Source organism: Streptomyces sp. R818 (assembly GCF_056172735.1).
Genome location: NZ_JAOCNE010000005.1, coordinates 1 through 44,578 on the forward strand (window position 1 = coordinate 1; position 44,578 = coordinate 44,578).

The 44,578-nt window shown below is 70.9% G+C and carries 50 protein-coding genes and 1 pseudogene; 21 read left to right on the forward strand and 30 right to left on the reverse strand.

All coding sequences use genetic code 11. From position 1 onward, the window contains the following. A partial coding sequence (locus N5I75_RS15495) for an ATP-binding protein (protein ID WP_476677930.1) occupies window positions 1-307 on the reverse strand: 307 nt, incomplete at its 3' end. Between the two features lie 152 nt (window positions 308-459). After that, window positions 460-681 (reverse strand): hypothetical protein, encoded by a 222-nt coding sequence (locus tag N5I75_RS15500; RefSeq protein ID WP_476677931.1) that lies wholly within the window; start codon window positions 679-681, stop codon window positions 460-462. Between the two features lie 480 nt (window positions 682-1,161). Here N5I75_RS15500 and N5I75_RS15505 point away from each other — a divergent pair, with 480 nt between their 5' ends. Next, the gene (locus tag N5I75_RS15505; RefSeq protein ID WP_476677932.1) at window positions 1,162-1,431 is read left to right on the forward strand and encodes a VOC family protein; all 270 of its coding nucleotides are present in this window, start codon (window positions 1,162-1,164) and stop codon (window positions 1,429-1,431) included. A gap of 708 nt (window positions 1,432-2,139) precedes the next feature. On the opposite strand, the pseudogene N5I75_RS15510 reads toward N5I75_RS15505, so the two are convergent. Further along, window positions 2,140-2,576, reverse strand: a pseudogene (locus tag N5I75_RS15510) (cupin domain-containing protein). Between the two features lie 260 nt (window positions 2,577-2,836). Between N5I75_RS15510 and N5I75_RS15515 the strand changes: the two are divergent. Further along, window positions 2,837-4,051 (forward strand): MFS transporter, encoded by a 1,215-nt coding sequence (locus N5I75_RS15515; RefSeq protein ID WP_476677934.1) that lies wholly within the window; start codon window positions 2,837-2,839, stop codon window positions 4,049-4,051. Window positions 4,052-4,276: 225 nt separating this feature from the next. Here the strand turns inward: N5I75_RS15515 and N5I75_RS15520 are convergent, their stop codons facing one another. Beyond that, window positions 4,277-4,456 carry a hypothetical protein gene (locus N5I75_RS15520; protein WP_476677936.1) on the reverse strand — a complete coding sequence of 60 codons (180 nt, stop codon included), beginning with the start codon at window positions 4,454-4,456 and terminating at the stop codon, window positions 4,277-4,279. Between N5I75_RS15520 and N5I75_RS15525 the strand changes: the two genes are divergently transcribed. Together N5I75_RS15525 and N5I75_RS15530 are read left to right on the forward strand one after the other, a co-directional pair. After that, entirely contained in the window at window positions 4,455-4,679 is a 225-nt protein-coding gene (locus tag N5I75_RS15525) for a universal stress protein (protein ID WP_476677937.1), read from the forward strand. The genes N5I75_RS15520 and N5I75_RS15525 overlap by 2 nt on opposite strands. A 188-nt stretch (window positions 4,680-4,867) precedes the next feature. Beyond that, window positions 4,868-6,028: an IS4 family transposase gene (locus N5I75_RS15530; protein WP_476677332.1), complete on the forward strand. Its 1,161-nt coding sequence runs from the start codon at window positions 4,868-4,870 to the stop codon at window positions 6,026-6,028. A gap of 317 nt (window positions 6,029-6,345) precedes the next feature. Here N5I75_RS15530 and N5I75_RS15535 read toward each other — a convergent pair whose 3' ends face one another. The 5 genes from N5I75_RS15535 to N5I75_RS15555 form a co-directional block, all read right to left on the reverse strand. Then, window positions 6,346-7,005, reverse strand: coding sequence for a histidine phosphatase family protein (locus N5I75_RS15535; protein WP_476677939.1), 660 nt, complete (start codon window positions 7,003-7,005; stop codon window positions 6,346-6,348). A gap of 148 nt (window positions 7,006-7,153) precedes the next feature. Continuing rightward, window positions 7,154-7,342, reverse strand: coding sequence for a hypothetical protein (locus N5I75_RS15540; protein WP_476677940.1), 189 nt, complete (start codon window positions 7,340-7,342; stop codon window positions 7,154-7,156). A gap of 165 nt (window positions 7,343-7,507) precedes the next feature. After that, window positions 7,508-8,590 (reverse strand): tyrosine-protein phosphatase, encoded by a 1,083-nt coding sequence (locus N5I75_RS15545; RefSeq protein ID WP_476677942.1) that lies wholly within the window; start codon window positions 8,588-8,590, stop codon window positions 7,508-7,510. Window positions 8,591-8,731: 141 nt separating this feature from the next. Then, entirely contained in the window at window positions 8,732-9,244 is a 513-nt protein-coding gene (locus N5I75_RS15550; RefSeq protein ID WP_476677943.1) for a hypothetical protein, read from the reverse strand. Between the two features lie 200 nt (window positions 9,245-9,444). Continuing rightward, a complete protein-coding gene (locus N5I75_RS15555; RefSeq protein ID WP_476677945.1) occupies window positions 9,445-9,978 on the reverse strand; it encodes a GNAT family N-acetyltransferase in 534 nt (177 codons plus the stop codon). Between the two features lie 366 nt (window positions 9,979-10,344). On the opposite strand from N5I75_RS15555, the gene N5I75_RS15560 reads away from it, so the two are divergent. From N5I75_RS15560 to N5I75_RS15580, 5 genes are all read left to right on the forward strand, one after another. Further along, window positions 10,345-10,755, forward strand: coding sequence for an STAS domain-containing protein (locus N5I75_RS15560; RefSeq protein ID WP_476677946.1), 411 nt, complete (start codon window positions 10,345-10,347; stop codon window positions 10,753-10,755). Further along, window positions 10,752-12,995, forward strand: a complete 2,244-nt coding sequence (locus tag N5I75_RS15565) for a SpoIIE family protein phosphatase (protein ID WP_476677948.1) — start codon at window positions 10,752-10,754, stop codon at window positions 12,993-12,995. The genes N5I75_RS15560 and N5I75_RS15565 overlap by 4 nt, the downstream gene beginning before the upstream one ends. A 124-nt stretch (window positions 12,996-13,119) precedes the next feature. Then, complete coding sequence (locus tag N5I75_RS15570; RefSeq protein WP_476677950.1) at window positions 13,120-13,938, forward strand: MEDS domain-containing protein; 819 nt, start codon at window positions 13,120-13,122, stop codon at window positions 13,936-13,938. Window positions 13,939-14,019: 81 nt separating this feature from the next. Further along, window positions 14,020-14,931, forward strand: coding sequence for an anti-sigma factor RsbA family regulatory protein (locus N5I75_RS15575; RefSeq protein WP_476677952.1), 912 nt, complete (start codon window positions 14,020-14,022; stop codon window positions 14,929-14,931). Window positions 14,932-14,991: 60 nt separating this feature from the next. Next, window positions 14,992-15,450 (forward strand): hypothetical protein, encoded by a 459-nt coding sequence (locus tag N5I75_RS15580; RefSeq protein WP_476677953.1) that lies wholly within the window; start codon window positions 14,992-14,994, stop codon window positions 15,448-15,450. An 84-nt stretch (window positions 15,451-15,534) separates the two neighbouring features. On the opposite strand, the gene N5I75_RS15585 is transcribed toward N5I75_RS15580, so the two are convergent. The 4 genes from N5I75_RS15585 to N5I75_RS15600 form a co-directional block, all read right to left on the reverse strand. Next, entirely contained in the window at window positions 15,535-16,083 is a 549-nt protein-coding gene (locus N5I75_RS15585; RefSeq protein WP_476677955.1) for a hypothetical protein, read from the reverse strand. Window positions 16,084-16,182: 99 nt separating this feature from the next. Continuing rightward, on the reverse strand, window positions 16,183-16,464 hold the full coding sequence (locus N5I75_RS15590; protein WP_476677957.1) for an N-acetyltransferase family protein: 282 nt from the start codon (window positions 16,462-16,464) through the stop codon (window positions 16,183-16,185). Between the two features lie 173 nt (window positions 16,465-16,637). Next, on the reverse strand, window positions 16,638-17,159 hold the full coding sequence (locus N5I75_RS15595; protein ID WP_476677959.1) for a hypothetical protein: 522 nt from the start codon (window positions 17,157-17,159) through the stop codon (window positions 16,638-16,640). 153 nt (window positions 17,160-17,312) lie between these two features. Further along, window positions 17,313-17,738 carry a pyridoxamine 5'-phosphate oxidase family protein gene (locus N5I75_RS15600; protein WP_476677961.1) on the reverse strand — a complete coding sequence of 142 codons (426 nt, stop codon included), beginning with the start codon at window positions 17,736-17,738 and terminating at the stop codon, window positions 17,313-17,315. 328 nt (window positions 17,739-18,066) lie between these two features. On the opposite strand from N5I75_RS15600, the gene N5I75_RS15605 reads away from it, so the two are divergent. Further along, window positions 18,067-18,567, forward strand: a complete 501-nt coding sequence (locus tag N5I75_RS15605; RefSeq protein WP_476677962.1) for a MaoC family dehydratase — start codon at window positions 18,067-18,069, stop codon at window positions 18,565-18,567. Between the two features lie 30 nt (window positions 18,568-18,597). Here the strand turns inward: N5I75_RS15605 and N5I75_RS15610 are convergent, their stop codons facing one another. From N5I75_RS15610 to N5I75_RS15625, 4 genes are all read right to left on the reverse strand, one after another. Next, window positions 18,598-19,809 (reverse strand): PP2C family protein-serine/threonine phosphatase, encoded by a 1,212-nt coding sequence (locus N5I75_RS15610; protein WP_476677964.1) that lies wholly within the window; start codon window positions 19,807-19,809, stop codon window positions 18,598-18,600. Window positions 19,810-20,071: 262 nt separating this feature from the next. Further along, window positions 20,072-20,230, reverse strand: a complete 159-nt coding sequence (locus N5I75_RS15615; protein ID WP_476677966.1) for a hypothetical protein — start codon at window positions 20,228-20,230, stop codon at window positions 20,072-20,074. Window positions 20,231-20,249: 19 nt separating this feature from the next. Beyond that, window positions 20,250-20,705, reverse strand: a complete 456-nt coding sequence (locus tag N5I75_RS15620; protein ID WP_476677968.1) for a hypothetical protein — start codon at window positions 20,703-20,705, stop codon at window positions 20,250-20,252. A 142-nt stretch (window positions 20,706-20,847) separates the two neighbouring features. After that, window positions 20,848-21,408, reverse strand: coding sequence for a carbon-nitrogen hydrolase family protein (locus tag N5I75_RS15625; RefSeq protein ID WP_476677969.1), 561 nt, complete (start codon window positions 21,406-21,408; stop codon window positions 20,848-20,850). Between the two features lie 330 nt (window positions 21,409-21,738). Between N5I75_RS15625 and N5I75_RS15630 the strand changes: the two genes are divergently transcribed. After that, the gene (locus tag N5I75_RS15630) at window positions 21,739-22,080 is read left to right on the forward strand and encodes a cytoplasmic protein (protein WP_476677971.1); all 342 of its coding nucleotides are present in this window, start codon (window positions 21,739-21,741) and stop codon (window positions 22,078-22,080) included. A gap of 32 nt (window positions 22,081-22,112) precedes the next feature. Here the strand turns inward: N5I75_RS15630 and N5I75_RS15635 are convergent, their stop codons facing one another. The 3 genes from N5I75_RS15635 to mdlC form a co-directional block, all read right to left on the reverse strand. After that, window positions 22,113-23,396 (reverse strand): MFS transporter, encoded by a 1,284-nt coding sequence (locus N5I75_RS15635; RefSeq protein WP_476677972.1) that lies wholly within the window; start codon window positions 23,394-23,396, stop codon window positions 22,113-22,115. 53 nt (window positions 23,397-23,449) lie between these two features. Next, window positions 23,450-24,904, reverse strand: coding sequence for an aldehyde dehydrogenase family protein (locus tag N5I75_RS15640; RefSeq protein WP_476677974.1), 1,455 nt, complete (start codon window positions 24,902-24,904; stop codon window positions 23,450-23,452). Window positions 24,905-25,022: 118 nt separating this feature from the next. Next, on the reverse strand, window positions 25,023-26,603 hold the full coding sequence (gene mdlC, locus N5I75_RS15645; RefSeq protein WP_476677976.1) for a benzoylformate decarboxylase: 1,581 nt from the start codon (window positions 26,601-26,603) through the stop codon (window positions 25,023-25,025). A gap of 93 nt (window positions 26,604-26,696) precedes the next feature. Between mdlC and N5I75_RS15650 the strand changes: the two genes are divergently transcribed. Then, entirely contained in the window at window positions 26,697-27,680 is a 984-nt protein-coding gene (locus N5I75_RS15650; protein ID WP_476677978.1) for a LysR family transcriptional regulator, read from the forward strand. Window positions 27,681-27,842: 162 nt separating this feature from the next. Next, window positions 27,843-28,505 carry a serine hydrolase domain-containing protein gene (locus tag N5I75_RS15655; protein WP_476677979.1) on the forward strand — a complete coding sequence of 221 codons (663 nt, stop codon included), beginning with the start codon at window positions 27,843-27,845 and terminating at the stop codon, window positions 28,503-28,505. A gap of 252 nt (window positions 28,506-28,757) precedes the next feature. Here N5I75_RS15655 and N5I75_RS15660 read toward each other — a convergent pair whose 3' ends face one another. Then, on the reverse strand, window positions 28,758-29,420 hold the full coding sequence (locus tag N5I75_RS15660) for an HAD family hydrolase (protein ID WP_476677981.1): 663 nt from the start codon (window positions 29,418-29,420) through the stop codon (window positions 28,758-28,760). A 95-nt stretch (window positions 29,421-29,515) separates the two neighbouring features. On the opposite strand from N5I75_RS15660, the gene N5I75_RS15665 reads away from it, so the two are divergent. Next, complete coding sequence (locus tag N5I75_RS15665; protein ID WP_476677983.1) at window positions 29,516-30,283, forward strand: hypothetical protein; 768 nt, start codon at window positions 29,516-29,518, stop codon at window positions 30,281-30,283. Between the two features lie 36 nt (window positions 30,284-30,319). On the opposite strand, the gene N5I75_RS15670 is transcribed toward N5I75_RS15665, so the two are convergent. Next, a complete protein-coding gene (locus tag N5I75_RS15670) occupies window positions 30,320-31,234 on the reverse strand; it encodes a LysR family transcriptional regulator (protein ID WP_476677985.1) in 915 nt (304 codons plus the stop codon). A 116-nt stretch (window positions 31,235-31,350) separates the two neighbouring features. Here N5I75_RS15670 and N5I75_RS15675 point away from each other — a divergent pair, with 116 nt between their 5' ends. Further along, window positions 31,351-32,184, forward strand: a complete 834-nt coding sequence (locus N5I75_RS15675) for an oxidoreductase (protein ID WP_476677987.1) — start codon at window positions 31,351-31,353, stop codon at window positions 32,182-32,184. 61 nt (window positions 32,185-32,245) lie between these two features. Here N5I75_RS15675 and N5I75_RS15680 read toward each other — a convergent pair whose 3' ends face one another. Continuing rightward, window positions 32,246-33,124: an ABC transporter permease gene (locus tag N5I75_RS15680; protein ID WP_476677989.1), complete on the reverse strand. Its 879-nt coding sequence runs from the start codon at window positions 33,122-33,124 to the stop codon at window positions 32,246-32,248. Continuing rightward, on the reverse strand, window positions 33,121-34,140 hold the full coding sequence (locus N5I75_RS15685; protein ID WP_476677991.1) for an ATP-binding cassette domain-containing protein: 1,020 nt from the start codon (window positions 34,138-34,140) through the stop codon (window positions 33,121-33,123). The genes N5I75_RS15680 and N5I75_RS15685 overlap by 4 nt, the downstream gene beginning before the upstream one ends. Before the next feature lie 256 nt (window positions 34,141-34,396). Between N5I75_RS15685 and N5I75_RS15690 the strand changes: the two genes are divergently transcribed. From N5I75_RS15690 to N5I75_RS15700, 3 genes are read left to right on the forward strand one after another with little or no spacing between them, the layout of a single operon-like run. Continuing rightward, window positions 34,397-36,157 carry an asparagine synthase-related protein gene (locus N5I75_RS15690; RefSeq protein ID WP_476677992.1) on the forward strand — a complete coding sequence of 587 codons (1,761 nt, stop codon included), beginning with the start codon at window positions 34,397-34,399 and terminating at the stop codon, window positions 36,155-36,157. Window positions 36,158-36,214: 57 nt separating this feature from the next. Then, window positions 36,215-36,502, forward strand: coding sequence for a PqqD family peptide modification chaperone (locus tag N5I75_RS15695; protein WP_476677994.1), 288 nt, complete (start codon window positions 36,215-36,217; stop codon window positions 36,500-36,502). Beyond that, window positions 36,499-37,011 (forward strand): lasso peptide biosynthesis protein, encoded by a 513-nt coding sequence (locus N5I75_RS15700; protein ID WP_476677995.1) that lies wholly within the window; start codon window positions 36,499-36,501, stop codon window positions 37,009-37,011. Before N5I75_RS15695 ends, N5I75_RS15700 begins: the two co-directional genes overlap by 4 nt. A gap of 30 nt (window positions 37,012-37,041) precedes the next feature. Here the strand turns inward: N5I75_RS15700 and N5I75_RS15705 are convergent, their stop codons facing one another. Beyond that, on the reverse strand, window positions 37,042-37,305 hold the full coding sequence (locus tag N5I75_RS15705) for a hypothetical protein (RefSeq protein ID WP_476677997.1): 264 nt from the start codon (window positions 37,303-37,305) through the stop codon (window positions 37,042-37,044). 263 nt (window positions 37,306-37,568) lie between these two features. Between N5I75_RS15705 and N5I75_RS15710 the strand changes: the two genes are divergently transcribed. Next, window positions 37,569-39,776, forward strand: coding sequence for a hypothetical protein (locus tag N5I75_RS15710; protein WP_476677999.1), 2,208 nt, complete (start codon window positions 37,569-37,571; stop codon window positions 39,774-39,776). A gap of 35 nt (window positions 39,777-39,811) precedes the next feature. Beyond that, on the forward strand, window positions 39,812-40,282 hold the full coding sequence (locus N5I75_RS15715; RefSeq protein ID WP_476678000.1) for a hypothetical protein: 471 nt from the start codon (window positions 39,812-39,814) through the stop codon (window positions 40,280-40,282). A gap of 31 nt (window positions 40,283-40,313) precedes the next feature. Here N5I75_RS15715 and N5I75_RS15720 read toward each other — a convergent pair whose 3' ends face one another. The 3 genes from N5I75_RS15720 to N5I75_RS15730 form a co-directional block, all read right to left on the reverse strand. Beyond that, the gene (locus tag N5I75_RS15720) at window positions 40,314-41,171 is read right to left on the reverse strand and encodes an aldo/keto reductase (RefSeq protein ID WP_476678002.1); all 858 of its coding nucleotides are present in this window, start codon (window positions 41,169-41,171) and stop codon (window positions 40,314-40,316) included. Further along, complete coding sequence (locus N5I75_RS15725; protein WP_476678004.1) at window positions 41,168-41,602, reverse strand: cupin domain-containing protein; 435 nt, start codon at window positions 41,600-41,602, stop codon at window positions 41,168-41,170. The genes N5I75_RS15720 and N5I75_RS15725 overlap by 4 nt, the downstream gene beginning before the upstream one ends. A gap of 541 nt (window positions 41,603-42,143) precedes the next feature. Continuing rightward, window positions 42,144-43,346 (reverse strand): winged helix DNA-binding domain-containing protein, encoded by a 1,203-nt coding sequence (locus N5I75_RS15730; RefSeq protein WP_476678006.1) that lies wholly within the window; start codon window positions 43,344-43,346, stop codon window positions 42,144-42,146. A 72-nt stretch (window positions 43,347-43,418) separates the two neighbouring features. On the opposite strand from N5I75_RS15730, the gene N5I75_RS15735 reads away from it, so the two are divergent. Further along, entirely contained in the window at window positions 43,419-43,775 is a 357-nt protein-coding gene (locus N5I75_RS15735; RefSeq protein ID WP_476678008.1) for a hypothetical protein, read from the forward strand. Between the two features lie 57 nt (window positions 43,776-43,832). Here the strand turns inward: N5I75_RS15735 and mnhG are convergent, their stop codons facing one another. After that, on the reverse strand, window positions 43,833-44,198 hold the full coding sequence (gene mnhG / locus N5I75_RS15740; RefSeq protein WP_476678010.1) for a monovalent cation/H(+) antiporter subunit G: 366 nt from the start codon (window positions 44,196-44,198) through the stop codon (window positions 43,833-43,835). Next, window positions 44,195-44,521, reverse strand: a complete 327-nt coding sequence (locus N5I75_RS15745) for an MrpF/PhaF family protein (RefSeq protein ID WP_476678174.1) — start codon at window positions 44,519-44,521, stop codon at window positions 44,195-44,197. Before N5I75_RS15745 ends, mnhG begins: the two co-directional genes overlap by 4 nt. Window positions 44,522-44,578 lie beyond the last annotated feature (57 nt).

Sequence of the window (44,578 nt, forward strand, 5' to 3'; positions counted from 1 at the left end):
TGCGCAGGACTCTGACGCCCTTGGCCGAAGCATGAGAACCGAACGTGCGCAGTAGAGAGGACTTGCCGACACCGGCGTCTCCGCGGACGAGTAGCGCGCCTCCGTTGCCTGCCACCGTGCTCGAAAGCAGGCCGTGCAGAACCTCCCGTTCCGCGTCCCGCCCGATCATGCGTTGGGCACCGCTGCTCTCAACGTCCGCTGCATACCTCTGACATCGGCCACGCTTCCGGATTTTACCTGTCCCTGACTTCCTCCGTTGAGCGGGTGCGGCTGAGTCATCAGTCGAACGACTACGTGATGACTCCATACCCACGGCCGTCGCGGACCTCGTCCGCCGCCGCGGTCGCCGAACGTGACGAGTCGGCCACACAAAGGTCGGCACGAGAAGGGCGTACCTACGCAGCCGGCCCACCGACTGGGTCGGTGGGCCGGCTGCGAGGACAGGGCGAACCGAAGCGCCTACCGCTTCCAGAGGTTCCAGTAGCCGGCCTCGAGGTCGTTGTCGCAGTAGTAGCTGTTGCTGGGATCGCCGCTCTGGTACACGACCTTCACGGCGAGGCACTGCGCCTGTGTGCTGTAGCTTCCGACCATGGTGTCGGCGTGGGCGACTGCGGCTCCCCCGACGGTGACGCCCGCCGCGCCGAGCGCGACGAGGCTCGCGGAAACGAGCTTCCTCTTCAAGCCCTGCAATATCATCTCGAACCTTTCCCTTCCCTAACAGCGCGGTGCTCGCGCTGCACGGTGACGAGTGAATGTAACGTGTGACACCGTGGCATAGTGATCAACGGACGGCAAGCGTCAGATCCTGCCCCGCTCAGGGCGTCTCTCTGGCCTCCGTGACACCGCCGTCCAGGTGCCTCCGGTGTGTCGTGTGACGTGGCTCCAGGGCCGTATCCTCGGCACATGTGCGCTGGTGGCCGATGCAGACCGCGCACTCCGGGAAGAGCGGGCACAGGCCTGACTCGATGACACCCTTCTACGACGACACGTAAGAGAGTGACGACAGGTGGATTTCAAGCTGGAAGTCGTAGTGCTGCCCGTCGCCGACGTCGACCGGGCGAAGGCCTTCTACGAGGCGGTCGGGTTCCGCCTGGACGCCGACCACGTCACGGACGAAACCTACCGGGTCGTCCACATGACACCCCGGGTTCGCCCTGCTCGGTGCGGCACCGGCGTCACCCTGGCCGCCCCGGGTCGTCCAGGGGCCTCCACCTCATCGTCTCGGACATCTTCGAGGCCCGGGACCAGCTGGTCGGCCGGGGTGTGGAGGTGGGCGAGATCTATCACGACACCAGCGACATCTTCCACCGCTGCACGGGCGAGAAGTGGCGCGGCGGACCCGACCCTCAGCGCCGCAACTATTGTACGTACGCGGACTTTTCCGACCCGGACGGCAATGGCTGGGTCCTTCAGGAGGTGCCCAACCCGTAGGGCCTCGTCGTGTGTCTGGGTAGACGTCGTGCGTGCCGCTCGTCGGCGTGATCGTGAACGTCTGGTCCAGGTACGTGTCCCAGCCGCCCGTGTTCTCCACCCGCCCCGTCCTGCCACGGTGTCGCACCGTACTGGTAGGCGCCGGCACTGGGCTGCGGTTCGGTGTAGCCGTCCGTGGCCGGGGCCGCACCAGGCCGTAGTTGCGTGCCGGTGAGGAGGAGTCGAGGGTGTAGTCGTGGTGCGCGGGGTCCGTGAACTGCGGACCGTCGGCTATGGGCAGGTTGTTGATGGAGGATGCCCCGGCTGTGGTGTCGGCGTCGCCGATGTTGCTGGCCACCTCCCGTGTCCGAGTAGGTGCCCGGGAAGAGGCTGACCAAGCGGAACGGCGGCCAGGCCACTGCCCTGAACCGGCCCCTTCATGGTCATGGGGGCCTCGGCGCGCCGGCAGGCGGCCAGACGCCGCTGCCCTCGTGGAGGGCGAGGGCGGGGCCAGTGTGCCCTCCTGATCGATGATCTCCCAGGGAAGCGTGACGACCGACGGCCGACCTACGGCTGAGACCAGCCGCAGCGCGGACATGGGGCCGCGGAGATGGATCATTCCCCCAGGCCGCCCAGCTCACCCACGACGTGCTGGAGCGCCGGCCTGAAGATCTCACTCCCCGTCATACCTGGCCCCACGCCACCAAGCAACGCTTCCGGGCCGGGCGCCTACTCGTGCAGTTCGCAGCCCGGCGCGGGAGCGTCCTCGGACAGAGGCGCGCCGTGCGGCATTACGTACAGGACGTCCAGACTACGTCGTCCGCACCGCGGTTCTCACCGATGTGCACGTGGTCCGCGCCCGCCGGCTCCTTCAGGAAGCTGCCCTTCTTGTACACGCCGTCCGGGGCGCAGTTGCTGTCGAAGTGGCTGAGCGTGCCCTGCTTGACGTAGGCGAACAGGGTGCCGTCGTGGTAGTGCCATCCCGTCGCCTGACCGGCGGGGATGGTGATCTCACGGAGTACGTAGTCCCGGCCGCCCTCGGTCCACTGCGCCAGGATCGTGCCGCTGACGCCGGGCCCGCCGGGCGTGGCCCGGGCGATGCCAGGGGTCAGCGAGAGTCCGACGAGCGCGGTTCCCACTGCTGCTGCACGTAACGTAGTGCGCATGGTGATTCCCTTCGAACAATGAGTGATTGACCGGCCGCGGGATGCCGACGACCAGTTCACACGACACACTGTATTACTACTGCACCCGCCATTGACAGTGTGATTGCGTCACCGGCTCGCCAGAAACACGTCAGTGGGCGCCCACGCGGCCGGTTAGTGTCATCGCAAATGGAGATATTCGTCGCCCCATGAGCAACATCACACCAAACAGTGTGACCGAAGGGCGTACTCAAACATCCCATCATTCTACGATGCTGGTCATGCGCAGTGAGGAAGAACAAGTGCGCGGTCCAGGCGACCGCGACGGCGTCGACACGTCCACGAACCTCTCCGAGGATCGCGTCACGGGCCGCTCCGGGCGATGGCGAGGCCGTCTGCTCGTCGCCGGACTGGTCCTGACCGCGTGCAACCTGCGGCCCGCTGTCACCAGCCTCGGCCCGCTGCTGGAGGAAGTGCGGCACGGACTCCACATGAGCGCGGCCGTCGCCGGTGTGCTCACTTCCGTCCCCGCCCTGTGCTTCTCCGTGTTCGGTGTCGCCGCTCCGCGGCTTGCCCGGCGCCTTGGCCCCGCGCGCGTGGTGGCCCTGGGCATGGCAGCCGTCGCCCTGGGCCTGCTCGTGCGTCCCTGGGTCGGTTCGGTGCCCGGGTTCCTGACCGCGAGCGCTCTCGCGCTCATGGGCATCGCCCTCAGCAACGTGCTGATGCCGGTCATCGTCAAGCGCTACTTCCCCGACAGGGTCGGCGCCATGACGGGTCTCTACTCGATGGCCCTCTCGCTCGGCACGGCCGTCGCCGCCGGAGTGACCGTTCCGGTGACGAGGGCCCTGGGAGGTGACTGGCGACTCGGCCTCGCGGTCTGGGGCGCTCTCGCGGTGGCGGCCGTCCTGCCCTGGCTACCCTTCGTCCGGAAGGGCGAGCCGGCCACCTCCTCCGGCGCGGACCGGTCGGCCGGGGCGCGGACGGCGGACCACCCGTACCCCGCGTGTCACGGAGCCGCACGGCCTGGGCGCTCGCGGTCTTCATGGGGCTCCAGTCCACCGGTGCCTACATCACCATGGGTTGGCTGCCTCAGATCTACCGCGACGCGGGCCTGCCCGCCGGCACCGCGGGGCTGTTGCTGGCCGTCACCATGGCGGTGGGTGTCCCCCTCGCGTTCACCATTCCACGGATGGCGGCGCGCCGTCCGCACCAGGGCCCGGTCGTCCTGGTCCTGGGTCTGGCGGACTCGTCGGTTACGCCGGGCTGTACTTCGCCCCGGTGGGCGGCGCCTGGGCGTGGGCCCTCATCCTGGGCGTCGCCAACTGCACGTTCCCCTAGCGCTGACGATGGTGAGTCTGCGGGCCAGGACCAGCACGGGCGTGGCCCAACTGTCGGCCTTCGCCAGAGCGTGGGGTACCTGCTGGCGATCCCGGGACCGATCCTCATCGGAACGCTCTACGAACACAGTGGCGGCTGGGGTCTGCCGATCACGGTGATGAGCGCGCTGCTCGTACCGCAGATGGCCGTCGGATACGTGGCGGGCCGCGACCGCGTCGTCGAGGACGAACTCGCCCACCGTTGACGGGGGCGGAAGCGCCGCGAAGGACCAGTGGCACCGCCCGCACGCCCGCGCTCCCGCGGTCGTGCACGAAGAGGAAGAAGATCATGTTCGAACGCATACTCGTTGCTGTCGATTCCAGCTCCACCCGTCTGTCCACCGTTCACTCGGCCGCCGCGATGGCCGGCTGACGGGTGCCAGGGTCCGGGTGCTGCACGTTGCCGCGTCCGCTGCCACGCTTGCCACTGTTGTTCCCCTGGAGGACGACTCGGAAGCGGAGTCCGTGCTCGACGAAGCAGTCGGCGTGCTGCGCCGGAGCGGGGGTCGCGGCCGAAGGAGTCATGGTCCATGCGCTCACCACTCGGATTGCCGGCGTGATCTCCGAGACCGCGGCCGCGTGGAAGGCGGACCTTCTGGTACTGACACCGCACCACCGCGACATGTTCGGCGCGCTGTGGGACCCCCGTGTGAGCGACGCCGTCGTTCACACGGGGCGCACCGCCGTACTCCTGGTGCCGGAGGGCGACGGGAACGATTCGGCCGAACTGCCGGCGACAGACCGGTAGGGCCCGGCCCCAGCCGTCCGGCACCCCGTGCACGCCGACGCGCGACCGAGCAGTACCCGGTCGCGCGTCGGTCGGGGACGAAGACCTCGTAGGGACGGAGCGATGGGCTAGGACCAATGCCGTTGTTTTAACTGTTCGGCGTAGGCTGCTGCGTACTGCTCCCGGGGGTGGTGCCAGTGTCTGTGAGTGTGTCTGATTTATCGGGTCTGGGGCTGTTGACCTGGGTGTATCCGCCGGGTCTGGTGGATCGTGTGGTGGCTGCCTGCGGGCGGGTGGAGCAACGCAGACGGCTGCTGCCGGCCCGGCTGGTGGTGTACTTCGTGCTCGGCCTGGCGCTCTTCTCGCCCGCTCCCTATCTGGAGGTTATGCGGCACCTGGTCGAGGGCCTGCGGGGTCTGGGACTGCTGGGTGACTGGCGCATTCCGGCGAAGTCCTCGCTGTTTCGGGCCCGGCAGCGGCTGGGGAGTGAGCCGCTGCGGGTGCTGTTCACCGCGACGGCGAAACCGCTGGGCACCGAGAGCACGCCGGGGGTGTTCTGGCGGGGCCTGCGGCTGCTGGCGGTGGACGGCACCTGCTGGGACGTCGCCGACACGGTGGCCAATGAGGCCGCCTTCGGCCGCCCGGGCAACGCCCGCGGCCCGGAGAAGAGTTCTTTCCCGCAGGTGCGGATGGCCTGCCTGGTGGAGACTGGCACGCATCTGGTGCTGGACGCGGAGCTGGCCGGCTGCCGCACCGGTGAGGTCACCCTGGTCCGGCGCCTGCCCCGCTCCTGCGGGCCGGGCCAGCTGGTGCTGGCCGACCGCGAGTTCCTCGGCATGTCGTTGTGGCGGGCCTTCACCGACAGCGGCGCCGATCTGTTGTGGCGGGTGCCCGCCAATCGCGTCCTGCCAGTCGAGCGGGTGCTGCGGGACGGCTCCTGGATCTCCCGCATCCACGCCAGCACCGACTCCGCGAAGCGGGATCCGGTCACCGTGAGGGTCCTGGCCTACCGGCTCGACCACGCCGGCCCGGCGGCCGGCGACTACCGGCTGGTGACCAGCCTGCTCGATGCCCGCCGCTTCCCGGCGCGTCAACTGGCCGCGCTCTACCAAGAGCGCTGGGAAGTCGAGTCGGTCCTGGCCGAGCTCAAGACCCGCCAGCGCGGCGCGCACACCGTGCTGAGCAGCAAGACCCCGGACGGGGTGCTGCAGCAGATCTGGGCCCACCTGCTGGTCCACCGGGCCCTGCGTGAGCTGATGTTTCGCACCGCCGCCTCCGGCGGCCTGGATCCGGACCGGATCTCCTTCACCGAGACCCTGCGCTCGGCCCGGCGCAGCGTGACCGTCACGCCGGGCCGTTTTTCCCCCTGACCTCCTGGTCCAGGCGCTGGTCCTGCTCGAGCACGACCTGTTGGAGCGGCTCCTGCCGGTCAGACGCCTGCGCAGCCAGCCCCGTGTAGTCAAACGCAAGATGTCCAACTACAGGCTCAAACGGACCGAACACCGGACCTGCCCCCAGCCCGCCCGCGGCGGTGTCCAGGCCGTCCGCATCCAACGACCCCAACCCGCGAATCCGTAAAGCAACGGCATTGCCTCTAGCCGGTCAGGCCATCAAGCCGCCCTCAGGCCGCGTCGAACCCTCAGGCCGTCAAACCCTCAAGCCGTCAAACCCTCAGGCCGTCAAACTCTCAGGCCGTCACCGGCTCGCCCGTCGGGCCCTCGTCGTCCGGGGTCCCGGAGGACGGGCCGAGGGGCCTGCCCTCCCACAGCACGCAGCGCCAGCCGGCGTCGGGGGAACCGTCGAGGACGACGACGCCGGTGTTGGCCAGCGGGTGGGACGCCGCATGCGCCACGTCGACGTTGACGGCGCGGGCCGCGACCCAGGTACGGATCACGGCGCCGTGGCTGACCATCGCCACCGAGCCCGCGCCGGAACCGGCGGCCTCGGCGACGACGGCGTCGAAGCGGCCCAGCGCCTCCGTGCCGGTCTCCCCGCCGGGCATCCGGCGTTCGACATCCCCGGCCGACCAGGCGAACGCCGTGGTCATGTAGATGCCGGCCGCCTCGTCGTCGCCGCGCATCTCCAGCTCACCGGCGATCAGCTCCCGCAGCCCCTCGCGCACCACCGGCTCAAGACCCCGCGCCGCGGCCAGCGGGGCTGCGGTCAGCTGGGTGCGCAGCAGCGTCGAGACGTACAGCGCGTCGATCTCCTCGCCCGCCAGCGCCTCGGGCAGCGCGGCGGCCTGCTCCTGCCCCAGCGGTGTCAGGCCCGGGCCGGGCACCGTGGTGTCCAGGAGGTGCTTGAGGTTGGACGGGGTCTGGCCGTGGCGGATGAGGATCAGGCGCATGCGGGGCGGGCCTCCTGGTCTTGCGGTCGTGCGGGACGCTTTCAGCGGGACAGTCCCACTGTTTCACCTTCACCCGCCATGCCGAACGGGCCCGCCCGTGGACCCCGTGCACGGGTGTTACATGTCACAACATGTCGCCCTCACGCACCTAGAAGAGAACACCTTGGTCGACGCCGGCGGCCATGTGGTGCTCCTGCACGCGGTGCGAGGGAGTGGGTTCGTCGTCGCCGAACAAGGGCTCCGTGCCGAGTTCGTCAGGAACAGCCGGGATGACGGTCGGACCGGCGTCGGCACCCGGACGCGACTCGGCGTCCTGGTCGAACTCGTCGGGTGTCATGCGCGTCCAATCGCGTCCCTGCCGCACGCTCATGTCGCATCCCCTTCTCGTCGCCGGTCGTGTGTCCAGAACTGTTCCCATGATCTCGGCGCCGACACGGAACGATTGACGAAGCCCCACAGCGACCGAACCAGGTCAGGTCAGAGCAGAGCAGGTCAGAGCGCATCAGGTCAGCAGGGTGCGCTTCAGGCGGGCGAGGTCGCGGCTGTCCAGGCCGAGCGCCTGCCGCTCGTAGGCCCCGAAGGAGCCGTACGCGTCCTTCACCTCGTCGAACCCCGAGTTCAGGTACTCCGCCCGCACATCGAGCATCGGCTTGTACACCTTCGCCTGCTCGGGCGGCATCGCCGCCAGCGCCGCCGCGTTGGCCGCCACGCGGTAGTCGTTGGAGGCCAGGTAATCGGCGAGCACGGTCTCGCGCGGCACGCCGAGGGCCGTGAGCAGCGCCGCGTTCGCCCAGCCCGTACGGTCCTTGCCCGCGGTGCAGTGGAACAGGTCGCCGCCGCCGTCCACGATGCCCGCCATGAGCGTGCTGTAGGCCGTCCTGGCGGTGGGCGAGCTGACCATTGCCTTCTCGCCCTGGACCATCATGTCCACGGCCCCGGCCTCCGAGGTGGGCAGCTGGAAGACCGGGCTGTCGTCGCCGATGACATTCGCCACGACGTACGCCGTTCCTGCCGGGACCTTGTCGGGTGCGGCACCGCGCTCACTGGTGGTGCGCAGGTCGTAGTCCGTGCCGATGCCCAGGCGCTTCAGCTTCGCCAGGTCGGCAGGTGTCAGCTTGTCCAGGGCGTCCGAACGGTAGACCTCGCCCATCTTCACCCAGTGACCGTCGGCGGTGCGATACCCGCCCGCGTCACGGAAGTTGACCGTTCCTTCCAGCTTGATCAGGCGATCCGCCAGGTGCAGGCCGCGGCCGTGCTCGGGTATCAGGTCGAACCACTGGCGGTCGACGCTCGCAGGCAGTCCCTTGACCGTGACCTCACCGCTCGCTCCGCCGCGCGCCACCGTACGGCCACCGGCCGCCTTCACCGTGACGCGCCGCACGCCCGGCGCCTTCCAGGCGATCGTGTACGTGCCTGCGGTCGCCGTCGCCTCGACGGTGGCCTGCGTGAACGGGATGCGGGTGGCGGGCGTGGTGTGCGTTCCCGTGTCACCGGAGTGGGCCGAGGCCACGGGGGTCGCCAGAGCGAGGAGGGGCAGGGCGCAGAGTGCGGGTGCGGTGGCCCTGACACGCGTCATGTGCTTCATGGCGCGGATGCTCCGGGGCGCAGAAGAGCTACGCGCGTCGGGCTGATGAACCGCGGGTGACACCGAGGCAAGGAGACAGGGGGATCGGTGGTGCATGAGAGAGGTCGACGGCGGTGCACCGGACGCGCCGCGCGCCCTCGGTCACCCCGGCTCGCCGCCGGGGCAGCCGTGTGATGCCGAGGAGTACAGGCGCTGTCCCTTGCCCAAGGGTTGTTCCGCAAGATGGCCGCGCCACAGGAGCACGCCGTGGCGCCGCTCCCACACACCCACGTACACACCTTTGACGAGACGTTCCGGAACGAGGAACACAAACGCCCAGGCGACGGCCCAAGGACCCCATATGAGACCGAGGACAAGGGCGGGCAGTCCGGCCACCACAATGAAGGCCCCGTCGAAGCTGCGGCGCCAGGACTCACGCGCAGTGGGCAGTACCGCCTGGGGGTCGGCCAGGGGCAAGGAGTTCTCCACATACTTCTTCTCCCCGCCCAGCCAACGAGAGCGCACCGTGACGTCGAGCAGGCCGAAGAGCGCGCTCAAGCCCGCGAAGGCCGCCAGGAGGGGAACGGTCGTGTGCTCGAAGTCCGGCAGACCCCGTACACCGAAGACGACAGGGACGGTGATGGCCAGCGAGATACCCGTCTCGACGACGGTCATCAACTGATGGTGGACATACCGCACCACGGCTCTCTCCCCTCGCATCCACCCCCCGCGACGGATGCTGCACCCACTATGCACACTCCGGAGACCCCGGTGAGCCATCCGCCTTCAGGGCCCCAGACCGACGTGTGTCGTCAACCTCCTTTTCGCACGGCGTTGGCTACAGGGACGCCCAGGGTCGGCGCGTGCACGGCGTTTTACGGCTGCTCGGTGGGACCGGCAGACGGGTGCGGGCCCTTCAGCGTCAGCTCCGCCCAGATCTCGGTGCCGTTCCGCCGGGTGCTGAGTGTCGCGCCATTGCGGCGCAAAGCCACCAGTGCCGCCGTGTTGTCGTTCGTGGTGTCCGCGACCACGGTGCGGGCTCCGGCTCTCGCGGCTACGGCGAGAACGATGTCGAGGGCAGCCGTACCGATCCCCTGCCCGCGGTGCGAGCGCCCGAGCCACATGCCGGTCTCCAGGGCGCCGTCACTGTCGCGGATCGCCAGACGGGCTGAACCTACGATCCTGCCGTCGTGCTTGACCGCGAAGGTGGACTCGCGAAGGGGGCCGCGCAGCCCCGGGACCCGGGCTCGATGCCAGTCGAGGAAGCGTTCCCGGCGTTCTGCCGTCCATCCTGGCGGTCCCGCGACCGCGGGCATGACCTCCTCGGGCGCCGCGTCCTCGACGGCTACGGCGAGCAGTTCGTCGAGGTTCGTCTCGTCGACCCGCTGCACTTCCACGCGACCGGCCACGCCGCCCCCTCCCTGCACTGCGTAACGGGATGGTCGATCCTCGCGTTCGCCGCAGCAGGAAGCCAGCGGTTTTTGCACCGGAGGCGCGGTGACCGCCCAGTTGGCCGCCGACAGGGCCGCCGCCATCAGGGCGTCGTCGCCGTCTGTGTTCCGCACTCCGAGAAGCCGCAAGTCACCCGGCGGATCTCGCGCAGCCCGGCGGACGGTCTCGTCACGGACGACGCGGGTGCCGTCCGGGTCCTCGGCGAGGCCCTCAGCCCCGTCGCCGTAAGGTGGACGGAAATCCCCTTTCCGCACATGCGCAGGGAGGGAAGCACTGCAAGATCGGTCACTCGGCCGGCCGGTATCGGGTGGAGGTGGTCCAGGGTGTTCTCGGTGCAGGTCACGCGTCGGTCCGGGAGTGCGGTGTTCGCGCTGCGCGGTCAGCTCGACTTCGACAGCGTGGTGCAGCTGCATGAGGTCGGCGAGGAGGAGCTGGCCGGGGGGCACGGTGCGCGCGCGGTGGTCGCCGACTGCTCGGCACTGGCGTTCTGTGATTCTTCCGGTATCGCCGCACTGCTGTGGCTGTACCGGTCGCTGGCCGCGCAGGGCCGGGTGTTGCGGCTCGCGGCCGTACCGGACGCCCTGGCGCGTCTGTTCCTGCTGACGGGCCTGGACCAGGTCTTCGCCATGCACGGCGACGTCGCCGAGGCACTGGCCGCGGATGTGCAGGGACATGACATCGTGGGCGCTGACACGAACGACACGGCGGGGGCCACCGGAAGGCAGACGACATGACGCGCGTACCAGGGCGTGTGCCCCGGCCTGCCGGGACCGCGGCCACGCGCGTCACCGCCGCGAGCGAGGCGGATCATGATCTGCGGTCGTTGTTCGGGCAGTCGAGAGCGGTGTTCGCGGCCCTGGCCGGGCCGGCCCATGTGCTGGAGACGGCGAACACGGCGTTCTTCGCGGCGATCGGCGGATCCGCGCATGCCTGTGCCGGGGCCCCACTGAGGCAGCTCGTGCCCGAACTGGTCGGGCAGGGGATCATGGCACCGCTGGACCGGGTCTACCGCACCGGCGAGCCGCACGCCGGGTGGGGCGCCCGGGTGCTGCTGGGCGAGGGGCCGGGCGCGCGGGAGGCGTTCTTCGACTTCACCTTCGAGCCTCGCCTCGACGCCGGCGGCAACGTCATGGGCGTGCGGGTGCTAGGGGTCGAAACCACCCAGGTCAAGCACGCGCAGCGGCTCGCGGCCGAACACCGCGTGCTGCTTGAGCAGATCGCCCGCCAGGCCCCTCTGCCGCAGGTGCTGGAGGGCATGGCCCGGTCGATCGAGGACCTCATGCCCGACGAGGTCCTGGTCTCCGTGCTGCTCGCGGACGCCGACGGCCGGCGCCTGCGCCATGGCGCCGCCCCGAGCCTCCCCCGGTTCTACAACGAGGCCATCGACGGGATCGCCGCCGGGGAAGGTGCCGGTTCCTGCGGCACCGCCGCGCACCGCCGCCAGGCGGTGATCGTCACCGACATAGCCGCCGATCCGCTGTGGGACGACTTCCGCGAGCTGGCCGCACGGGCCGGTGTCGCCGCCTGCTGGTCCACCCCGATCCTGGCCCGGGACGGCGCCCTGCTGGGCACCTTCGCCATGTACCACCGCGTCCCGCGCGCCCCGCAGGAGGCGGACCTCGCGCTCGCCCGGGTCTTCGCCGACACCGCGAGCCTCGCCATCGAGCGTCACCAGGCCGAGCAGGCCCGCCGGGAGGCCGAGGCCCGGGCGAAGGCAGCCCGCAACGACCTCGCCTTCCTGCTGAACGCCAGCACGCTGCTGAGCGCCGACCTCGACGCCGACCAGGCCCTGCAGCGGCTGGCCGACGCCTGCGCGCCCGCGCTCGCCCCGTTGTGCGCGGTCGACCTCATCGAGGGCGGACGCCTGCGGCGCGTCGCCACCTCCGCACCCACCCGCGCCCAGCAGGAGCTGCTCGCCTCCCACGTCCCGGTGTACGACACCGCCGACGACGCCATCGCCCGCGTACTGGCCTCCGGCGCCGGCGAGATCGCCCGCCGCACGCCGACGGGCCCCGGCCCCTGGCAGGACCTCGGCGTCACCGGTTACCTGTGCGTCCCCCTCCTCGACCGCGGCCGGGCTTTCGGCACCATGACGCTGTTCTCCACCGGCGAGCACCTCCTCGACGGCCACACCGTCGCCCTCGCCGAGGAACTCGCCCTGCGCGCCTCCTCGGCCGCCCGGAACGCCCGCCAGTACACCCACCGCGCCACCCTCGCCCGCGACCTGCAGGCAGGGCTGCTCCTGCCCGACCTGCCCGACATCCCGGGGACCGACGTCGCCACCTACTACCACCCGGCCGGCGAAGGACTCGACATCGGCGGCGACTTCTACGACGTCTTCCCCCTCGACGACGGCCGCTGGGCCTTCCTCCTCGGCGACGTCTGCGGACGCGGCGCCATCGCCGCCACCACCACCGCCCTCGTCCGCCACACCGCACGCGCCGTCGCCCCGCTCCTGCCCGACCCCGAGGACGTCGTCAACGCCGTCAACCGGGCCCTGATCAACCGGCCGCACAGCCACGGCACCGGCTTCGTCACCCTCGTCTACGGCCAGCTCACCCCCCGGCCCACCGGACTGGACATCGAATTCGTCCGCGCCGGCCACACCCTGCCCGTGCACCTCGACGCCGAGCACACCGCCCGCATGATCGACACCCCTGGTCTCCTGCTCGGCCTCTCCCCCGACCCGCATGTCACCACCCACCGCCTGCACCTGCGGCCCCACGAGAGCCTCGTGCTCTACACCGACGGCATCACCGAGGCCCGACGCCGCGACGCCTCGCTCTTCGGCGAGGAACGCCTCACAGCCACCGTGAGCGGTACGCCGCACCGCCCTTCCGCCCAGCAGATCACCGACACCCTCACCCGGGCCGTGGACGCCTACACCGACGGCCACCACAGCGACGACGACCAGGCCATCCTCGTCCTCACCGCCACGGAACCGCCGCGGACGCCGACCGCCGAGGCGGCGTAGGCCCAGGAGCGCCACCACGGAAGTGACGGGCCGGTAGAGTGATCGTGAGGTCCGCAAGCCAGCACATGCGTGCGAGGGCTGCGGCCCGACAAGGTGAAGTGGGTGGGGGACGGTGGGGATCCGCATGGCCGACGTCATGACGTACGGCGGCAGGGAGCACCCGGTCGAGGACATGGGTCATGGTGATCACCTGTGTCTTGCCTTCACCGATGACGCCGAGCAGCGCCGGGTGGTCACCACCTACCTGCTGGACGGCCTGCGCCGTGAAGAACGCGTGATGTACTTCGCCGACCAGTGCGCCCCCGAACAGGTCCTGAACTGGCTGCGGGCAGCAGGAACGGACCCGGGCCCGGCGCTGGCCAGCGGGCAGCTCGCGGTGACCACGGCCGACGACAGCTACCTGGCCGCGGGCCCGTTCGATCCCGACGCGATGGTGACCACGCTGCGCCAGGAAGTCACCGACTCCCTGGCAGCCGGCTACACGGGCTTCCGCGTCAGCGGGGAGATGGGCTGGGCGCTGCGCGGCGTCCCCGGGGCCGGGCGGCTCGGCGAGTACGAGACGAAGGTCGACGAGGTCTTCGCCGGACAACCGGCGTCGGCGATCTGCCAGTACGACGCCCGCCTCTTCGACGCCGCCTCCCTCGAAGAGTTCGACCGGCGCCACCCCGGATCGGTCGAAGCCCCGCCCCTGCACAGCAGTGCCGTACTGCGGCTGACCCCGTCCTTCCGGCAGGGCAGGCGAGCGTTGCGCGTGGCGGGCGAGGTGGACTACAGCTCCGCCCCCGCGCTGGCGAGTGCGCTGCGGACGGCCCTGGACTGGCCCGGGGACATCGTGGTGGACATGAACGGCCTGGAGTTCATCGACCTGGCCGGGGTGCGAGCGCTGGTGCGCACCGCCGAGCGGCTGCCCGAGGGCAGGCTGCTGCGTGTGGTTGGACCTTGACCCGATGCTCCACCAGGTGATCCGTGTGATCGGCTGGGACGAGGTGCCTGCCCTGTCCGTCAGCGCCCGGGAGGCGTCGGCGTGACCAGCACCACCGCAGCCGCACGCCCGCACTCCGAGAACCCGCGACGCCTGACCCACCAAGGGCTGATCTACGGCAGCGACGAGGAGTTCCTCTCCGCGATGGTGCCGTTCTGCCTCGACGGCCTGGAGCAGGACGACGCGGTGTGCGCGATGACGACCGAAGCCAACATAGAGCTGCTGTGCCGGGCCCTCGGGGATGCGGCGGCCGGCATCGCCTTCGTCGACACCGTCGACTGGTACCGCACGCCTGGGCGCACGCTGAGCGCCTACTACCGCTACGTGGACCAGCGCACCGTCGGCGGACCGCACCGACGAGTGCGCGTGATCGGCGAACAAGCCTGGTCTGGGAAGCGGCAGTTGGAGCACGGGTGGGCCTGCTCCGGGACGGTCGGTGCGGCCTTCGCCGACGGTCCGGCCTGGATCGTCTGCCCCTACGACATCCGGACCCTGCCGGACGACGTAGTCGCTGGAGCCCGGCGCACCCACCCGGAACTGGTCACGGGCCCACCCGCACCGGTCCCCACCGCCGACGGCGGCGCGGCCACCCTGCGCTTCGGCGCCGACCTGTCCGTCCTCCGGACCTTCGTCGCCCGCTCCGCCAGAGAACAGGGCATGTCCAGCGCCACGGTGCAGCGGTTGCTCTTCGCCGCCAACGAGGTCGCCACCAACGCCGTCCAGCACGGCGGCGGCCACGGCCGCGTGACCCTGCGCCGCGCCGGGCAGCACATCCTGTGCGAGGTCGCCGGTCCCGCCGAAGCAGGCGACGACGGGCATCCCGGCTCCCCGTCCCCCGTACCAGAGCAGCGATACGGGCACGGCCTGTGGGCAGTGCGCCAGCTGTGCGACCGCATGGAGATCGATACGGAACAGGGCGGCATCACCGTGCGCCTTCACCTGCGGCTTGCCTGACACCGTCGCGAACTGACCGGGCCGTCAGCGCACGCTCCGCACGTGGGGAACAATCGGTGCGTGACACACATGATCGACAAGCGTTTGCTCGGCAACTGGCACAGCGCGCCCTTCGACGTGGGGGCCATGGAGACGAGCGAGGTCAACTTCCTTCCCGACGGGCGGGGTTGGAGCCGTTTCGAGAGCATCACGACGGAACTCAGCATCGGCCGCTTCCGTTGGAGCTGCCCCGAGCCGGGCCTGCTGGAGATCCGTTACGAGCTGCGCATCGACGGCACATGGGTCGCGGGCAGCTCGGGCTTCGCCACCGTGGAGAGCGCGGAGGCGGATGACGAAGTGGTCCGCACCGCCTACCGCATCGGCCCGGAGACGCCGCCGTACGCCGAGGAGCCCGTCACCACGCTGGTCCTCGACGGCACCATGATCGAGTTCGCCTCCCACTTCGCCCGCGGCTCTCTGCGCATCTCACCCGCCGACGACGACTCAGCGGCGGTCGTCCCGTACAGCGCCACCACCTGACCCGTACTCATGCGCGGCGTTGCGGAACCGAGTCGGCCGCGGCCCGTCACCCCTGAGCAACGGTTCCGCGGCGCCCCGGGTGGCTCAGCCCTGCTGCTCCAGTGTGTCGGCGAAGGCGCGGAGGGCGTCGGCCAGTTCCTTCTTGGTGGGCAGTTCGTCCACCTTCTTCTCCAGACCGTCGATGCGCTTCGTCAGTTCGTCGAGGTCCGCGGGGGTCGTGGGATCCGTGGTGGGCTCGCCCGAGGGGATCGGGGACTCAGTCGGCTCCTCGGTCGGCTCCTCGGTCGGATCCGTACCGCCCGAGCCTCCCGCATCCGTACCGCCTGAGACGCCACCGGCCACGCCGCTGTCGCCGCCGGAGTCACCGCCGTCAGCTCCGCTCGACACACCGACGGAGCCGCCGTCATCGCCGCCCGACACACCAACGTCCCCGCCGCCGTCAGTGCCGCCGGTGTCGACGCCCATGCTTCCCCCGCCCTCGGACGGATCCACGGACACAGCGGTACGGCCGGAGGCCGCCCCGCCTTGGTCCGTCACGGCGATCGCCCCACCCACACCCAGCACCATCGCGGCCGCCGCGCCGACCAGTGCCACTGTCATCCGGCGCGCCTGAAACCTCTTCAAGATTGTCATGCGTCGGACACTAACGATCGATTTGCGCGGAGGGATCCCTTCCGAGAATTCGGCACCGCGCTCTCCGGCGGCGTCGCCGGGGTCCAGGGGGTCGTTCCGCTACGGGACGACCACCGCAGGTGCGGAGAGGTCGATGGCGAACGTCACCCGGTCCAGACCGGGGCCGTCGTAGTCGCGCCGCACGGCTGAGGCGATGAAGCCGAGCCGCGTGTGAAACGCCTGCGAAGCGGTGTTCTCCGGGCTGGTGATGCAGTGCACGTAACGGCGCCCATGTGACCGAGCGAGCGCGAAGAAGGCCTGGTACAGAGCGCGTCCGACGCCCTGCCCGTGCAGCGCCGGGTCGACCCCGACGAACCCGCTTCCCCCTTCAGGCCGCCCCACCACTCGTCCAGTACGGCGAGAACGCGGAGATGGTCCCCATCGGCAAGGTGCCGGGCCCGCAGGTCGGCGGGAAGATGGTCGATCATCCGTGCAGTCTGGCAGCCGAGCGAAAGGGGGAAGGGAAATTCCGACCGCTGGTGAGCAGTGTGGCGCCGGGGCGGCGGCGGGTCCGGTCACGGCCCGTTCTCCGACCCTTCGAGCGCCCTCCAGCGCGGAGCGTCGTCATCCGGGGCGTCCGGCGATGCGAAGTGGAACGGTACGCGGAGGTGCTCGGCCAGCGCCTGCCCCGCCGCGACGGCGGCTGTCCCCGGAGCGGGACCGTCCGGCCGGTGATGGATGGTTGCCAAGTGACCCTCCCCCTTCGGGGCGTCCAGAACCGCGACCAGGACAACGCACCAGTCATGAACCGTATCGCCGTCCCACAGCGCCTCCACCGCCGCGATACGGCCGGGCAGCGCGCCGACGCGGGCGGCGAGTGCGGGCAGATCCAACGGGTCCGGCGGCGTGTACTGCACCCGGTCGCCCAAAGCCTCGTACCGCGCGCGCACCACCCGCTCGGCCTCGTGCAGGCCCAAGCCCAGGGGACGCAGCACCTCCCACACGGACCGGACAGCCGCGAGCCGTCGGTCGCGCAGCACGTCGGCATCGACTTCCAGACGGGTCCGCTCTTCCAAGTAGTTCCACCAGGACGTCATTTGACCACCAGCCACCATTCTGTGTCAGCACAAATAGCGCGCAGTACGGACCAAGGTGCGAAGGGGCCGAGGCTAGCTGACCGGCCAGAGCTGTCCGCCTCGCGAGCGCTGTCCCCGCCCGCCCCCACGGCCGTCCGGCCTCGCGCGAGGCGGTCAGACGTTGCCGAGGTCCGAGGAGACCCAGTGTTCCGGGCGGACGGTGATGATGACTGCTTCGCCATGGTTCGCCTCGGCGAACTCGACGTAGCCGTCGACCTTCTCGGACGGCAGATAGCGCGAAGCCATCTCGACCAGATGGGCGCGGGTGGCAGGGACCGTGGAGATCACCGGGCCCTCGACGGACACGTAGCGGACGGTCGGCTCGACGCGGTCGACCATGAGCGTCAACCGGCCCGCCTTGTCGATGAGTTCGTGCTTGCGTGAGCCCTTGCCGGTGTGGATCCAGATGTCGCCGCCGGGCGCGTACTGGTACCAGATCGGCACGGTCAGCGGCGCCCTCCCCTCGCCTGCGTCGACGGCCAGGGCCGCGATGTGCGGTTCGGCGAGGAACTGCTCACGCTCTTCTCGGGTGAGGGCCATGGAACTGCTCCTTCGGAGGCGGATGCCACTGCGGTCACATCGTCAAGCGGTTCGGTCGAGCACTCAGCACAAGGCTCCGGGCGACGGTCCTATTCCACCGTGGTCGAAGAACCGGACACGCGGACGTGCGTGCGCTCCGGCAACCGCGACGTCGATGACCGCTGCGCCCCACACATCTTGCATGCTCCACACATCCGAGAGGCGTATCGACATGTCCGGCCCGGCAACGGTCAGCGAGGCGGACGGGCGGAGGTGCTGTACGACACGCTGCCGCGTACGCCCCGGACCGCCGTTGGACCCGGCGCGCAGAGCCGCTACCGTGCGGCCAATGACCACACCGTCGACCATTCCTCTCAGCCCGGACTTCAACACCCCGACAGAGCAGCGGTACTTCGAGGACTACGTCCCTGGATCGGCCTACAGCTACGGCAGCATCACGGTGACAGAGGCGGACATTCTCCGCTTCGCGGCCGAGTTCGACCCACAGGTCATGCACACCGACCCCGACGCCGCCGCCTCCGGCCCCTTCAAGGGACTCATCGCCAGTGGCTGGCACACCGCGTCCGTGATGATGCGCCTGTACGCCGACCACTACGTCAGCCAGGTCGCGAGTCTGGCCTCGCCCGGCATCGACGAGCTGCGCTGGGTCCGGCCCGTGCGCCCCGGCGACAGCCTGTCCATCCGTACGGTCGTCAAGAGCGCACGCCTCTCGCGCACCAAGCCCGATCGCGGCATCGTGCACACGGACGTGGAAGTCCTCAACCAGGACGGCGAGATTGTGCTCACCCTGTCCGCGATGAACCTGCTGCTGCGCCGCGAGGCCGACTGAACCACCTGACCGACGGAGCGCACCGGTGGGTCAGGTGTCGGAGCCCTCTTCGGTGTGACGGCGTCCGGAGTGGCTACCGTGCCAGTCCAGGACCATGGTCGTGGCGTCGTCGGACAGTGTGTGCCCGCACGCGTCCTGGACGGCGTCGATCAAGGCCCGTACGACCTCGCGGGGGTGCTCATCGAGGGTCTTCCGTACGAGACCGGGCAGGTCGACCTGGGCGCTCCTGCGCTCGCGCATACCGTCGGTGAGCAGGACGAGGCGGTCACCGGGTTCGAGGCGGAAGCGCTGGACCTCGTAGTGCACCGGAACGCTTCCCGGCACGGGGGTGCCGAACGGGAGGTTGGCGGTGAAGCGCAGTTCCTCGACCCGGCCGTCGCGCAGCAGCAGCGGCCGGGGATGACCGGCGTTGACGAGCCGCCCTTCCCCGGTTTCGAGGGACACACAGAACAACTGCCCGGTCGTCATGCCCAGGGCGTGCGCGGTGAGGGCCTCGTGCGCTGCGTAGGCCTGTTCCAGCACGCCGCCGTCCGCGCGCCGGGACTGCCGCAAGGCGTTGACTGTGAGCGTGGCGAGGAGCGCGGAGGAGGTGTCGTGCCCCATCGCGTCGGTGATGGACAGGTGCAGACTGCGCTGGTCCAGGCTGTAGTCGTAGGTGTCGCCGCCCACGTCGTCGGCGGGCGCGAGGCCGCAGGCCAGGGTGAACTGGGCGGCCTCGCAGGTGGACGCCGTCGGCAGCAGCTGGTGCTGGATCTCGGCGGCCAGGCTCATGTGGGTGGTGCGGCGACCCCAGTGGTAGAGGTCGGTGAAGCGCCGGTCGGTCACCACGACGTACGCGAGTGCGTGCGCGGCCTGCGCCACCGAGTCCCGCACCATGTCGTCCACGCGCGGCACGACCAGTTCGAGGACGCCGATGCAGTCGCCGCGGTTGGTCACGGGCGCCACCAGCCGGAATCCGCCGCCGGCCTCGTCCTGCTGCAGCAGTCGTTGGCTGCGCAGCACGTGCTCGTACCGGCTGCCCGGCAGATGCAGCCGTTGCGCCTCACCGCGTGGCTGGTCCGCGCCGCCGGCGCGGGGCAGACGTACGACCTCCTGGCCGACCATGTCGAGGAAGAGGAACGACACGTCGCGCGCCCCGAACCGTTCCTCCAGGTTCTGGGCGAGGACGTCCACCGACTCCCCCGGCGCGGCGTTCTCCGCTGCCCGCAGCAGCGTCTCGAGCCCCAGCGCGTCACCTCGCATGGCAGGCACCCGTCCGCAGAAGGCGTCCGTTCCTCATCGCCGCCCGCACCCGATCCCTCGTGGTCGGGCAGGCGGGGGCCTGTCTCAAGCCGTGCACCATCAACTTGTGCCTCCGTAACGGTGGGGGCATCGGCGTCGATTTCTCCTTTGCCCCGTCACCGCCCCCGTACGCGCGGGATGCCTCAGGCGGGCTGGTGGGCGCCGCCACGCCGACCGGTCAGGACAGCCATCCGGTTCGTCGCGTTCATCAGGGCGATGAGCATCACCGGATCGGCCCGCTGGTCCCCGTCGAAGTGCTCGGCAGCGTCATCCCAGGCGACTCCTTGAGGAGCGTCTGGCTGGCCGCCCTGAAGTGCTGCGCGGCCTGGGCCGCGGTCGTCGCCGGGTTGCCGAGCAGGTTCAGCCGTACGGCACGGCCCACACCTCGCGCTCAGGCTGCTTCAGCCGCCCTCTTGGTGGGTCGCATGGCTGGGAAGTGCTGTCAGGTGGTAGACGGTGTCGACCCAGAAACCGCCCGTGGTCCGAGCCTTGATCTCGAGAACGTACTGGCCTGCCAGGAGGGGCTCGAGTCCGCACCACAGCCCCCAGGCGACCCTGCGGTGCAGACCCGTGCGAAACGGCTTCGATGTGAACTCGTGCAGCGGTAGCGGTCGGCCGTTCAGGGTATTGAAGACGGGGAAGAAGAGGCGCCGCTGCGTGGGGACTTGGCATCGCCGTACCACGCGGCCGCCGTAGGTTCCGGCCCACTTCCACCATCTGGCAGCAAGCTCTCCTCCCTCCTGCGGCGTCAGCTTCCAGACGCTGCCTTCGTCGAGCGCGCCGTCCAGAGCGGTGCCGCCCGTCAGCGAAAGGGCACTGTCATCGACGCTGCGGGCGCGCTGCCGAACGGCGCTCACCCGACGTCGGCCACGACGACCATGGTCGACCGTGTGTCGGCCTCCGCCAGGACGTCGCCGCCCGGAGCCCACACGGAGGAGCGGCCGCAGCCGGTCCACGGCCCCGCTGGTCCGGCATGGTTGGCCAGGACGACGTGCAGGTTCAGGTCCTTGGCGATGCCGGGGTAGATCGCCGCGAGTTCTTCGGCTCCGCCGCCGGTGCCGTAGAGCGAGCTGGCCAGGTGTACCTGGCACCCGTCAGCGGCCCCCGCGCGGTCAGGTCGGCGAAGTGGTTGTCGTAGCACGTGGCGAGCGCGAAGCGCACACCTCCGACCTCGAAGCGGCCGTCGTGCTGCCCCGCCGTGAAGACCGCCTGCTCGTGCTCGAACAGGTGCTGCTTCCGATAGGCGGTGATCAGTTCGCCGTCGGCCCCAAAGACCAGCGTCTCGATCGCGGGCCGTGGCCCGTCGGTCGCCGTTGCGGCATTGACGACGGTGACAATGCCACTGCCCCGGAGCGCGTCCAGGCGCGGATCCTCCGACGTCGTCCACAGGCCAGGATCAGCGAGTACGGTGTCCAGCTCGTACCCGGTGAGGGCCAGCTCGGGGAAGGCCACGAGCTCCGCACCCTGCGCGCGGGCCTGGCCTGCGAGGGCGGTCATCTGCCGGACGTTGGCGGCCACATCGGCCGGGACACAGGTGAACTGACCTGCTGCGATCTTCATGGAGCTCGATCCTGCCACGCCACCGTCCTTCACAGCACGGTGGGTGCTCGCCATGGCCCATGACCAACGGCCGAGGAGTCATCGCCCAGCCCGCGGGAGTCTAGCGGCGGCAGAAAGGGCCATGCGTTCGACCTGAGGCTCCGGGCCTCCGGCTTCCGCCAGTACTTGTGGATGGCAGTTGGTGCGCCGTGGCCCCGGGCATGCGGTTGAGCCCGGCGCCCCAACGTGAGGCGCTTGCCGCTGAGTTGGCCGTGCGCCTTCCTGGCGGGGATGCGGGTACAGCCGCTCGTTTCATAGGGCATCTGCGTACCACCATGGCACTTTGGTGCCATGAGCGATCCTGTCGAGACCGATCCGGATCTGTACCGGGTCCTGTGGGAGAACGACCGCGTGCGGGTGCTCGAGTACCGTGACGCGCCCGGGGAGGCGACCCACCCGCACTCCCATCCGGACAGCGTGATGGTGACTCTTTCGGCGTTCCGGCGCGTGATCAGCAGCGGCGGCCGGGAGGTCCCCGTCGACCTGGAGGCCGGGCAGGCCCGCTGGCTGGACGCCCAGGACCACCAGGGACGCAACACCGGACAGACTCCCACGCACACCCTGTTCATCGAACTGAAGGAACCACGGCCCGGCGCGGACGGCACCGGCGCCTCCGGGCCGTCCGCGTCCTGAGTTCCCGTCAGCTCGTCAGCTCGATGCCGCCGTCAGTGGGCCGTGGCCTCCCCGGTCGGGAGCGGCGCGGCGGGTGTGGGCCGCTCCTTCTGCTCCGCCGGGTGACGCGGCAGTGTCAGCACGGCGATGAACGCCAGGACGGCGACCGCGGCGAAGAAGTAGAAGCCCCAGGGGTGGCCGATCCCGGCGGTGACCAGGGCGCCGGTGATGGTCGGGCCGACGATGGAGCCGATCCGGCCGATGCCGGACGCCGAACCGAGGGCGGTGCCGCGGAGGGTCGCCGGGTAGAAGTTGGTCACGTAGGCGTAGACGAGGACCTGCGCCGAGAAGACGAACACGCCGGTGAGGAAGACGACGGTGTTCAGCAGCAGGTCGTTGTGCATCTTCACGCTGAGCGCGGCCAGCATGACCACGGAGACCGCGAACCAGACCAGCGTGGTGCCCTTGATGCCCTTGCGGTCGGCGATCAGACCCCCGACGACCAGGCCGAGGACACCGCCCGCGTTGAGCACAAGCAGCTGGGTGACGGCCGTGGGCACCGGATAGCCGGCGTCGTTCATCAGCTTGGGCAGCCAGGTGTTCAGGCCGTAGACCAGCAGCAGGCCCATGAACGAGGCGGCCCACACGCCGATGCCGGCGCGCAGGTACATCGGCTTCAGCAGTTCGGTGAACGGCACCTTCTGGGCGCTGCCGCTCGTCCGGGCCTCGGTGAACACCTTCGACTCCGGCAGCCGGAACCACTGGATGACGGCGACGACGAGACCGGCGACGCCGAGCACGTAGAAGAGGACGTGCCAGTTGTCGGTCACCTGCAGGGCGAGGAGCGAGGTGATGACGGCGCCGGTGTGGTAGCCGGTCATGGTGAGGGTACTGGCGCGGGCCCGCCGGGCGGCCGGCATGTGCTCGGCCATCAGGGTCAGGGAGACCGGCATGCACGCGCCGAGGCCGAGCCCCGCGACCAGGCGCAGCAGGCCGAACATGGTGACCGAGCCCGCCAGCGGCACGAGCAGGGTGAACACGGAGAACAGGACGACCGACCCGATGAGCAGGAGGCGGCGTCCGAACCGGTCGGCGAGGGGGCCGACGGCGACCGCGCCGATGGCCACGCCGACCAGCGAGAGCGTCGCGACGGTGGTGGCGTCGCCCGCGGTCATGCCGAGGTGGTGGGTCTTGAGGAGGGTCGGGATGATCGCGCCGAGCACTACGAGGTCGTAGCCCTCCAGCATGACGGTGATCCAGCACAGGGCGACCGTCCACAGGTCGCGTCCGGTACCGGCACCTGTCGGGGCCGGCGTCGCGGAGGAGGCAGCAGGCATGGTGGCATTCCCCTGGGTAGGGCGGCTACGGAGGTGTCGGGCTGAGTGGCGCGTCAGAAGGGGTAGTCGGCGATGTCCGGGCGGACGGTGACCCACTGGGTCTCGGTGAAGGCCTCGATGTTCGCCGCGGCGCCGCCGAACCGTGAGCCGGTGCCGGATGCCTTGACGCCGCCGAAGGGCGCGTTGGGCTCGTCGTTGACGGTCTGCTCGTTGATGTGGATCTTCCCGGAGTCGATCCGGTCGGCGAGCTTCATGGCCGTGCCGACCTCGCCGAGGATGCCGACCGAGAGCCCGTACTCGCAGTCGTTGACGATCTCCGCGGCCTCGTCGAGGGTGGTGAAGCCGATGACCGGGGCGACGGGGCCGAAGATCTCCTCGCGCCAGGCCGGCATGTCGGCGGTGAGACCGGTGAGGACCGTGGCGCGGTAACCGGCGCCCGCGATCTCGCCCCCCGCCGCGACCTTCGCGCCGGCGGCCACGCTGTCGGCGACGATGCCGTGGATCCGGTGCAGCTGACGTTCGTCGATGATCGGGCCGAGCGCGACGTCCTCGCGGGCGGGGTCGCCGACCGGCAGGGCCTCCGCCTTGGCGGCGAGCGCGGCGGTGTACTCCTCCAGCAGCGACACGTGGACGATGTGGCGGCCCGTGGTCATACAGATCTGGCCCTGATGCATGTACGAGCCGAACGCCCCGGCCGAGGCGGCCTTCGCCACGTCGGCGCCGGGCAGCACCACCAGGGCGTTGTTCCCGCCGAGTTCGAGGTGGGCGCGCTTCAGCAGACGGCCGGCCTGCTCACCTATCGCACGGCCGACGGGCGTGGAGCCGGTGAAGGAGATGACGCGGACCTCGTCGGCCTCGACGACGGCCTGGCCGACCGCGCCGCCGCCGGGCAGCAGGTGCAGCAGCCCCGCCGGCAGTCCGGCCTCCTCGAAGATCCGGGCGATGACGACGCCTCCGCTGACCGCGGTGCGCGGGTCGGGCTTGAGCAGCACGGCGTTGCCGAGAGCCAGCGCGGGGGCGACCGAGCGCAGACCCAGGATCAGCGGGAAGTTGAACGGGGCGATCACACTGACCACACCGGCCGGACGGCGGCGCGCGAGCGACCAGCGGGCGTCCTCGGAGGTGAGGACCTCGCCGTGGGGGTGGCTGGGCAGCCCGGCGCACTCGAAGGCCTCACCGATGGCGAGCTGTGTCTCGAAGGCGGCCTTGGCCCGCACCGAACCGGCCTCGCGCACCAGCCAGTCCTCGATCTCGGCGGCGTGCTCGGTGAACAGCTCGCCCGCGCGGCGCAGTACACGGGCCCGGTCCTGCGGGGCGGTCGCGGCCCAGGCCCGCTGCGCCTCGGCGGCCCGCGCGGCGGCCTCGGTGACGTCCTCGGCGGTGGCGAGGCCGACCGAGCCGAGGCGGTCGCCGGTCGCGGGTTCCACGACCGTGTGCTGCGTGGCCGCGTCCTGCCAGCCGTGGCTGTAGAAGCGCTCGGCCCAGACTTCGTTGTCCAGGAGTCCCATGTCGTCCTCTTCTCGGTGGCTCTCGGTGGCTCTCGGTGTGTTCGGGTGCGTGATGGCGTGTTACGTGGGTGCCGGGCGTTTCGTGCGCGGCGTGACAGCTGGCTGGTACGGGCGCCGGTCAGGACGGGGTGGTCAGGGCCGTGTCCACCTGGATGAGGCGGGGGCCGTCCGGTTCCTCGGCCAGCAGGGCGCGCAGTTCGTCCGAGTCGTGGGCGTGGTGGGCGGTGACGCCGTAACCCCGGGCGATGTGGGTGAAGTCCAGGCCGGGGATGTCCAGGCCGGGGGCGTCGGGTACACCGAGCAGTCCGCTGAACCAGCGCAGCGCGCCGTACGTCCCGTTGCGCAGCAGCACGATGGTCAGCGGGACGCGCTGCTGCGCCGCCGTCCACAGGGCGGTGATGCCGTAGTTGGCGGAGCCGTCGCCGATGACGCCGACGACGGGCCGGTGCGGCTGGGCGAGGGCGACGCCGACCGCTCCGGGGAGGCCGAAGCCGAGTCCGCCGGCGGCCGGGAAGTAGTAGGAGCCGGTGCGGCGCAGGTCCATCTGGCGCCACCAGGCCGCGTTGGTGGACGTCGACTCCACGACGTACGCGGTGTCCTCGGGCTGTTCGTCGCGCAGGGCGGCGAAGACCTGCTCGGGGTGGAGCGCGGGGCCGTCGGCGCCGCGTGGTGCGGGGGTGGGGCGGTAGGGCTCGGCCGGGCCGTCCGGCTCGTCCAGCGCCTTGGTCAGCAGGTCGATGACGGCGGCCGGGTCGGCGACCAGGGCCTCGCCCATCGGGGCGCGCGCGGCGGCGGAGGCGTCGTCGGTGACCTGGAGCAGCCGGGTGCCCTCGGGAAGGTAGGGCCCGGGCAGGTGCTCGTGGTAACGGAAGACGGGTGCGCCGAGCACCAGAACCAGATCGTGGCCCTCGAAGGCCTGGGAGATCGGAGCGATCCCGGCGGGCAGCACGCCACGGAACTGGGGGTGGCGGTTGGGGAAGGGCAGCCGGAACAGCGAGGGGGCCGCCCAGACCGGGCCGCCGAGGCGCTCGGCGAGGCGGACGGCGTCGTCCATCAGGCCGGCCGAGTCGATGTCGCCGCCGAGCACGAGTGCGGGGTTGCGGGCGGCGGTCACCTGCTCGGTGAGCCATCGGGTCTGGGCCGCGTCCGGGGCGTTCGCCCACTGGACGCGGCGGTCGAGCACGGGGAGGCAGTTGGCGTCGGCCTCGGCGGTCCAGTCGTCGTAGGGCACGGACAGGTAGGTGGGGCGGCGCTGGAGGCGGGCCTCGAAGAGGGCCTGGGCGAGAGCGCGCGGCACGTCCTGGGCGCAGGACGGTTCGGCGGCCCAGCCGACCAGCGGTTTCATCAGCGTCGGGGCGTCGACGCTGGCGAGGTTGGCCTCCAGGCCGATCGCGGAACGGACCTGCTGCCCCGCGACGACGACCAACGGGGTGCGGGAGGCGACCGCGTTGGTCAGCGCGCCCATGGCGTTGCCGGAACCGGACGCGGCATGCAGGTTGACCAGCGCGGGGCGTCCGCTGGCCTGGGCGTAGCCGTCGGCCATGCCGAGGACCGCGCCCTCGTGCAGTCCGAGGACGTAACGGAAGCTGCTGGGCAGGTCGGCCAGGAACGGCAGCTCGTTGGAGCCGGGGTTCCCGAAGATCGTGGTGAGTCCCTGCCGCTCCAGGAACTCGTGGGACACATGGCGTACGGATGACACGAAGGTTCCTCCCAAGTGGTGCCGGACACGCTAGGAGCCCTGTGACATGGGCACCAATAGATGTTCCGCTGCCGCGAAATAGACTCCCTCTATATGGGGACCTTCGATCTCAACCTCGCCCGCGTTTTCGTCCTCCTGTACGAGACCGGCAGCGTGACGGCCACCGCGGAGACGCTGCACGTCACCCAGCCGACGGTCAGCTACAGCCTGGGCAAGCTGCGGCGCCACTTCGGCGACGAGCTGTTCCGGCGTACGGGGCGCGGCGTGACGCCGACCGCGGGCGGGCGCCGCCTCTACGAGCCGCTGAAACGGGCGCTGACGGAGATCGACGAGGCGGCCCGGCAGGCGGAGACCTTCGATCCGCTGACGATGTCGGGCCGGTTCACCATCGCCCTGTCCGACCTCGGGGAGACGACCCTGCTGCCGCATCTGGTGGCGGCGGCGCGGGAGCGGGCGCCGGGGGTCGCCTTCACGATCCGGCCCCTCGACGTGGACGAGGCGGAGGGGCAACTGCGGCGCGGGGACCTCGACGCGTTCGTCGCCACCCCGGTGCTGACCTCGCACCTCACCGTGCGCATCCCCCTGTTCCGGGAACGGTACGTCGCCATGGTGGCCGTCGACCATCCGCGCATCCGCGGGGAGTCGATCACCTTCGAGGAGCTGATGGCCGAGCACCACGTGGCGGTCTCCGGCCCGAGCGGCCATGTGGTGCCGCGGGCGGTGCTGGCCGCGCACGGCCTCCTGGACAGGATCGCGGTGGACGCCACCCGTTTCTCGATGCTGCCGTACCTCATGGTCCGCACCGATCTGATCTCCATCGTCCCCGAGTACGTCGGCGAGGTCTTCACCGCCTCGCATCGGGTACGGCTGGTCCGGCTGCCCTTCGAGTCCGAACCGATCGAGGTGGCCCTGTACGCCCGGCACGAGTCCTCGCGCAGCCCTGCCCAGCGCTGGCTGGTCCCGTTCATGGCCGACGTCCTCGGCGAACGCATCAGCCCGACGCAGCTGCCGCCGTACGGGCAGGAGGAGCCGGCGGCCGACGTGAGCCGTCTTCCGGGTGCGACACGAGCAACCTGACTCCGACCCGGCTCCGGGCGACCCATGTGGCTCTCTCGGCGATCAACCTCGACTTCGACGGGAGGACGATCACGTGACTCAGCACAAGCGTGTACTGGGAGCGGCTGTAGCGGCCGGTATCGCAACAGCCACGTTCCCGAACTGCCGCGCCTGCTGCACCGGTTGACGGCCGCCGACGGCGTACCAGGTGCTCTGGTCGCGACCCGGGACAGACGTGGCAGCACGATCCTGACCAGCGGCACCGCGAACGTGAACACCCACGCGCCAGTGAGCGAGCACCGCGTCGACCTCGACGCTCCGGTGGAGCGTTACCTGCCGGGCGTTGTCCGCGGCCCCGGACGGGACGGCCGGCACATCACGGTGCGCATGCTGCTGCAACACATCGTGAGTGACCCGCTCGCCCACTACGACACCATCGACCTGATCCAGCTCGCGCTCGACCACGAACCGACCTTCGACAAGCACGGCGCGCAGCCCGGCGACGAATGGCACTACTCCAACACCAACTACCTGCTGGCGGGCATGTTGGTGGAGAAGGTCACCGGCCGCCCCTACGGCGCGGAGATCCGTCGGCGCATCATCGCCCCGCTGCACCTGCGCGACACATCGGTGCCCAGCGACGCGACCACCCTCAAAGGCCCGCACCCGCGCGGATATGCACCGCTTCCTGGCTGCCCTCGTCGCAGGCCGCCTACTGCCCCCGGCGCAACTCAGGCAGATGATGGACACGACGCCTACCGGCGACGACGGCCGGGCCTACGGCCTCGGCCTGGAGCGCAGGGAACTCGACTCCTGCCGCGGCGGGTACTGGGGCCATCGCGGTGACATCTTCGGCTACCAGACTGCCGGCGGCGCCACCACCGACGGCCGGCAGACCACCGTCATGGCCAACCTCGACCCGGGCGGTACCGATGCGCAGGACGACGACATGGAGGCCGTCGTCCAGGCCGGGCTCTGCGAAGGCCGCACAGAACAAACCCAGTAGCCCGCTCCCCGCGAACCCGGCACCCAGCACCCAGCACCCAGCACCCAGCACCCGGCACCCGGCACCCGGCACCGACCGTCGCACCGATGGCGTCAGCCAACGGCCTCCGCTCCGAGTACGTACGTGATCGCCGTCGCCGCGTCCGGCGCCGTATGGGTGGGCCGGAAGGTGGACACCGGCCAGGGGCGCCCCAAGGCGACCCATACGCTGCGGATGCCCAGCGCATCGGCCCCGGCGATGTCCGCCCCCGGGGAGTCACCGATCATCCACGCGGACTCCGGGCCAGCGCCGGCCAGTTCCACCGCCGCACGGAAAAGCTCGGGCGCGGGCTTCTTGTGGCCGACTGCTTCGGAGATCACCCAGCCGTGGACCAGCGCGTCGAGACCGGTGTTGCGGATCTTCGCCTCCTGCTGCCCCGTCCGCCCGTTCGTGACGATCACGGTGCGCCAGCCGCCCGCCGCCGCACGCTCCAGGGCGTCGCGGGTGGCCGGCGGGAGCGTGACGTGGTCCGCCCCGCCGGTCGCCAGCAAGGTCGCGATGGCCGCCTCGGGCATACGCGGCCCGTACCGCTCGGTCATGGAACGGGCGAGCTTCTCCCTCGGCGTGTAACCGCTCGCATCCGCCTCCACCAGCCACTCCACGTCGGCCGCCGGCAGACCGTGCTGCGCGAGTGCGTCCGCACATGAGGCGCGGAAGGCCGCATCGCGGTCGATCAGCGTGTTGTCCAGATCCAGCATCATCAGCAGTCCCGCCATGACGGCCAGTAGATCACCGCCGGCGCCATGGCCAGGCAGGCACCGGCCGAGACGCGCGCTCCGCATTGTCAGTGGGGCATGACACGGTGACGTCCATGACCGAGACGACGTCCATGACCGAGACGGTGTCGGAAGCCGTCCTCGCTGCCGGGCGGGCCCTCGGGGTGCCCGAGTCGGTGGCCGAGGGCTTCGTCCGCCTCCTGCGTCCCTGCATCTATCTCTGTCCGCACGAACAGCTGCCGGACGAGCTGCGAAAGGATGCCCGTCCTGCCGCTCGGGCGGCCGGCCCCGCCCATCTGCCGGTGGGTGTGGAAGTGCCCGCGTACGTACCGCATGTGGTGACCATCGACTGCGCCGCCATACCCACCGGTGTCCTCGACATCGACTTCCCCGCCGACGGCCACGTGGTCGTCCTCGCCGAGGTCACGGACCAGGACGAAGGGTTCGTCATCCACGTACCGGCAGGCGCCGAAATCGTCGAGCGCTTCTCTCGGGACACGCAGTCGTACGAGTCGTTCCCGCTCTACGCGGTGCCGGGCATCACCGAGCCTGCCGCTCTCCGCCGGGCGCACGTCGCCGAGGCGGTGGAGTACGTCGGGGAGGACGCCGAGCGGGCCCGCCGCGTGGACGACCTGATCGATGGAATCGGCGCGATGCTCGCCGTCCGCTGGGGCTACGGCGTTCAGCTCGGCGGGTTCTCCCCCGCCTGGCACAACCCGGTGGAGGACCGCGGGAGCGTCCTGTTCGTCTCCGTCCCCGAGAGCGCCGTCTTCGACGGGGACTCCCTCACCCTCGTCTCGGGGACCCGGAAACAGATCTCGGAACGCCGCTACGACGCACTGGAGTTCGAGGTCGAGTCCTGAGTCCGGGCCGCCCCGCGAGCGCGAGCGGACGCGCGTTCACAGGTGACGGCGCGCCGCCTCGGTCGCCGACTCGCACGCGCGTACGTACTCCCGTACGAGTGGGCGCTGATCGTCCGCGCGCCACGCCAGCGCGAAGCGGCTGGGCGAGACGCCCCGTACGGGCCGCGTGACGACTCCGCCGAGCGTGATGAGCGGGGCGTTCCCGGCGGCCAGGAGGACCACCCCGAGGTTCGCGACCAGCGCTTCGTAGGTCTCCTCCGTGCTCGCCACCTCCGCGCCGACGCGTGCGGGTCTGCCGTCGCGGGCGTCGGTGGCGAGCCAGTAGTCGCGCAGCGGTCCGGCCGCGTCGGGCAGGGCGAGGAACGGCTCGTCGAGCAGGTCGGTGAAGTCGACGGCCTCCCTGTCGGCCAGGGCGTGGGTCGTGGGCAGGGCGACCAGGCGGGGTTCCTCGGCGATCACCACCCACCGGTAGCGGTCCGGGTCCGGCAGCGGGAGCCAGACGAACGCCGCGTCGCACGCGCCGTCGGCGAGCCCGGCGGTCGTGTCGTGCCAGGAGACATGCCGCATGGTGATCCGTGCGTCGGGACGCGCGGCGGTGAAGCGGGAGCGGATCGCGGGCAGGACACCCCCTCGTCCGGGACTGGTGCTCATCCCCACCACGAGGACGGCCGCTTGGTCGGCCACGGCCCGGGCCACCGCCTCCTGGGCCGCCTCCCATTCGGCGAGGATCCGCCGGGCGTGCGGCAGCAGCGCCGCGCCGACCGCGCTCAGGCGCACGTCGCGCCGGTCCCGCTCGAACAGCGCCGCGCCCACCTGCTTCTCCAGCATGCGTATCTGCTTGCTCAGCGCGGGCTGCGAGACGTAGAGCCGCTCGGCGGCGCGCGTGAAGTGCAACTCCTCGGCCACTGCGGCGAAGTACCGCAGATCCCGTCCATGAACGTCCATAACCATCGGCTATCACAGCGGGTCTTGGACGGGCAACCGACTTGTGCAGCAGGGTAGTTCACATCGACGGGCCACCACGGACCGCCGATGCGGACCGACAGCCGAAGCGCGAGGAGACGAACATGAACAAAGTATGGCTGATCACCGGGGCGAGCAGCGGCTTCGGGCGGGCGATCGCCGAAGCGGCCGTCGCCGCCGGTGACATCGTGGTCGCCGCCGCCCGCCGTACCGCGTCGCTCGACGATCTGGTGGCCGCGCACCCGGACCAGGTCGAGACGTTGTCGCTGGATGTCACCGACATCGCCGCCGGTCAGGCCGTGGTCGACGGCGTGGCGGCCCGGCACGGCCGGATCGACGTCCTGGTCAACAATGCCGGACGAGGGATGGTCGGGGCGGTCGAGGACAGCACCGACGAGGAGCTGCGGAGCCTGATGGACGTGCACTTCTTCGGCCCGGCCGCGCTCACCCGCGCCGCGCTGCCGCACATGCGCCGCCGGGGCTCGGGCGCCATCGTGCAACTGACCAGCATGGGCGGGCGGTTCGCCTTCGCCGGGGTCGGCGCCTACTGCGCGACCAAGTTCGCCCTGGAGGGGCTTTCCGAGGCGCTGGCCGCCGAGGTCGCGCCGCACGGCATCCGGGTGCTGATCGTCGAGCCGGGCGCGTTCCGCACGGGTTTCGCCGATGCCGCCGCCTTGCGCTCCTCCGCCGCCCCGGGCGCCTACGAGGACACCGTCGGCCCCGTCCTCACCGGGCTGCCGGGCGGCAGTGGCTCCGAGCCCGGGGACCCGGCCAAGGCGGCCGCCGCCATCCTCGCCGCCCTGGACTCGGACGAGCCGCCGCTGCGCCTGCCGCTCGGCAACGACGCCGCCGACGCGATCACGGACCATCTCGACCGCGCCCGTACCGAACTGCTCGCCTGGGACAAGCTCGTCCGCTCGACCGACTTCGACGCCTGACACCGGCAAGAGGCGCTCCGCCGACCAGGAGCCGCGGCCGGGCCCCGCCGGACCGGCCGCCTCACTCCAAGCGGCCGAACCGCCGCGCCGCCCACAGCAGCACGCACAGCCCCAGCACGATCAGGAGGGCGACCTCCAGCGAGGTGGGGACCCGCCAGTGGCCCCAGTGCATCGCCGCTGCGTTGCCACCGCCGGGTACGTGGTGGGCGATGGTGCGGCGCAGCAGGTCGACGGCGTAGGCGAGCGGATTGACGGCGGCCGCCCGGGTGAGCCAGGCGGGCAGGCCGGTCAGGGGGAAGAACGCTCCGGAGAGCAGGAGCAGCGGCATCATGGCGAGGCCGAGGAGGGTCTGGAAGGACTCGGCGCTGCGGATGCCGATGGCCAGCGCGGCCGCCATGACCGTGAGGACGAACGAGGTCAGCGCCATCATGCCGAGCAGCGTCAGCAGCAGGGCGGGAGCGTAGGGCAGTCCGGCGACGCCCGCGGCGGCGAGCAGCACAGCGCCCTGGACGGTGGCTTCGGTGGTGCCGCCCAGGCAGCTGCCGCACAGGAGGGTGGAGCGGCGCACGGGGGCCATCAGCGTCTCGCGGAGGTAGCCCATCTCCCGGTCGGTGATGAGCCGCACGCCGACCGAGACCGCCGGCATCTGCACGGTCATCACCAGCACCCCGGGGAAGAGGTAGGTGCGGTAGTCGCCGCCGACCGAAGCGGCGGGCACCAGGGCGGCCAGTCCTCCGCCGAGCACGATCAGGAACAGCAGCGGCTGAAAGAGCGTCAGGACGATCTGTGCGGGCTGGGCGAGCATCCGCAGCAGGTCGCGCAAAACCAGCGCGTGGACGGCTCGCAGCTCCCGGAGGAGCGGGGACGGGCTGTCGTCGGCGGCCGACGGCTGCGGCGGTGGTCGTCGCGGCGCGTCCGGGTGCGCCGGTGCGGCCGTCACCGCCCCTCCCCCTCACCGGTGAGCGGCGGTGCGGGGTGGGCGATGCGGCGTCCGGTGTAGTGCAGGAACACATCGTCCAGGGTGGGTTGGGTGAGGGTGATGGCCCGCACGGTGATGCCGCGGGCGGCAAGGGCCGCGCACAGCACGGGGATGCGCTCCGCCCCGGCGGTGACGGCGACGGTCAGGCCGTCGGGCCCGGCGGTCGGACGCAGGCCGAGTTCCTGGCGCAGACAGGCCGCCGCCGCGGGGTCGTCCGCGGTGCGTACGCGTACGTGGTCGTCCCCGACGGCGTCCTTCAGCGCCGCCGGGGTGCCGCGGGCGACGATCCGTCCGCGGTCGATGATGGCGATGTGGTCGCACGTCTCGGCCTCGTCGAGGTAGTGCGTGGTGAGGAAGACCGTGGTGCGGTGCTCGGCACGCAGCCGGGCCAGATGGTCCCAGGTCTGGGCGCGGGCGTGCGGATCGAGTCCGAGGGTGGGCTCGTCGAGGAAGAGCACCCCGGGTTCGTGGAGCAGGGCGCGGGCGATCTCCAGGCGGCGGCGCAGCCCGCCCGAGAGGGTGCGCACGCGGTCACGGCGGCGTTCCGTGAGCCCGGTCAGGTCCAGGAGGGCGGCGCCGCGCTCCCGGGCGCGGCGGCGGGAGAGACCGTAGAGGCGGGCGTGGAGGTAGAGGTTGCGTTCGGCGCTGAGGTCCGGGTCGACGGCGCTGTGCTGAAAGAGCAGTCCGATACCCCGCCGCACCTGCTGCGCCTGTGTACGGATGTCGGCCCCGGCCACCCGCGCACGGCCCGCGGAGGGACGGGCCAGGGCGCAGAGCATCGCGATGGTCGTGCTCTTGCCGGCGCCGTTGGGGCCGAGGAAGGCGAAGGTCTCTCCGCGGCGCACGTGCAGGTCGATCCCGCGGACCGCTTCGGCGCCGGGATAGTGCTTGGTCAGGCCGTGGGCGCAGATCGCGTACCGGTCGGCGGTGTCGGCTCCGAAGTGGTCCGCGGCGTCGGAATCGCGTTCTCTTGACATGTCTCGCTGCCCCTCGCAGGGTGGAATAGAGAGCAATATCCCATATGCCGCGAAGCGCTTGTGGGGTATCGCGCCGGGAACAGAAGGAAGGTGAAGACGATGCGTCTGCGTTACACACCTCCGAAGGTCACCCGGATCGGACGGGTGGAACGGCTCACGGGCCAACTGCGCCACGGCGTTCCTGACCTGATCGGCCACGGCAACATCCTGTAACCGCGGCTGCGACCGCACCGTCGGGGCGAACCCGAGGAGAGCGATGGCCGGCCACCGCGTCACGGCGTTTCCCGGCTGCTCCGGGCGGATCACCGCCGACACGAGCAGCGTGGACCACGCGTACGTACCGTTCGAGGCCCGGGACTCCCGTCGAGCCCCAGGCAGTCATCTGCGGCAATGGGTCCCTGCGGGGACATCCCCCGCCGAGTCCCCCATCCCGCAGCCGGTCCCGGACGCCCTCCTCGCCCTCGCGGGCCCAGCGCCCCACGACCTGACGGCGGGTCAAGTGGAGAAGGTGGTACTCGACACGGTCCAGGGACGGTACGCCACGCTGCGCCACCTGCCCCCGGACCTCGCCGGCGTGATCGCGACACGCCGGCGGGTCATCCTCTTCCGTGGCCCGTGCGCCACCGATCAGCTCTTCTTCCGCGTCTCCGACGGCTCCACCCGCTGGTCGAGCGATCCGCGCGACCTCCTCGACGCACCGCCGCAGTTCGACATCGAGCCGCTGTACCGCGCCTGCCGTGCAGAGGACGTCTTCGTCCTGCCCGGCATGGACCGGCTGCGCCCCGGCCGACTCGCCGTCTCCGACGGCCACTCCGTGTGCCTGCGGACCTACGACATCCCCACTCCCCTGCCCGTGCCGCCCCACACCTCACTACGGCAGTACGCCGACCTCGCCCACGACCTCCTCAAGCAGGAAACCCGCCCGTACATCTCCGGTGAACGCGTCGGCGTGTTGCTCTCCGGAGGTGTCGACTCGGCGACCGTTCTCGCCGCACTCGCCGCACAAGGCGCGGAGGTGACGGCGTATCACATGCACACCCCCGACCCGCTCGCCGACGAATCGGTACGCGCCCGGGCGGTGTGCCGCGCGCTCTCGGTCCCCCTGGTGACGGTCGAACCGCCCGGCGACGACGAGCCCTACTTCCCCGCCGAGCACGACTTCCCGCTGCCCTTCAACCACGTGTGGTTCCGCCGCCTCGACCTGACAGCACGCCGCATCGCCGCCGACGGAGTGCGTACGGTACTCACCGGCCTGGACGGCGACCTGGTGTTCGGCCCGCTGCGCTACGGCCTGTCCGACCTCACGCACACGGACATCCCCTGGCGCGAACGCCGGGCCATGGCCGCCGGGCTCCTCAGCTCCCGCTGGGAGACGAGCCGCATCGTCCGCAGCCTCCGTTCCGGCTACTCGCTCTACGAGGACCCCGAGGCGCTGGACGAGACCGAGCGCGCCGCCGACTTCCTCACCCCACGCCCCGGCATCGGCCCCGAGCCGTACGACCCCGACTCCGCCGCGCAGGAACACACCCTGAACCTCACCGTCTGGGGGCCGCACGGCATTCACTGCGTCAACCCCTGGGGCGGCCGGGAGCTGTCCCGGCTGGCGGCACGGCTGCCCGCCGCCTACCGCGTCATCCCCTACGCCGGTCGCACCATCGACAAACCGGTGCTACGTCTGGTCGCCGCCCGTCTGGGCATACCCCCCGCCGTCTGGCGGCACTACGGGCGTGACTGGCTCGGCTCCCCCGACGAGACCTGGTGCCTGCGGCATCCCGACGAACTCGCGCGCGTGCTGGGCGGGCCCCACACCCGCCTGGCCCGCCTGGGCGTCCTCGACCAGGACCGGCTGGCCGCCGTCCTCAGCGACCCCCGCGCGCTGCGCCGCAACGCCGAGAACGTCCTGTGCACGGCCATGGTCGAACTGTTCCTGGGCGACCTGGAGCGCAGGTTCCGGGCGCCGGTGCCCACGGCACCGCACCCGGCACCGGCACCGGCACCGGCACCGGCACCGACCTGACACAGCGACACGGCGACACGGCGACACGCCGCGACGACAGAGAGGCGGGAGAGCCTCATGCCACTGATCCAGCTGACCGACGAGACCGTCTTCGACCCCGCGGACGGCACAGGGGTCCTGCTCGACACCGCCGAAGGCGTCTATTTCGAGCTCAATCCCACCGCGACGCTGCTCCTCGACGCGGCTCTGCACTGTGAGACGTATGACGAGGCCGTCCGGCAGCTCACCGAGCAGATCGACGCGAAAGACGGTGAACTGCGCGACGGCATCAGCTCCCTCGCCGCCCAACTCGCCGAGAGCCGCCTGACGCGGGCACGGCCGAGCGACAACGGGGCAACGCCATGACAGGACCGGCCACCCGGCCGACCAACGACTGGGCCTACCTGCTGTGGGACGAGGACACCGCCGAACCGATGCCTCGTACACCTCCCTCGGTGCGACTGGCCGCCGGCGCACACACCGCACGCGCGCTGCGGACCCTCAGCAGGCACGGATGGGGCGAGGCGCAGTACCGGCTCCGCGATCTGCGCGTGCCCCGGGGCGCCCGCCGAGGGCTGCCCCGGGGCACGGGTCTGCGCGTCGCCCGCCGCGAGGTGCTGCGCTGTCAGCTCGTGGTACGGCTGATCGAGCCCGACGCGCTGTGCCTGACGCGGTCGTTCGCGCTGGCCGTCCACCTGTCGGCGCTCGGCCTGCCTGCCGAGACCGTGGTCGCCAGGCAGCGCTCGTCGGTCGGCGCCCGCTTCGCCTTCCACTCCTGGACCGAGCTGCACGGCGAAGTCCTCAACGACGTACCGACCGTGCAGAGCGGCCACACGGTGCTCCAGCGCGTGGGCTGCGCCGCCTTGCTGGCCTGACACCCTGACGACCTGATGCGCGGCCCCGCACTACTGGGGGGCTGAAGGTGAAGCAGAGGGTGAGGGTGAGGTCGACGTCGAGGGTGAGGGCGACGGCGAGGACGCCGGTGCACACAGCTTGTCCAGGTCGGCCGCGGGGATGTTGAGGTTCAGCCCCTTGATCAGCTCGACGAGCGCCTTGCACACTTCGACCGGGTCCTTCTGCGGAGCACTCGGGGCGGCCTCCGCGGCGACGGGTGCGGCGACGAACAGGGCCAGGGCGACGGACACGGATGCTGCGACTTTGCGTATCACGGTGCTTCCTTTTCATCGGCCGGTTTCGTACCGGAACGTCCTTCGATCGTGCAGCAGCCGCACGGGAGACCCCAGGCGATCACACCCAAACGGGTGAGGGCCCCGCCACCAGCGCGTCGCTGAGGACGCGGCGGGTGCAAGAAGCGGCACACACGGGCAGCAACGCTCAGCTTCTCCGCAGAAGGCGCCTTGTCGTGTGAGGAGCGGCTCTGGGCGCCACGCTGGTCGCACAGGCGCGAAGCACGGGGAACGCGGGGGGAAGCATGGCCACTTCGAGCGTGGTCCGGGTCGAGGGGGACGTCGGCGGTCAGCTCATCGTCGGCGATCACAACGTAGTCATCAGCGCGGAGCACGGGTCCTGCGCGGTTGTTCGCTCCGAGGGCCCGCCACCGGCGCGCCGGCGTGAGCGCCCGGCGGGCCGGGCCCTGCCCCGCCACCCGGCACCGCTGCTCGGCCGGGAGAACGAACTCGCCACGGTGGACGGCTGGCTGGGCGCCGGGCATGTGACGCAGGTGTACGGGGTTCCTGGCATCGGAAAGTCCGCGCTGCTGCGGCGCCACGCGGCGGACCAGGCCGCGCTCGGCCGCGACCTCGTCCTGCTGCAGGCGGCCGGGCTCGCGGTGGAGGACGTGGTCCAGGACCTCTTCCACGCCTGCTTCGAGACCGAGGACTACAAGCCCGAACCGGCCAGGATGCGCCGGCTGATGGGCACGGTCCAGGCGCTGCTGGTCGTCGACGACTTCGAGGGTTCGCCGGAGGACCTGGCCGCTCTGGCGGACGCGGCCCCTGGCTGCGACCTTCTCGTGGCGGCCACGGAACGGTGTGTGTCCGACGAGGTGCGCGCCCTGCGGCTCGGCGGTCTGCCGGAGGACGCCGCGCTGGAACTCGTGGCACACGAGCTGGGACGTACGCCCGAAGCCACCGAGCGCGAGGCCGTCGGGGAACTGGTCGGCATGGTCGACGGGCATCCGCTGACGCTGGTCCAGACATCGGCCACGGTCCGTGCGGCGGAGGCAGCCGGGGAGAACCAGGAGGACGGCGCGTTCGCGGCCGATGCGACGGTGCGGGCGGTGGGCGCGGCGGGGAGGCTGGACGAGACGGGCAGGCGGCTGCTGCGGGTGGTGTCCGCCGTGTCGCCCCTGCCCGTACCGGCCGGGCTTCTGTACGCCCTGGCCGGTGACGTCGTCGATGAGTCGTCGGGGCACGCAGCCGTCGAGACACTGCGGCAGATGCGGCTGATCGAGCGGGACGACTCCGGATGTCGCGGCCGGGGTGACTTCGCCGCCGCGGTCGTCCGGCACACGGGCCGGGCGCTGGAGGCGGGAGAGCTCGCGCCCGGCCTCACCGCCTGGCTGCGCGGCGGAGTTCCGAGATGGGAGGTGGCCGCGCAGGCCGCCGTCATCACTCGGGTGCTGACCGACGCGGCCCGGCGCGAGGACCACGCGGGCGTACGCGACCTGGCGCGGGCCGCGGCCCCGCCACTGGCCCGCTCTCTGCGCTGGGGCAGCTGGCACACGGCCCTGGAACTCGGCCGCACAGCCGCCACGGCGCTCGGGTCGGCGGCGGACGAGACCTATTTCGCCCGCGAGGAGGAGGTACGCAAGAAGGCCCTGCACCTGGCGGCGGCGGCCGTGGCGGTGACCCTCGGCGGTGGCGTCGGAGCCGGTGCGGCAGCCGTGCACCACGCACTCGCGGCGGGCGGCAAGAGCACGGCCGCCAGCGGAAAGGCGGGCCTGGGCAAGGCGGGTCTCGGCAAAGGCCTCGGCGCGCTCGCCTCGAAGCCCGCGGTGCTCACCACCGCCGTGGCCGCGCTGGTGTCAGGAGGTGTCTTCGTGGCCCTGGCCGACACGGGCGACGGTCAGCCGGCCGCCGGGGCGCCGCCCGCACCCGCCGCCTCCATACACGACACTCACCCCACCACGCAGACGCCCCACCCCTTCTCGTCGTCGTCAGGACCGACCGGGCCGCATCTCCGTCCGACCTCACCGACCGCATCGCCGCCGACGTCGGTCAGGAGGATGCCTCTGCCCGACGGGTCGCAGGGCTGCGTCCCCGCATCGATCAGGCCCCCCGACTTCGGCTCGACCAAGCCGCACAAGCCAGTGACCCGCCCGGTCGACTTCGACGCGTGGCTGCCGTGCGACGACGAGAAGTCCCTGAAGGTGAGCGACGAGGACAACTGGTCGGTCGCCCTCACCGCATGTCCCCCTCCTGCGGGCTCGCGGCTGTGCCGGTTCACCGTCACCTTCACACCGACCGTGCCGGGCACCTACCACGCCACCGTGACGATCCACGACGACTGGGGCCGCGACGACCTGCGCATGGAGGTGACCGGGGTCGCCGTCACCGCCCCCTCGCCCGCCTCCACCTCTCCGAGCCCTTCGCCCCCGCCCAGCGAGTCCGTCTCACCGACACCGCCGACCGAGTCGCCACGGCGCGGGCCGTCCGAACCGACCCCCTGGACCACCTGAACCAGCCGGTACCCGACCTCGAAGGAGACAGCACCATGGCCGCCCGCCCCACCGCAGAACATGAGCACGAGCACGAGCGTGAGCACGAAGATGACCGTTCGGACCGCTACGACGTACGCGCCCACGCCGTCTCGGGACAAGTGATCGTCGGCCGCCACAACACCGCCACCCAGACGACGACCGGCACGCACCCGCCCGCACCGGTCACCGGGGCCGAACTGGCGGTGCTGCGGGCCGAGTTCACCCGCGTACGCGATCTGCTCCCCGAGGACGCACCACAAGCGGAACGGGCCAGGGAGCTCCTCGACGAGCTGGAGGAGTCGGCCACGGCGGCCGAGCCGGACCTGTCCACCATGCAGTACGTGGTGCGCTGGTTCGGCCGCAGCCTGCCCGCGCTCGCCGCAGCCGTGACCGGCCTCGTCCTGCACCCGGTGATCGGCCGCCTGGTCGAGGCGGCGGGCGACACCCTGGCCGAGGACTTCCGTCAGCGCTTCAGCGGCACCTGACTCCGGATCCGGCAGCGACGATCAGCGACGATCACTTGCCGCTGTAGACGGGGAACGAGCTGTGCTCGCCGTAGTCCACGTCGCGCAGGCTCCGCAGGGCGTCCATGTCGGTGTCGGAGATCTCGAAGTCGACCTCGGCGTTGGAGCGCATGTGCGCGGGGTTCGCCGTCTTGGGCAGTGACACCGTGCCCAGCTGCAACGTGTACCGGATGCACAGTTGCGGGACGGACACGCCGTACTTTTCCGCCATCGCCCGCACCTCGGCGTTCGCCAGGATCGCTCCGTGCGCGATCGGCGAGTACGCCTCGACGAGGATCCCCTTGCCCGCGCAGTAGTCGAGCAGCTCAGAAGGGGTGTTTCCGGCGTGGACGAGGAGCTGGTTCACGTGCGGCACGACGGAGGCGCCCCGCAGGATGTTCTCCAGGTCCTCCTGCTGGAAGTTGGAGACTCCGATGGAGCGGATCTTCCCGGCCTGATGTGCCTCTTCGAGCGCGCGCCATGCTTCGCGGTTGCCCTGGGCGTAGTCGCCGCCGCGGAAGTCGTCCCACGGCTGCGGGCTGTGGATGAGCATCAGGTCGATGTACTCGATCCCGAGCTTCTCCAGCGATCCCTCGATCGCGTCGACCGCCCCGTCGTGGTCCTTGATCTCGGCCGCGAGTTTCGTCGAGACGAACAGCTCCTCGCGGGGTACGCCGGCGCCGCGCACGCCCTCGCCGACGCCGCGCTCATTGCCGTAGGCCTGGGCGGTGTCGATGGTCCGGTAGCCGATCTCCACGGCCGCGCGGACCGCCTCGGCCACCTGGTCGTCGTCGATGAACCAGGTGCCGAGACCCAGCTTGGGGATCTCGACGCCGTTGGACAGCGTGTAGGTCTCGTCCAGGATCGTCATGCGTTCGCTCCGTTCCTCGGCAGCTCGCCGTACGCCTCGTCGGTGACGGGCTCGAGCCATTCGTTGCCGACGTCTTCGCCAGGGGTGATGAAGGCGATGTGGGAGAACCACGAGTCGGCCTTCGCGCCGTGCCAGTGCTTGGTGCCCGCCGGGACGCGGACCACCGTTCCCGGCTCCATGCTGACGGGCTCCTCGCCCTCGGCCTGGTACCAGCCGCTGCCCGCCGTGCACAGCAGGACCTGGTCACCGCCGCCGCCCGTGCCGTGGTGAATGTGCCAGTTGTTGCGGCAGCCCGGCTCAAAGGAGACATTGCTGACGGGGACGCTGCCGGGGGCGAGCGGGGCTAGGTAGCTCTGGCCGGTGAAGTATTGCGCGTAGGCGTCGTTCTTCTCCCCGAGCGGGAAGATCTGGTCAAAGGCGTTGGCGTCCATTGCGTTCTTTCCTTCTGTCGCAGGGCGGCTCGACGGGGCGACGGCGCCTGCGATCAACGCTAGGACGAATGTGGCACATGTGGGATGTACTGCTGGTACACCCCACGTCGGAGACTGCTTCCGGGGCGTTCGTCAGCGGGGCGGCTGCGGACCGTTGGAGTGAGGCTCCGCCGCGCGGCGCGGCCGGTCCGGCTTTTCCCGGCTCTTGCTGCCGCCCCTCCAGCTGCTTCTCCGAACCAGAGGGGCTGCCCGCACAGTACCGGCAAGCACGCTTCCCTTCCGGCATCTTCACGTAATTACCACATTGCCCCGCTGAGCAGCTCCGACCGCCCGTCAAGCCGTAAAACGCTACGTTTTGCGGCTTTTGCCCACAGGACGCGACGTCGTACAACAAGGCAGTCCAACAGCGCCTGACGAACAGGCAGCGCTCTAGGACCAGCAGCTTCGTCCGCACCGCGGAGGAAGCGAGCGGGGCGTCGGGCCCGGACCCCGCCCGGCGCCCCGCTCCCCTGACGCCCTGGGCGGCCGGGGAGCACGCCGCCTACCGCGACCGGCTCTCCGCCAGTTCGTCCTCCAGCCAGGTGCGGCCGCGCGTGCGGGCGCTGAGTCTGACGTCGCCGAGAGGGACGGCCAGGCGCTCCGCCTCCGCGCGTACCGCCGCCTCGGCGTCCGCGCCTACGTCCTCCAGGAAGCGGCACACGATCTCACCGCCGCCGTCCTGGGCCCAGCCGCCGACGATGCGGCCGTCCCACCACAGCGAGGGGCCGATGTTCCCGGCCCGGTCGAAGAGGCGCGGGCCGTGGTCGCCGAGGAACCAGTCGCGGGCGTGCCAGCCCATGGGGGTGGAGTCGAGCGCGGGGAGCAGCGCGGCCCACGGCTCCGGCGTCTCGGTGTTCTCCAGGTCGTCGGGCAGGAGGAGGCCCGTCGTGCCGCCGAGGTCGACCTCGACCGGTTCGAGTGCCGTCAGCACGCGCTTGACCTGCGTCTTGGTCCACCCCGCCCACCAGCGCAGGTCGTCGGCGGTGGCCGGGCCGTAGGCGCGCAGCCAGCGCCGGGCCAGTTCTTCCTCCGCCTGGTGGGTGTCCAGTTCGGCGAGGCCGCCGGGGAACCAGTCGGCCAGGGGTGCCCAGCGGTACTGGTGCGAGGTCCAGGAGCCGCGCGGCCGGCCGCGTACCACTCGGCCCTCGGCGGCGAGCAGGAGCAGCAGCCTGCTCGCGATCTTCTGCGTCCCTTCGTAACTCTTGCCCACTGAGAGGGTGACCGTCGTGCTGAGGCGTGGGTCGTCGGCGGCGAGTTCGGCGGCGGTCGCCTCGCCGCGGGCGGCGAGTGCGCGTACGGCGATGTCCTCGGTCTCGGCCAGCCAGGCACGTACCCCGGCCTCGTCGTCCGCGACCTCGGACGCGGCCAGGAAGCCGAGGAGCTTGCGGCGTTCCCGCGCGGCCACCGCCTGGGAGCAGGCGGCCTGCATCACCGGGGCCACATCGAGGGTGGTCACGAAGACGGTGCGGCGCATGCCGAGCAGCCGAATGAGGGTGCGGTCCTCGTAGAGCGCGCGTTCCACGTCCCGGACCGAGCCGCCGTTGGTCCGCGCCCAGGTGGCGACGTACACGGAGGACGGATCGGTGCTGTGCAGCGCGACGAGGTCACCGGCCACCTCGACCGGGTTCTTCGCCCGATCGGCGACCGCCAGCCGATGCCGCACACCGAGCCGCGCCCGCCGTTCCGCCACATCTATGCGTCGCATGTCGATCACTCTGCCATCCCGCTCCGACAAAAGGAGCAGCGTTCCGCGCACCACGCGCCTACGGTCTCTCGCATGTTCGAATCAATCTGGTGGCGTTGTCATGTGCGAGCCGCCGATCGTCGCGGCGCCGAGAGGATCGTCTCGCGTCTCGGTGCGCAGGTGGACAGCGTTGTTCAGGTCGAGAGCTATGAGCGGTACTGGAAGTTTCCGGAGCTCGCCGAAGTACGGCTGACCTCTCCCCTGCGGTGCCCGACTCCGGAGGCGGCTCTCTTCTCGACCCTGCGTTGTGCGTGGAGAGTCGCGACGCCCTGGACCCTCGTGGCCCCGGGGCCTGGCGACGAGTTCGAAGGGGTCGCCGCTCTGAACGCGGGTTCCCGCTTTCTCGTCCCAGGTGTCGAGTGGATGGAGTTTCACATCGCCGCCCGCTGAGCGGCACGAGCCGCGTTCCTGCCCGGTCGGCCTCCGTGCCTGTGCCGCTTGCCTCGTCTACATATCCCGGCTCGCCCTCAACGCGTCCGATTCCGCGAGTTCGTCGAAGAGCAGGGCGTCGTCGCCGGTCTGTCCTGTGCGGTAGGCGACGCGGGCCACCAGGTGGGCGGCGACGGGGCTGGTCAGTAGTTGGAAGAAGACGACCAGGGCGAGGGTGCCAAGGTCGACCCAGGAGCGCAGGCGCAGTGCGACGCCCGCGGTGAGCAGGAGGATGCCCAGCGTCTGGGGGTTGGTCGCGGCGCTGCTGCGGGTGAGGACGTTGGGCAGGCGCAGCAGTCCGACGACGCCCGTCAGGCAGACGAGGGCACCAAGCAGCAGCAGGGCCGCGCCGGTGAGGTCGGCCGCGTGGTGCCAGGTGTTCATGGGCGCTCCTCGGATGCGGATGCGGATGCGGGCGTGGGCTCGTCCGGGCGGTCGCGTACGGCGATGAAGCGGGCGATGCCGACCGAGCTGGTGAAGCCGAGGAAGGCGATCACGAGCATGATCGACAGGTAGTAGCGAGTCCGGGTGTGCGCCGCTTCGACACCGATGCCCGCGATCATCAGGGCCGCCGCGACATCGACGCCCACGGCACGGTCGAGCATGGAGGGGCCGCGCCAGATCCGGATGAGCAGCAGCGCGCCCGCGAGGAGGATCACCGCGAGGGCGGCGTCGAGCAGGATGCCGTCCAAGGAGGTCACGGTCACGGTCACGGTCGTGGGTCCTTTTCTGTCGGGGGTCGCGCGGGAGGTACGGGCCCCGGG

Excerpts from the sequence above, each read along its gene's own strand:
- N5I75_RS15685 (WP_476677991.1), bottom strand. The coding sequence starts at position 34,140 with ATGTCAAGAGAACGCGATTCCGACGCCGCGGACCACTTCGGAGCCGAC.
- N5I75_RS15540 (WP_476677940.1), bottom strand. The coding sequence starts at position 7,342 with ATGACACCCGACGAGTTCGACCAGGACGCCGAGTCGCGTCCGGGTGCC.
- N5I75_RS15665 (WP_476677983.1), top strand. The coding sequence starts at position 29,516 with ATGACCGAGACGACGTCCATGACCGAGACGGTGTCGGAAGCCGTCCTC.
- N5I75_RS15585 (WP_476677955.1), bottom strand. The coding sequence starts at position 16,083 with ATGACAATCTTGAAGAGGTTTCAGGCGCGCCGGATGACAGTGGCACTG.
- N5I75_RS15735 (WP_476678008.1), top strand. The coding sequence starts at position 43,419 with ATGTTCGAATCAATCTGGTGGCGTTGTCATGTGCGAGCCGCCGATCGT.
- N5I75_RS15630 (WP_476677971.1), top strand. The coding sequence starts at position 21,739 with ATGAGCGATCCTGTCGAGACCGATCCGGATCTGTACCGGGTCCTGTGG.
- N5I75_RS15520 (WP_476677936.1), bottom strand. The coding sequence starts at position 4,456 with ATGACTCCTTCGGCCGCGACCCCCGCTCCGGCGCAGCACGCCGACTGC.
- N5I75_RS15720 (WP_476678002.1), bottom strand. The coding sequence starts at position 41,171 with ATGACGATCCTGGACGAGACCTACACGCTGTCCAACGGCGTCGAGATC.
- N5I75_RS15545 (WP_476677942.1), bottom strand. The coding sequence starts at position 8,590 with ATGAAGCACATGACGCGTGTCAGGGCCACCGCACCCGCACTCTGCGCC.
- N5I75_RS15595 (WP_476677959.1), bottom strand. The coding sequence starts at position 17,159 with ATGACGTCCTGGTGGAACTACTTGGAAGAGCGGACCCGTCTGGAAGTC.
- N5I75_RS15670 (WP_476677985.1), bottom strand. The coding sequence starts at position 31,234 with ATGGTTATGGACGTTCATGGACGGGATCTGCGGTACTTCGCCGCAGTG.
- N5I75_RS15675 (WP_476677987.1), top strand. The coding sequence starts at position 31,351 with ATGAACAAAGTATGGCTGATCACCGGGGCGAGCAGCGGCTTCGGGCGG.
- N5I75_RS15565 (WP_476677948.1), top strand. The coding sequence starts at position 10,752 with ATGACGCGCGTACCAGGGCGTGTGCCCCGGCCTGCCGGGACCGCGGCC.
- N5I75_RS15610 (WP_476677964.1), bottom strand. The coding sequence starts at position 19,809 with ATGCGAGGTGACGCGCTGGGGCTCGAGACGCTGCTGCGGGCAGCGGAG.
- mnhG (WP_476678010.1), bottom strand. The coding sequence starts at position 44,198 with ATGAACACCTGGCACCACGCGGCCGACCTCACCGGCGCGGCCCTGCTG.
- N5I75_RS15515 (WP_476677934.1), top strand. The coding sequence starts at position 2,837 with ATGCGCAGTGAGGAAGAACAAGTGCGCGGTCCAGGCGACCGCGACGGC.
- N5I75_RS15550 (WP_476677943.1), bottom strand. The coding sequence starts at position 9,244 with ATGACCGTCGTCGAGACGGGTATCTCGCTGGCCATCACCGTCCCTGTC.
- N5I75_RS15635 (WP_476677972.1), bottom strand. The coding sequence starts at position 23,396 with ATGCCTGCTGCCTCCTCCGCGACGCCGGCCCCGACAGGTGCCGGTACC.
- N5I75_RS15715 (WP_476678000.1), top strand. The coding sequence starts at position 39,812 with ATGGCCGCCCGCCCCACCGCAGAACATGAGCACGAGCACGAGCGTGAG.
- N5I75_RS15730 (WP_476678006.1), bottom strand. The coding sequence starts at position 43,346 with ATGCGACGCATAGATGTGGCGGAACGGCGGGCGCGGCTCGGTGTGCGG.
- N5I75_RS15695 (WP_476677994.1), top strand. The coding sequence starts at position 36,215 with ATGCCACTGATCCAGCTGACCGACGAGACCGTCTTCGACCCCGCGGAC.
- N5I75_RS15710 (WP_476677999.1), top strand. The coding sequence starts at position 37,569 with ATGGCCACTTCGAGCGTGGTCCGGGTCGAGGGGGACGTCGGCGGTCAG.
- N5I75_RS15600 (WP_476677961.1), bottom strand. The coding sequence starts at position 17,738 with ATGGCCCTCACCCGAGAAGAGCGTGAGCAGTTCCTCGCCGAACCGCAC.
- N5I75_RS15725 (WP_476678004.1), bottom strand. The coding sequence starts at position 41,602 with ATGGACGCCAACGCCTTTGACCAGATCTTCCCGCTCGGGGAGAAGAAC.
- N5I75_RS15570 (WP_476677950.1), top strand. The coding sequence starts at position 13,120 with ATGGCCGACGTCATGACGTACGGCGGCAGGGAGCACCCGGTCGAGGAC.
- N5I75_RS15535 (WP_476677939.1), bottom strand. The coding sequence starts at position 7,005 with ATGCGCCTGATCCTCATCCGCCACGGCCAGACCCCGTCCAACCTCAAG.
- N5I75_RS15690 (WP_476677992.1), top strand. The coding sequence starts at position 34,397 with ATGGCCGGCCACCGCGTCACGGCGTTTCCCGGCTGCTCCGGGCGGATC.
- N5I75_RS15700 (WP_476677995.1), top strand. The coding sequence starts at position 36,499 with ATGACAGGACCGGCCACCCGGCCGACCAACGACTGGGCCTACCTGCTG.
- N5I75_RS15650 (WP_476677978.1), top strand. The coding sequence starts at position 26,697 with ATGGGGACCTTCGATCTCAACCTCGCCCGCGTTTTCGTCCTCCTGTAC.
- N5I75_RS15640 (WP_476677974.1), bottom strand. The coding sequence starts at position 24,904 with ATGGGACTCCTGGACAACGAAGTCTGGGCCGAGCGCTTCTACAGCCAC.
- N5I75_RS15605 (WP_476677962.1), top strand. The coding sequence starts at position 18,067 with ATGACCACACCGTCGACCATTCCTCTCAGCCCGGACTTCAACACCCCG.
- N5I75_RS15525 (WP_476677937.1), top strand. The coding sequence starts at position 4,455 with ATGGTCCATGCGCTCACCACTCGGATTGCCGGCGTGATCTCCGAGACC.
- N5I75_RS15625 (WP_476677969.1), bottom strand. The coding sequence starts at position 21,408 with ATGAAGATCGCAGCAGGTCAGTTCACCTGTGTCCCGGCCGATGTGGCC.
- N5I75_RS15660 (WP_476677981.1), bottom strand. The coding sequence starts at position 29,420 with ATGGCGGGACTGCTGATGATGCTGGATCTGGACAACACGCTGATCGAC.